Here is a 56,658-nt window from a genome sequence, read left to right on the forward strand (position 1 = left end):
CGAAAACAGCCGGGACTATTTTTTCCCGTTCACCTCAAGATGCTGTTTTAATAAATTCTCGGGTGGTGGCGGGAGCTGTAAATAATAGCCTTGCTCCGCTAATGCGGTTTTCACTTTTTCCAGATCGGCGTTGACCAGTTTCTTACGGCCATCCAGCGGCAGCAGCATCGCCAGCTGAGGTCGGCCAAAGTTCTTCATTAATTCTTCAGGTACGCGCGAAAAATCGTCTTTCTTTTCGACATAAAGATAGGTCTGGTCACGACTTGTACTTCTGTAGATCACACAAAACATGTTTTTACTCTGAATTAATGGGTGGTTGCTTGCCTCAATATACTCCTGACTATAACATGCCTGATACTCTTCGGAATATCGCAACGGCGGTGTTGCGGTTAATAGCAAATTGAGTAAGGCCAGGATGTCAAACACGCCAATCGAGCTTAAAGGCAGTAGCTTCACCTTATCAGTGGTACATTTGCATGATGCAAAACCCGAGGTTATTCGTCAGGCGTTAGAAGACAAAATTGCGCAGGCTCCCGCTTTTCTGAAACATGCCCCCGTCGTCGTGAATGTCAGTGGTCTGGATGCACCGGTTAACTGGAAACTTCTCCAGCAAGCCGTGGCCGCGACCGGGCTGCGTATCGTCGGTATCAGCGGCTGCAAAGATGCTGAGCTAAAAGCAGAAATTGACCGTGCGGGTCTGCCCATTCTGACCGAAGGCAAAGAAAAAGCCGCGCGTCCTGCCCCTGCGGCAGTCCAAACGCCTCCTCCTCCGGTGCAAAACGTTACACCTGTCACAAAAACGCGATTGATTGATGTGCCGGTTCGTTCCGGTCAGCGCATTTATGCACCAAACTGTGATCTGATTGTTACAAGCCACGTCAGCGCTGGCGCAGAGCTGATTGCAGATGGCAATATTCACGTATACGGTATGATGCGTGGGCGTGCGCTCGCGGGTGCAAGTGGTGACAGGGATGCGCAAATATTTTGTACTCATCTGACGGCGGAACTGGTGTCCATCGCAGGTGAATATTGGCTGAGCGACAAGATCCCAGCCGAATTTTATGGCAAAGCGGCTCGTCTGCGACTGGCAGACGACGCGTTGACCGTTCAACCGTTGAATTGATCCCTTTTTAACAAGGAATTTCTATGGCACGCATTATTGTTGTTACTTCGGGTAAAGGAGGCGTTGGCAAGACCACCTCCAGCGCGGCCATCGCTACTGGTTTGGCCCAGAAGGGAAAGAAAACCGTCGTTATCGATTTCGATATCGGTCTGCGTAACCTCGACCTGATCATGGGATGTGAACGTCGCGTGGTCTATGACTTCGTGAACGTCATTCAGGGCGACGCCACACTGAACCAGGCGCTGATTAAAGACAAGCGCACCGAAAACCTCTACATCCTTCCGGCTTCTCAGACGCGTGATAAAGACGCCCTGACCCGCGAAGGCGTGGAAAAGGTGCTCGATGAGCTGAAAAAAATGGAGTTTGACTTCGTTGTCTGTGACTCCCCTGCCGGCATCGAAACGGGCGCCCTGATGGCACTCTACTTCGCTGATGAAGCCATCATCACCACTAACCCTGAAGTCTCATCCGTGCGTGACTCGGACCGTATTCTGGGGATCCTCGCCTCCAAATCGCGTCGTGCGGAAAATGGCGAAGAACCCATTAAAGAGCACCTGCTGCTGACCCGCTATAACCCGGGTCGCGTGAACAAAGGTGACATGCTTAGCATGGAAGACGTGCTGGAGATCCTGCGCATCAAACTGGTCGGTGTGATCCCGGAAGATCAATCCGTATTGCGCGCCTCTAACCAGGGCGAGCCAGTGATCCTGGATACAATGGCAGATGCAGGTAAAGCGTACGCGGATACCGTTGACCGTCTGCTGGGAGAAGAACGTCCTTTCCGCTTCATTGAAGAAGAGAAGAAAGGTTTCCTCAAACGCCTGTTCGGAGGATAAGTTATGGCATTACTGGACTTTTTTCTCTCGCGGAAAAAGAACACCGCCAACATCGCAAAAGAACGACTGCAAATCATCGTTGCGGAGCGTCGTCGTAGTGACGCCGAGCCACACTACCTGCCGCAGCTGCGTAAGGACATCCTGGAAGTGATCTGTAAGTATGTGCAGATTGACCCGGAGATGGTCACGGTGCAGCTGGAGCAAAAAGACGGGGATATTTCGATTCTGGAGCTGAACGTTACGCTCCCGGAAGCCGAAGAGTCACGTCCGTAGTTCGGGATTGTGTATCCCCGGTAAGCGTATGCCGCCGGGGAAATGTGCCGGGCATGTCAGCATGACCCGGCATTTTCATTATCGCGGATAACCTTCCAGCACCGTATTCAGGCGATCGGCCATCAATTCCCCGCGCCAGCCCGCCATCATTTCCGGCAAACCATTCTGAGGTTTCAGCTTCCAGTGCCAGTTCAGCAGCTGGTTAATCTGACGGCGTGACGCCAGCAGTTCCGCGCCCAGTTTGCTTTGCGTCGCGACGTCCTGCACCAGCGCTTTGATATCCTTGAACGCCTTGCGATAGCCCGGCATATCCATCAGATTCAGCAGTGGCTCCGGCAGTGCTTCGTCCGGCATTTCCTGCGCTTTTGCCACCAGCGCAAGCAGGGTTTTACCGTGGAAACGGATCTCGCTGCCGGAAAGCCCGATGCTGTCCAGTTCGCCCATGCTGCCCGGCATATACCGCGCGACCGCCCAGAGGTGTTCTTCGCGTACCACAAAGTTAACGGCCAGATCGCGCTCGCGTGCTTTACGCAAACGCCAGTCCGCTAACAGCTGCAGACACGCCAGCTGACGCGTACGCAGCTGCCAGGCGTTACTGATATCGCGCCAGGCCTCTTTCGGATCAACCACTTCCTGACGACGCTGCTGCGTCATTCGGCACTCATCCAGCGCGGCGGGCAACCAGCCTGACGCTTCCGCTTCTTTCATCAGCTGGCCAGCAATCGGCAGGAGGTAAAACACGTCTGCCGCCGCGTATTCCAGTTGACGCTCGGTTAATGGGCGTGCCAGCCAGTCGGTGCGGGATTCGCTTTTATCCAGCGTCAGGCCCGTATACTCCTCAACCATGGCGGCAAAGCCCCATGAGAGCGGTCGATTACTGAAGGCCGCGAGGATCTGTGTATCTATCAACGGTTGTGGCATGACGCCAAAAGTATTCAGAAAGACTTCCAGATCTTCACTGCCTGCGTGCAGGTATTTCGTTACCGCAGTATCGAGCAGCAGGTCACGCATCGGCGTCCAGTCGGTAATGCCGAGCGGGTCGATCAGCGACACGTGTTTACCGTCGTACATCTGAATCAACCCCAGCTGCGGATAGTAGGTCCGGGTGCGGACAAACTCGGTATCCAGGGCAATGGCAGGAAAGTCGCGCGTCACTTCGCACAGCGAAGCCAGCTCGTCGTTGGTCGTGATCATCTGGTAATTCAAAACGGATTCTCTTTTGTTTGCGCCCATAAAAAACGCCGGCTTAACCGGCGTCTGGGCGATTAGCGTGAAGCTCAGGCCTTATTGTCTACTTTGCCACGGGCTTCGTCACGTAATTCTCGTCGTAATATCTTTCCGACATTCGATTTCGGCAGTTCCTCGCGAAACTCAACCAGCTTCGGCACCTTGTAGCCGGTCAGCTGACGACGACAGAAGGTGATCAGCGCCTCCTCCGTAAGAGAAGGATCTTTTTTGACCACAAAAATCTTCACCGCCTCACCGCTGCTCCCGGAAGGGACGCCTACGGCAGCCACTTCGAGCACGCCGCTGTGCTGCATCACCACATCTTCGATTTCATTCGGGTAGACGTTGAAACCGGAAACCAGAATCATGTCTTTCTTACGATCGACGATACGCAGGAAGCCCTCTTCATCCATCACGGCGATATCACCTGTGTGCAGCCAACCGTCTTTGATAATTTCATCGGTCGCGTCAGGACGTTGCCAGTAGCCCAGCATCACCTGCGGCCCTTTGACACAGAGTTCGCCCGGTTCACCTGGCGCCACGTCGTTATCGTCATCATCAACCAGTTTGGCTTCCGTCGACGGAACCGGCAGGCCAATGCTTCCGCTGTGATAGTCGATATCGTGCGGGTTCACACTGACCAGCGGGGCGCACTCCGTCAGGCCATAGCCTTCCAGTAAATACTGACCCGTCAGTTTCATCCAGCGTTCGGCAACGGCCTGTTGAACCGGCATACCGCCACCCGCAGAGAGGTGCAGTGTGGAGAAATCGAGCTTCTGGAACTCTTTGTTGTTGAGCAGCGCGTTAAACAGCGTATTCACCCCGGTCATGGCGGTGAACGGATATTTCGCCAGCTCTTTCACCAGCCCCGGAATATCGCGCGGGTTCGTGATCAATACGTTTTGACCGCCCAGCTCAATAAACAGCAGACAGTTCATGGTCAGCGCGAAGATGTGATAAAGCGGAAGCGCGGTGATCACCAGCTCTTTTCCGTGGTGCAGCAACGGTCCGTAGGTGGCATTCACCTGCTCAAGGTTTGCCAGCATGTTACGGTGGGTCAGCATGGCGCCTTTAGCCACACCCGTTGTGCCGCCGGTGTACTGCAGAAACGCGAGGTCTTCTGATACCACTTCCGGTTTAACGTATTGCATGCGGTAGCCCGCCTGCAGCGCACTGCGGAAGGAGATCGCGTCCGGCAGGTGGTATTTCGGCACCAGACGTTTGATGTATTTGACGACAAAGTTAACCAGTGTCCCTTTGGCGGTAGAGAGTTGATCCCCCATACGCGTCAGGATGACGTGTTTGACCTGGGTTTTGTCGACCACTTTTTCCAGCGTGTGGGCAAAGTTAGAGACAATCACAATGGCGGCGGCACCGCTGTCGTTGAGCTGATGCTCCAGCTCCCGCGGCGTATACAGCGGGTTAACGTTGACAACAATCATCCCGGCACGCAGGACACCGAACAGCGCCACCGGGTATTGCAGCAGGTTCGGCATCATCAGCGCGACGCGATCCCCTTTTTGCAGCCCCAGCCCTTCCTGCAGATAGGCGGCGAACGCCCGACTACGCTCCTCAAGTTTACGGAACGTCATGACCTCGCCCATATTCACAAAAGCAGGCTGGTCTGCGTAACGCCTCACCGAGTGTTCAAACAATTCAACCAGGGATTGATAACGGTCAGGATTGATCTCGGCAGGAACATCTGCGGGATAACGGTTAAGCCAAACCTTCTTCAATGCATCACCTCTGAAATGAGTGTTCGTCGTCATCACAACCCCGATAATAAACAGTTTGTTAACATTATATTAACTCAGCGTACCAGTTTATTAATTGTTCAGATTTAAGGTTGCGAAGCGCGTCACTCTTTTTTTTCGTTTTATTCGTAAAAAACAGAGACAGCGGCTGAGCCGCTGTCTCTTTTCTAACAATTACAGGGAGTTACTCAGTAACGATTGTCTGAACCTGTGCAGGCCCCGGGTTATACCAGCCCCAGCCCGGGTAGCCATACCGATAAGGATGTGGACCCCACATCCACGGATCCATCGGCTGAGGTGGCATGATGACCTGCTGTGTCAGCCGCCAGCGCTTATACCCGTTGACCTGCATGGTCATAAATTTATACGGTGTGTTGCCGACTTTGCCCTCTACCGAACCGGTAATCGGGCCGACGACGGTGACCAGCTGTCCGCGAAAATCGACCGGGTCGAGAAAACCGCCAACGTCGGCATAAATACGCCCACGGGAAGGTTCGCCAAGGATGGGCCGCGCACCGCTATCCAGCGGAACGGTGGCAATCTCCAGACGGGTTTTCCCCTGCTGGTTTTGCACCTCGATAACCTTGCCGCCAAAGCGCGCTTCCTGACCGACGTAAAGCTCAGGCGCATTCATCACACGAACCAGATCCTGCTGTGGCGTGGGGCTGCTGCCCTTAATCGCATCAGGAACGGAAACGCATCCGCTCAGTGCTATGGCCACTGCGCCTGCCATAAAAAGGCGTACAACTTTAGTCTGAACCGCCATGATGCGACTCCTTTTTCTCAGTTCCTGTTACTGAGATTCATTCCCGGCCCGGAAGTTTCTTCCACGCGACGGTGTTTCGCAAATAAACCGGCTCCGCATGTTCAACGGCCACGGTTTTGCCCGCCTCAAGCAGTTGACAGGCGATGGGAAGCATATCCTCTGCGGCGGGCAGAAGCATGTTGCCGTCTGTCAGCGTGATCCCGGTGCCGTTAGCCATCTCTGGCCATGCCGGCCAGCCGGTGCCTACTGTCGCCCACTCGCCGGACAGCTGTTTCAGCCGCTCGGTCACCGCTTCCGGCTTGAGGACAGCCTCGGTCTCTTCACCGTGCCAGATGCCATTTTCATCGCGGGTGTATTCTGCCCAGTAAACTTCTCCCATTCGGGCGTCAATGGCCGCCAGAACGCGCGTTGCCCCGGTCATACGCCATGCGCCCTGCGCCATGGTTGCCAGCGTGGAAACACCGATCATCGGCAGTTCTGCGCCCAGCGCCAGCCCCTGCGCAATGCCAATTCCAATGCGTACGCCCGTAAAGCTGCCGGGGCCACGGCCAAAGGCCAGTGCGTCGAGGTCGGTTAAGGTGGTGTTGCCCCGGGTTAAAATCTCTTTAACCAGAGGCAGAATGCGTTGGGTGTGTTCTCGTGGGCACTCTTCGAAATGAGCAGAGATAGCACCGTCGTTCAACAGAGCAACAGAACAGGCCTCTGTCGCGGTATCAATAGCCAGAATTCGCATCAGTCGTCGCGCTCTCGCAATGGTCAGTCACAAAATGGCGCGCATCTTAGCATACTCACGGGCAAATTACTCCGCCGTTGGGTTTGCCAGGAAGCGAACCGCGCGTTTAATGTCCCGCGTGCGCGGCGCGGGCGGCAAGCTGGCAAGGAAGGTCGCACCGTAAGGGCGCATCACCAGCCGGTTATCGCATATAACCAGCACGCCGCGGTCGTCTGTGTCGCGAATCAGGCGCCCTACCCCTTGTTTAAGGGTGATCACCGCGTCCGGTAGCTGGACCTCATCAAAAGGATCGCCGCCGCGCAAACGGCAGTCTTCCATACGTGCCTTCAGCAGCGGATCGTCCGGTGAGGTAAACGGCAGTTTATCGATGATCACCAGCGACAGGGTATCTCCCCGCACGTCCACCCCTTCCCAGAAGCTGCTGGTGGCTACCAGCAGGGCGTTACCGGCACTGACAAACTGCTGTAACAGTTGCCCTTTGCTGGTCTCGCCCTGAAGCAGAACCGGCAAAGTCATGGTGGCGCGGAACTGCTCCGCCAGATCGCGCATCATCGCGTGGGAGGTGCAGAGCATAAAACAGCGGCCGTTGTTGGCCTCGATCATCGGCCTGAGCATTGCCGCCAGCAGGCGCGCCGCGCCGGGCTGGTTAGGCAGAGGCAGATTACGCGGAACGCAGAGCAACGCCTGTTTTTCATAATCAAACGGGCTGGGCAGCAGCAGCGACTCCGCCTCCTCAATCCCCAGACGCCCGGTAAAGTGGTGTAGATCGTCATTCACCGAAAGGGTTGCCGACGTGAAGATCCAGCTTCCCGGTTTTTGCGCCATCACCTCTTTGAATTTATCCGCCACCGTCAGCGGCGTCAGGGCCAGCGTGAAATGGCGGGAGGTGCATTCATACCAGTAACTGAACCCCGGCTGGTTTATCTCTTTCAGCCGTTTGAGGCGTGCCCGATAGAGCGTGGCGCGCTCAAAGGCGGCATCCAGCAGTGCGGAACGGCCGAGCGATAGTTTCGCCACGTCGTAACAAAGCTCAAGGGCATCATCGAGCAGCAACAGCGCGCGCTGGATATTTTTGTCTGCCAGCAGCTCACGCAGATTACCGCGATAGCCCGGCTCACCCAGTTGCAGGCGAAAATCCTGCGCACTTTGCGCCAGGCGGTCAGCACACTTCTGCAGCTGTTGGGTATCTTTTAACTCGGTGCGGTAGGCAATGGTGAAATCTTTCGCTAAGTCCTGCAGCTGGCGGCTGGAGAGCGACTGGCCAAAATACTGGCTGGCGATGTCAGGAAGCTGGTGGGCTTCATCGAAGATCATCACGTCCGCTTCCGGGATCAGTTCGCCAAAGCCGCTATCTTTAACCACCATATCGGCAAGGAAGAGATGGTGGTTGACCACCACGACATCCGCATCCATGGCGGTTTTACGCGCTTTCACCACAAAACAATCTTTATACAGCGGGCAGTCGCTCCCCAGGCAGTTGTCGTTGGTACTGGTGACCAGCGGCCAGGCGGGAGAGTCTTCCGGCACGCTCGCGCAGGTGCTGATATCCCCCTCCTCCGTCTGATTGGCCCAGGCGCGAAGAATAATGACATCGCTGAGCGTCTGCACCGGCAGATCACCGCCCGCCAGCGCCTGCTGCTCAAGCCGTTCAAGGCAGAGGTAGTTGGAGCGGCCTTTCAGCAACGCCAGGCGGCCTTTATACTTCAGGGCGTTGGCGACCGTGGGCAGATCGCGGCTGTAAAGCTGGTCCTGCAGCGCTTTAGACCCGGTGGAGATGATCACTTTCTTTTTAGCCCGCAGCGCTGGCGCCAGGTAGGCATAGGTTTTGCCCGTGCCGGTACCGGCTTCCACCACCAGCGGCTGCGCGGTGTCGATTGCGCGGGCCACGGCATGCGCCATCTGCCGCTGGGGTTCACGCGGTTTAAAACCGGGAATCGCCTGTGCTAACTGACCTTCTGGGGAAAAATCGTCTGCCACGTTGCTCTCTCACTGTATTTTTGCACAGGGATTATGTCAGCCCATCCTCTCCAGTGCCACCCCAAATAGTGACGAGGGGAACACAATATGGCAGTCTTGCCGACTGACATGAAAATAACGAGGAAACGTTTATGACAATTGTGCGCATTGATGCCGAAACACGCTGGTCTGATGTGGTCATCCATAACCAGACGCTCTACTACACCGGTGTACCGGAAAATCTCGACGCAGATGCCTTTGAACAGACGGCGAATACGCTGGCGCAGATTGACGCCGTGCTGGAAAAGCAAGGCAGCGACAAATCACGCATTCTGGATGCGACCATTTTTCTTGCCAGTAAAGACGATTTTGCGGCGATGAATAAAGCCTGGGATGCCTGGGTTGTGGCGGGACATGCGCCCGTACGGTGTACCGTACAGGCGACGCTGATGAAGCCGGAATACAAAGTCGAAATTAAGATTATCGCGGCGGTTTAAGCCGGATTACTCCTCTTCATCATCCTCAAAACGCGCCACGATCCGCTCGCCGGTGTGGGTGGCGCGAAGTTCATTAGCAACTTGCGTGATCGCCTGTCCGCTGCTCATCCCCTGGGACATCAGTTCCTGAATACGCTCAACCGCTTTCTGCTGCTGGTCATGGCTCAGAGAAGGTAAACCTGCAAACATTGTCAACTCCTGCTAAATTATCCGCGCTAATTATTTCACGCTGCCCGGTAGTATGCCACACATGAACCCGTTACCCCCTACAGTCATTTCGTTACCCTGGCGTTCAGACGCCGCGGAATTCTGGTTTGCCCGCCTCAGCCATCTTCCTTTTGCGATGTTGCTGCACTCCGGTTATGCGGATCATCCCTATAGCCGCTTTGATATTCTGGTTGCCGACCCTCTGCAGACCCTGATAACACAAGGGAATGTGACTACGACGGGCGAAACGCAGTCAACGGACGATCCGCTGTCATTACTTCAGCAGGCGCTGGACGCGCTGAGCTTAACCGTTCCGCAAAATCCCGACCTTCCCTTCCAGGGAGGTGCGCTGGGCTTGTTCGGCTATGATTTAGGTCGCCGCTTCGAAACCTTGCCGGAGACTGCGCAGGACGACATTCCGCTGCCGGATATGGCGGTGGGGCTTTACGACTGGGCAATAATCGTCGATCACCACAAGCAGGCGGTCTCTCTGCTCAGCCATCAGGACGTGTCCGCCCGGCTTGCCTGGCTTGAGGCACAGGTCCCCGTCGCAACAGCGGATTTCCACCTGACCTCTGCGTGGCGCGCCAACATGACCGCGCGGGAGTACGCCGCGAAGTTTGAGCGGGTTCAGGGGTATCTGCAGAGCGGTGATTGCTATCAGGTCAACCTTGCCCAGCGTTTTCAGGCAACCTGTGAAGGCGATGAGTGGCAGGCATTTACCCGCCTCAACGCCAGTAACCGGGCACCGTTCAGTGCATTTCTGCGCCTGGAACAGGGCGCTATCCTGAGCCTCTCGCCCGAGCGTTTTATTCATCTTGCCGATGGCACTATTCAGACGCGACCGATTAAAGGCACGCTTCCCCGGCTGGCCGATCCTGTTGCCGACCGCCAGCAGGCGGAAAAACTGGCGGCCTCGTTAAAAGATCGCGCTGAAAACCTGATGATTGTCGACCTCATGCGTAACGACATTGGCCGGGTCGCCGTACCGGGAAGCGTGCGTGTCCCTGAACTGTTTGTCGTCGAGCCGTTCCCCGCGGTGCATCACCTGGTCAGCACCATTACCGCGCAACTGCCCGCCTCGCGCACGGCCTGCGATCTGCTTCGCGCCGCGTTCCCGGGGGGCTCGATAACCGGCGCGCCTAAAGTGCGGGCAATGGAAATAATCGATGAGCTGGAACCGCATCGTCGAAACGCCTGGTGCGGCAGCATTGGCTATATCAGTCTCTGCGGTACGCTGGATACCAGCATCACCATTCGAACGCTGACCGCCTGTAACGGGAATCTGTACTGTTCCGCAGGGGGCGGAATTGTTGCTGATAGCCAGGTCGATGCGGAATATCAGGAAACCTTTGATAAAGTTAACCGTATCCTGAAACAACTGGAGTAATGACGGGTGGAAAAAGAGAACCTGACGCTGGATGATTTTCTGTCGCGCTTTCAGCTTTTGCGGCCCAACGTGAGCCGCGAAGCCCTCAATCAACGTCAGGCAGCGGTGTTGATCCCGGTGGTCCGTCGTGAGCAGCCGGGTCTGCTGCTCACCCAGCGTTCGCCACATTTACGTAAGCACGCCGGTCAGGTCGCCTTTCCGGGTGGTGCCGTGGACAGTTCTGACGCCTCGCTGATTGCCGCCGCGCTGCGCGAAGCCCAGGAAGAGGTCGCCATTCCGCCTGAAGCTGTTGAGATCATTGGCGTGCTGCCGCCGGTCGACAGCGTGACCGGTTTTCAGGTCACACCGGTGGTCGGCATTATCCCGCCGGATCTGCAATATCACGCCAGCGTCGATGAAGTGTCTGCGGTGTTTGAGATGCCGCTGGAAGAGGCCCTTCGGCTCGGGCGTTATCATCCGCTGGATATCCAGCGTCGGGGTCATGCGCACCGGGTGTGGTTGTCCTGGTATCAGCATTATTTTGTCTGGGGCATGACGGCGGGCATCATTCGTGAACTGGCGCTGCAAATCGGCCTGAAGCCTTGACTATACTTTACATTCCACCCTCTTCTGCCAGGTTTGCGATCGGCGTCGCGCTATTAGCAAAACCATCGTTAACCATTAGTTTAATTCATGTGAATAGTTAAGCCGAGGTCGGTCTTCCCTCTTACACTATGCGCAGTTATAACATCGTTACTGGAACCCCGGTAACCCTGTCAGGAGTGTGAAAGTGATTAGTATATTCGACATGTTCAAAGTGGGAATTGGCCCTTCGTCTTCCCATACTGTTGGCCCGATGAAGGCCGGTAAACAGTTCGTCGATGATCTGGTCGAAAAAGGATTACTGGAAAGCGTTACCCGTGTCGCCGTGGATGTTTACGGCTCACTGTCATTAACGGGTAAAGGCCACCACACCGATATCGCCATTATTATGGGTCTGGCGGGCAATATGCCGGATACCGTAGATATTGATGCCATTCCGGCATTTATCCGCGACGTGGAAACGCGCGGCCGCCTGCTGCTGGCAAACGGTCAGCATGAAGTGGATTTCCCGCATGATGACGGCATGCGTTTTCGTAGCGATAACCTCTCCCTGCATGAAAACGGTATGCAGATCCACGCCTTTAACGGCGACAAAGTGATCTACAGCAAAACCTATTACTCTATTGGCGGTGGTTTTATCGTTGATGAGGAACACTTCGGCAAAGATACAACGGGTGATGTGAACGTACCTTACCCGTTCAAGTCCGCCAAAGAGATGCTGGACTACTGCCATGAAACCGGTCTGTCACTTTCCGGCATGGTGATGCAGAACGAACTGGCGCTGCACAGCAAAAAAGAGATTGAAGACTATTTTGCGAACGTGTGGCAAACCATGCAGGCCTGTATCGATCGCGGCATGAACACCGAAGGCGTACTGCCTGGGCCACTGCGCGTGCCGCGTCGCGCCTCTGCGCTGCGCCGTATGCTGGTCACCACAGACAAATTCTCTAACGACCCGATGAACGTGGTCGACTGGGTGAACATGTTTGCGCTGGCGGTGAACGAAGAAAACGCCGCGGGTGGCCGGGTGGTGACTGCACCAACGAACGGCGCGTGCGGTATCGTTCCGGCGGTACTGGCCTACTACGATCACTTTATTGAACCCGTAACGCCTGATATCTACATTCGCTACTTCCTGGCAGCAGGGGCGATTGGTGCGCTGTACAAGATGAATGCGTCTATCTCTGGCGCTGAAGTGGGCTGTCAGGGTGAAGTGGGCGTGGCCTGTTCTATGGCCGCGGCCGGTCTTGCAGAGCTGCTGGGTGCCAGCCCGGAGCAGGTCTGTGTGGCGGCTGAAATCGGTATGGAACATAACCTCGGTCTCACCTGTGATCCGGTTGCGGGTCAGGTGCAGGTACCGTGCATTGAACGTAACGCTATCGCGTCGGTAAAAGCGATCAACGCCACGCGTATGGCCATGCGCCGTACCAGCGAGCCACGCGTTTCGCTGGACAAGGTTATCGAGACCATGTACGAAACCGGTAAAGACATGAACGCCAAATATCGTGAGACCTCCCGCGGCGGTCTGGCGATAAAGGTGCAGTGCGACTAACCGTTTCACCTCAACGCCTCTCTCGCCCATCTTCCACGGATGGGCGAATTTTTATCCCTTTCTCGTCGACTTAATATTTCCCCACTACACTTGCTGTGTTGCCTCGGCTTTTGGTGCTGAAGGCGTATTGGGCGGCCTCCCATGCAAACAGCACAGAGGATCATAAAAAAGTATCGCCGAAAACGCGTCATCGTCTGCGTGATGGTTGCGCTTCTTACGCTCATCATTACGCTGGGTATACGCTTTATTTCACAGCGTAACGTAAATCAGCAAAACACCCTGAACTTTGCGGCGCACTCCGTCAACGTGCTGGATAACGTCTTATTGCCGCTGGAAAAAGGGCGCAACCCGCTGCTGGCACTGGTCGGAGCGCCCTGCTCGCAGGCGCATTTAGTGTTACGAAAACAAGCGGCCTCACTGCAAACGGTGCGCTCAATTGCACTGGTCAAAGACGGTATCCTTTACTGTTCAAGTATTTTCGGCAATCGCGACGTCCCGTTGCGAGAGATTCAGCCTGCCCTGCCCTCCGCCGAAACCAAGCTGGTGCTCTCCACCGACAAATCCTTGCTTAAGGGAAGCCCGATCCTGATCCAGTGGTATCCGGTTTCTGATAGCGGAGAAGATGGTGTGATGCAGATTGTGAATATCGATCTCATCACTCGCCTGATGCTGGAGCCACAGCGCCCGCTTATCACCGACGTGGCCCTGACCGTGGGGGATAAATACCTGCGCTACGGTGAAAATGTCTCCGACTCGCTGACAATAAACGATGATGAGAGGGTTCTGCGCCAGCAATCCAGCCATTTCCCGTTCACCATTACCGTCAGTGGCCCGGGAGCCAGCGAGCTGGCGTTGATATATTTGCCCTCTCAGCTGCCGCTGGCGCTGATGCTCAGTCTGCTGATGGGTTACGTCGCCTGGCTTGCGACCGCGAACCGCATGAGCTTTACCTGGGAAATTAACCTTGGCCTGGCCGCGCGTGAATTTGAGCTGTTTTGCCAGCCGCTGCTGAATGCCCGCACGCAGAAATGCGTGGGGGTGGAGATCCTGCTGCGCTGGAACAACCCCCGTCAGGGATGGATCTCCCCGGACGTTTTTATTCCGCTCGCCGAAGAGCACAACCTGATTATCCCTCTCACACGTTACGTCATTAACGAGACGGTGAGTCAGATTGGCTATTTTCCGGCAACGCCCGGCTTCCACATTGGCATCAACGCCGCCGCCAGCCATTTCCGGCATGGAACGCTCATTCAGGACCTGAACCGCTACTGGTTCAGCGCGCATCCCACCCAGCAGCTGATTGTGGAGCTGACGGAGCGTGACGCGCTGCAGGACGTGGATTATCGCATTGTAAGAGAGTTACACCGTCAGGGCGTGAAGCTGGCCATTGATGATTTTGGCACCGGCAATAGCTCACTCTCGTGGCTGGAAAAGCTGCATCCGGACGTGCTGAAAATTGATAAGTCCTTTACCAGCGCTATCGGCACTGATGCCGTGAACTCCACGGTGACGGACATCATCATTGCGCTCGGGCAACGGCTTAGCATTGAGCTGGTGGCTGAAGGGGTAGAAACGCCCGAGCAGGCGCGGTATTTGCGTCATCACGGGGTAGAGGTACTGCAGGGATTTTTGTTTGCGCAGCCTATGCCGCTGAGGGAATTTCCGCAATGGCTGGCGGAGAGTTCGTCTCCGCCAGCACCGCGTAACGGGCATATCGTTCCGCTGATGCCGTTACGCTAGGCTCAGTTACTCTTCTTCGTCGTGGGCCGACTGCTCTTTAACAATGCGCACCATATCGACGCGATAGTCATTCGCTTCGATTATCGTGATCTGCAGCGGAGGCAGTTCGATGATATCGCCGGTCCGCGGGATTTGTCCGTTGACGGCAATAACCAGCCCAGCCACGGTCGCAATGTCCTCTTCATCGTTGATGATGTTTTCCAGACCCAGCGTGTGCTGCAGCGCATGCAAATCGGTGGTGCCTTTCACCAGCCAGCCATCACCGTCGGAGACAATTTCCGGGGTTTCATCCGCATCCGGGAATTCACCGGCAATGGCTTCAAGCACGTCAAGCGGCGTCACCAGACCCTGCACCACACCAAATTCATTGGTGACAATAACAAAGCTACCGCGTGCGCGGCGCAGGACGCCAAGCAGGTTGATAGGATCCAGCGTTTCCGGCACCACAATCGCCGGTGATGCGGCGGCGACGGCTTCGACGTTAATCCCCTCTTCCAGCGCCACCAGCATCTCTTTCGCACGCACCACGCCGATGATTTCGTCCAGTTCACCCCGGCATACCGGGAACAGGCTATGCGGTGAAGAGAGCAACTGCTGGCGAATCTCATCAACGCTCAGGCGGGAATCGACCCAGCTGATTTCACCGCGCGGGGTCATGATGCCGCGCAGCGAGCGGGAGGCCAGGGAGAGCACGCCGTTAATCATATAGCGCTCTTCTTCCACAAATGCCCCTTCCGGGACGGGAACCGGGTTACGGCTTTCATTGTCATTCTGCACGTTGACCTGACGGCGACCGCCCATCAGACGCAGAATCGCATCAGCCGTACGCGCACGCAGCGGCTGGGTAGACTGCTGCTTGATAAAGTTATGTCGTGCAATCTGGTTAAACAGCTCGATGAGGATCGAGAAGCCAATGGCTGCGTACAGGTAGCCTTTTGGTATATGGAAGCCAAAACCTTCCGCCACCAGGCTCAGACCAATCATCAACAGGAAGCTAAGGCAGAGCACCACGACCGTCGGATGCTGATTCACAAAGCGCGTCAGTGGCTTAGACGCCAGCAGCATCACCGCCATCGCGATAACCACCGCAGCCATCATCACCGGGAGGTGGTTCACCATGCCGACAGCCGTGATCACCGCATCCAGTGAGAAGACCGCATCAAGCACCACGATCTGCAGTACCACGACCCAAAAACTGGCATAGCCTTTACCGTGTCCATCATCGTGCTGGCGATTTTCCAGCCGCTCGTGAAGCTCTGTCGTCGCTTTGAAAAGCAGGAATATCCCCCCGAGCAGCATGATCAAATCACGGCCGGAGAAAGTGAAATCCATGACGGAAAAAAGCGGCTTCGTCAGCGTAACCATCCACGAGATCACGGACAGCAGTGCCAGACGCATGACCAGTGCCAGAGAGAGGCCGATCAGACGCGCTTTATCACGTTGTTTTGGCGGCAGTTTGTCCGCAAGGATGGCAATAAACACCAGGTTATCAATGCCGAGAACAATCTCAAGCACGACCAGCGTGAGCAATCCCACCCAGATTGACGGGTCCATTAAGAATTCCATGAAACGCTCCTGCTTACGGAATGACCAAACGGTGCCCCACTCAACGTGGGCAAAACAGAGGTAGACAGAGTCGATATGTGGCGAGGATCGCCGGTGAAACAGGCGCGGAATGGCCTGGAGGATGACTGACGTCGGTGACGGTCCATATAGTGGGCTTTAGCCCTATACTCCTGAACAATTAAACGGAGGCTAAACATATCAGAGACAATGCGTTTTTAGCAAAGATTTACGTTCCTTTGCAAAGATCTGTAACACAGCTGCTTTACCTTACAGATAATTCTGTAACCCATAGCTAAATTACGGATCTTCATCACATAAATTATTTTTTCACTATCTAAAATAATTCGCGGAAGTCTTAGTTTTTTAACTCTAACCCTTTTCTGAATCGATTCGGTTGGCCAGATACGATTCACAGTGCGACTGCCTGGCAGGCGTATTAATGATAATAAAAGGAGGTAGCAAGTGACCATTGCTATTGTCATAGGCACACATGGTTGGGCTGCAGAGCAGTTACTCAAAACAGCAGAGATGCTGTTGGGTGAGCAGGAAAACGTCGGCTGGATCGATTTCGTTCCCGGTGAAAACGCTGAAACGCTGATTGAGAAGTACACTGCTCAACTGCAGAAACTGGATACCAGCAAAGGCGTGCTGTTTCTCGTTGATACATGGGGAGGCAGTCCGTTCAATGCTGCCAGCCGCATTGTCGTCGATAAAGAGCATTATGAAGTTGTCGCCGGGGTGAATATCCCCATGTTGGTGGAAACCTTCATGGCACGCGACGACAATCCGAGTTTCGATGAACTGGTCGCTCTGGCAGTTGAAACCGGTCGCGAAGGCGTGAAAGCGCTGAAAGCACAACCGGTTGAGAAGCCTGCTCCAGTGGCCGCGGCGCCAAAAGCCGCAGCCCCGGCGAAGCCCATGGGCCCGAATGATTACATGGTGATCGGCCTTGCCCGTATCGATGACCGTTTAATCCACGGCCAGGTGGCAACGCGCTGGACCAAAGAGACCAACGTTCGACGCATTATTGTCGTCAGCGACGAAGTTGCTGCTGATACCGTACGTAAAACCCTTCTGACACAGGTTGCTCCTCCTGGCGTTACCGCGCACGTGGTGGATGTCGCCAAAATGATCCGCGTTTATAACAACCCGAAATATGCGGGCGAGCGCGTGATGCTGCTGTTCACAAACCCGACAGACGTTGAACGCCTGGTTGAAGGCGGCGTGAAAATTACCTCCGTAAACATTGGTGGTATGGCATTCCGTCAGGGCAAAACGCAGGTCAACAACGCCATTTCAGTCGATGCGAAAGATATCGAGGCATTCAACAAGCTGAATGCACGCGGTATCGAACTGGAAGCCCGTAAGGTTTCCACGGATCAGAAACTGAAAATGATGGATCTGATCGGTAAAGTTGGGAAATAAGCCCGCGCCGGTTTTTCACATAAAGCTTATGTAATAGGAGAAGTACAATGGAGATTACCACTCTTCAGATTGTGCTGGTGTTCATCGTCGCGTGTATTGCGGGTATGGAATCCGTACTTGATGAATTTCAGTTCCACCGCCCTCTGGTGGCCTGTACGTTGATTGGTGCCGTTCTGGGTGATATGAAAACCGGGATCATCATCGGTGGTACCCTGGAAATGATTGCCCTGGGCTGGATGAACATCGGTGCGGCAGTTGCGCCTGATGCCGCGCTGGCGTCCATCATTTCTACGGTTCTGGTTATTGCCGGTCACCAGAGTATCGGTGCAGGTATTGCCCTAGCCATCCCGCTGGCAGCAGCAGGTCAGGTACTGACCATCATCGTGCGTACTATCACCGTGGCCTTCCAGCACGCGGCGGATAAGGCGGCCGAAAATGGCAACCTGACGGCGCTCTCCTGGATCCACGTCTCGTCCCTGTTCCTGCAGGCGATGCGTATCGCGATCCCGGCCGTTATCGTTGCGATCTCCGTCGGTACCAGCGAAGTACAGAGCATGCTGAACGCCATTCCAGAAGTGGTCACCGGCGGTCTGAACATCGCAGGCGGTATGATTGTGGTGGTTGGTTATGCGATGGTTATCAATATGATGCGCGCAGGCTACCTGATGCCGTTCTTCTACCTCGGCTTCGTTACTGCTGCGTTCACCAACTTCAACCTGGTTGCGCTGGGTGTGATTGGTGCAGTGATGGCGATTCTCTACATCCAGCTCAGCCCGAAATATAACCGCGTTGCGGGTGCCCCAGCGCAGGCTGCTGGTAATAACGATCTCGATAACGAACTGGACTAGCAGGTGAGCGAAATGGTTGATATGACAAAAACTACCACCGAGAAAAAACTCACTCCGGGTGATATTCGTGGCGTGTTCATCCGTTCTAACCTGTTTCAGGGTTCATGGAACTTCGAACGTATGCAGGCGCTGGGCTTCTGTTTCTCCATGGTACCGGCTATCAAACGCCTGTATCCGGAAAACAACGAAGCGCGCCGTCAGGCGATTAAGCGTCACCTGGAATTCTTTAACACCCATCCTTATGTGGCGGCTCCGGTTCTGGGCGTGACGCTGGCGATGGAAGAGCAGCGTGCAAACGGCGCAGAGATTGACGATGGTGCCATCAACGGTATCAAAGTCGGTCTGATGGGTCCGCTGGCAGGCGTCGGTGACCCGATCTTCTGGGGTACCGTGCGTCCGGTCTTCGCGGCGCTGGGTGCCGGTATCGCCATGAGCGGAAGCCTGCTTGGGCCATTGCTGTTCTTCATCCTGTTCAATGCGGTACGTCTGCTGACCCGTTACTACGGTGTGGCTTACGGTTACCGTAAAGGGGTGGACATCGTTAAGGATATGGGCGGCGGCTTCCTGCAGAAACTGACTGAGGGGGCGTCAATCCTCGGCCTGTTTGTCATGGGGGCACTGGTTAACAAGTGGACGCACGTGAACATCCCGCTGGTGGTGTCCACCATCACCGGTCAGGATGGTCAGACCCGTGTTACCACCGTGCAGACGATTCTGGACCAGCTGATGCCGGGTCTGGTACCGCTGCTGCTGACCTTCGCCTGTATGTGGCTGCTGCGTAAGAAAGTTAACCCGCTGTGGATCATTGTTGGCTTCTTCGTCATCGGTATCGCGGGCTACGCTGTCGGTCTGCTGGGCCTGTAAGACATCACGTAATACGCCGGGGGCTTGCCCCCGGTTTTTTTATCTGGAGGATGAATGACTGTCACGGACATCGTACTGGTTTTGTTTATTGTGGCCCTTCTGGCATATGCGATCTATGACGAGTTCATCATGCCCCGCCGCCACGGCGAAACGCTGCTCTCCCTGCCCCTTCTGCGACGCGGTCGCGTGGATGCGTTTATCTTCGCCGGTCTCATCGTCATTCTTATATACAACAACGTGACCGGTCATGGTGCAATATTAACCACATGGTTATTATGTGCGCTGGCATTAATGGCGATTTATCTGTTCTGGATCCGTGTTCCGAAAATCATTTTTAAAAGCCGCGGGTTTTTCTTCGCCAATGTATGGATAGAATATAACCGTATTAAAGAGATGAATTTATCGGAAGATGGTGTACTGGTGATGCAATTAGAGCAACGCCGGCTGCTTATTCGGGTCAAGAATATTGACGACCTGGAAAGAATATACAAACTTATGCTTAAAATTCAGTAAGTTAACCACATAGCTTTGGCTATATTCTGCGTTTATTTTGCGCACCTGATATAGCCAAAGCTATATTCCATTCTGTCATTTCTCTTATATTTATTAACGTTATTTTCACGCATAAATCTAAATGAAAATCGTTATCAACACCTTGACGAAATAATGCCGTTTCATTGTTGTTTTATATTCTCAAAATATGTTAAGGTTGCGCCCGTCGTTGGGGAGTAGCTGATTTCCTGTTCGCAGGAAATGTACGTGTCAACATACTCGTTGAAAAACGTGGCACGTACGGACCGTTTGCCGCACAGATTTGTGCAAGGCGGTCAGGCGAGACCATAGATACATCAACTGCTGTTTACTGGGGGCAGTGACGTGTCATATGGATATCTCCCGGTCTGGACGCTTTAATGAATATCTCCGCAACCCTTCTTCTTGCTTTCGGTATGTCCATGGACGCTTTTGCCGCTTCCATCGGTAAAGGTGCCTCGCTGCACAAACCCAAATTCTCTGAAGCGCTACGCACAGGCCTTATCTTTGGTGCTATCGAAACGCTGACACCGCTCATCGGCTGGGGTCTTGGTATGCTGGCAAGCCAGTTCATACTGGAGTGGAACCACTGGATCGCTTTCGTGCTGCTCGTATTTCTGGGGGGGCGAATGGTGATTGAAGGTTTTCGCGGCAATGGCGATGAGGAAGACGAGCCGCAGCACCGCCACGGTTTCTGGCTGCTGGTGACCACCGCCATCGCCACCAGTCTCGACGCCATGGCCGTCGGTGTGGGCCTGGCATTCCTGCAGGTCAATATTATTGCGACCGCGCTGGCCATTGGTTGTGCCACGCTGATTATGTCGACGCTGGGAATGATGGTTGGGCGGTTTATTGGCCCTCTGCTGGGCAAACGCGCCGAGATCCTGGGCGGTATCGTGCTGATTGGCATTGGTGCCCAGATCCTCTGGGCACACTTCGCCGGTTAATCTTCACGCTGCCAGCAGTGGATACTGAAATCTGTCTGGCAGCGAAACGTTGTTTGCTCCGCTAAGGTTTCCCACACGTCCGGTTTTGCCCGCCATGCAAATGGCGTCATCTGCAACAACGCTACAGCTTCTTCCCCTGCCAGGTTCATCTCGTAGGCCAGCGTCTGCTCCTGCTTCAGCGTAAAGCCCGCCAGTTGCTCAGAATGTGGCGCATGCAGCCGAACATCATCATAGATAAGCCCTTTGAGCTCCATCAGATGTCGGGGACCTGGCGTGACGGTAATGACCCATCCGCCCGGTTTGATAACGCGTGCCAGCTCCTGCGCCTTACAGGGCGCATAGATGCGGATAACCGCATCCATGCTGGCATCGTCAAACGGCAGTCGGTGGCTCGATGCCACGCAGAACGTCACGCCGGAGTAGCGTTTTGCCGCCGCGCGGATAGCCACTTTGGAAACATCCAGACCAAATGTCTGCGCGCCCTTCTCTTGTGCAACCTCAGCAAACCGCGCGGTGTAATACCCTTCCCCGCAGCCAATATCCAGCACGCCTGCTGCACTGTCAGTCAGATTATCTTCCAGCAATTGCGCGACGGCCTCTCTGAGTGGCTGATAGTGCCCGGCGTCGAGAAATGCCCGGCGTGCCTGCATCATCTCAGCACTGTCACCCGGATCGCGCGAGCGCTTATGCTGCACCGGCAGAAGATTCACGTAGCCTTCTTTCGCCATATCAAACTGATGTCCCTGCGGACAGGCATAACTTTTTTCTGATCGCGTCAGACGCGCGTGGCAAAGGGGACAACTGAAGGGCATGGCAACTCCGGGGCGTAAATCAAAGGGCGAAGTGTACCGCTATTCGCCCCGGTATAAAACGCCTGGGTTAACGCATGACGATAAGGTGCGAGGAATCAGGCGCCAGACCATCGGGTTTGACGTTCTCAAGACGCAATACGTTACCCATAATCTCGCTGAATACCGGTGCGGAGACGGCGCCGCCATAGTACGCCCCGTTTTGAGGATCGTTAATCACGACCACCAGCGCAAAACGCGGATCGCTGGCAGGCGCGACGCCCGCGGTATAGGCGACATATTTATCGACATATTTGCCGCTGTCATCGATTTTCTTCGCCGTACCGGTTTTCACCGCCACACGGTAATCACGCACCGCAGCCTTAACGCCGCCCCCGCCCGGCAGCGCAACGCTCTCCATCATATGCTCGACCTGATGAGCAATCTCTTCCGGCATGACTCTGTGCCCGATAACGGGCGGATCGATACGGGTAATTGAGAGGGGTCGTTCCAGCCCGAAGCCGCCGATGGTGGCATAGACGTGCGCCAGCTGGAGGGGGGTAACCATCAGACCATAGCCAAAGGCGAAGGTCGCTCTGTCGAGCTGGCTCCAGTATTTACGCTGGGGTAACAGACCGGCGCTCTCGCCGGTTAAGCCAAGCCCGGTGTTTGTACCAAAACCAAAGTTCCGGTAGGTATCAATCAGGTGCTGAACAGGCATCGCCAGCGAGAGGCGAGATACGCCGGTGTCGCTCGATTTTTGCAGGATCCCGGTCATCGAGAGTTCAGGGTAGTAACCCACATCCCGAATGCGGTGCCCGTCAAGCATATACGGATGGGTGTCAATGACGCTGTCAGGCTGCACCAGCCCCTGTTGCAATGCCGTCATCAGCACAAGCGGCTTCACGGTTGAACCTGGCTCGAACGTATCGCTGATGGCACGGTTACGAAAATCGTCTATTGTCGCGCCCTGGCGGTTATTGGGGTTGAAATCCGGATAGCTCGCCATCGCGAGGATTTCACCGGTGGGGATATTAATGAGCACTGATGCCCCCGACTCCGCCTTGTTCCAGGCCACTGCGTTATCTAGCGCATCTTCGGTGATGGTTTGCAGGCGCTCATCAATACTGAGCTGAATATTGTGCGCAGGCACCGGCGCGACTTCCGTCAGATTCTCCACCACGCGACCGTAACGGTCTTCTCTGACCTGGCGGACGCCCGGCTTGCCTGTTAGCTGGTTGTTGAAACTTTTCTCCACCCCCTCAATACCCTGACCGTCAATATTGGTGAAACCAATCAGGTTTGCCGCCACATGCCCGGCAGGATAAAAACGGCGTGATTCATCGCGTAAATTGATACCCGGCAAATTCAGCTTATCGATCCATTTTGCCTGAGCAGGATCCACCTGCCGGGCAAGGTAGATGAACCTCCCCTGTGGATTCGCGTTTATCCGTGATGACAGGGTGTTCAGGGAGAGATGTAACGCATTCGCCAGCGCCTGCCAGCGATCGTCAAAGCCCACGCCCCCTTTTGCCAGCACCGTTTTTGGGTCGGCCCACACGGCCCTGACCGGGACACTGACCGCCAGCGGCCGGCCCTCACGATCCATGATCATTCCACGGGGAGCATCAATCGGCAGTTCGCGCAGCGATCGCATATCCTCCTGCTTGACCAGGTTGTCAGGTTTAATAATTTGCAGCCAGGCAACGCGGCCCAGCAAAAACGCCAGACTGCAAAAAATGGCTAAACAGAGCAGCGCAAAACGCGCCGGCGTGAAATTGCCGGCGGTCGTTATCATTTTCTTCTTCACCTGAACCCCAGGACTGTTAAACAACGCCCTGATTTAACGGGAAAAGACGGCCGGAGGGAGGGAAAACAGTGCTACTAACCTCGTAGCTTTGCAACAAGTTACTAACAAGAGCGGGGATGGTAATATTTTGAAAGATAAGGCACATAAAAAAGCCCCGCTATATGCGAGGCTTTATGTCTGAGAGTGAAGTACTACGTGCTTCAGTCAGCAGTGGTTCGATCAGATAGCAGTTACGTTAACTGCAGCTGGGCCTTTCTGGCCGTCCTGAATTTCGAACTCAACGTTCTGGCCTTCAGCCAGAGTTTTGAAGCCGTTACCCTGGATTGCAGAGAAGTGTACGAACACATCTTTGCTGCCGTCAGCAGGAGTAATGAAACCAAAACCTTTAGACTCGTTGAACCACTTAACTTGACCTTTAATCTTTGCCATTTGCAAAATTCCTTAGAGTGTTTTCTTAGCCCGCAGGCATTACTGAGATAAAACTGAGACATTACTGCATGAGGCACTAATATAAGGTTCGGCAGAGAAGCGGTATTCAACGACAACGTGTTTACTCAGGACTTCTTTACTGAAAATGCCACACATAAACAGAACTGTACCTCGTTTGACCCAAAACGTGTTATCACACACTATGTTTAATATGGCAAGCCATTTTTAAACATGTCTCGATCCGCCGCACAAATTCGAACTGTGCCGGTATGCTTTTGCACAATTATGCGCATGACATATGGACAGCCCTGCTCACTTACACAGACTCGCCGTTGCTTTCACAACCGCTGTTATCTAAGACTTTTTTAACATAGCTCAATCATTCCAGTGCGTCCAGCAACCCGCTAAGAAAAAACCCCTACATTGATTGAGTTAGAACAATTTGTGAAAACTTATGCTTAAATCATTGTAACGCCCCTGTATTGTTACAGTGGAAATACAATGTTAATCCTTCACGCTAAACTGTATTAAAAAGCACCAGCTAATAAAGAATGTTATGCACCAAAATAATGAAATTTTTATGACTCTGCATCAAAACAAGGCAAGCAAAACGTTTCGATAAAAATAAAACATTCTTTAGACCTTAGACATACAGAATATATGCAACAATCCAGCGCTTCGTTTATAAGGATAAATATTCACCAATTTTCAGTATCCTGAAGGAATTATTAACCGGTGCTAAATTATCGAGGACTGCAGTTAACTCTCGCACGGGGTCATCAAGCGATTCATCAGCCAGTTCAAACACGCCCCAGTGAATGGGAAACGCCAGTGGGCATCCCAACTGTTGCCACAACGCAACGGCAGATTGCGGATCCATATGATGTATGGCCATGAACCACCGTGGTGCATAAGCGCCAACGGGCAACGCCGCGGCGTCAATTTTACCCAGCCTTTCCGGTATCCGCAGCAGTTCAGGTGAATAGCCCGTGTCGCCGCTGAACCAGAAACGATGATGCCGCCCTTCAAACACCCAGCCACACCACAGGGAGCGATTGCGGTTCCAGAACGTGCGCATACTCCAGTGCTGCGCCGGTACGGCGGACAGCGTTATCCCCTGCCAGGTGAAACTCTGCCACCAGTCGAGCTCAACAATGCGTCTTGCCCCCCGGCGGCGAAACCAGTCTCCCAGACCTAAGGGAACAAACAGAGTGACGTCGGGGAAGCGTTTAAGGATCCGGCGAATGGTCGCGTCATCCAGATGATCGTAATGATTATGGGAAATAACCACTGCATCGAGCTGCTGGAGCTGTTCGACAGACAGAGCGGGAGGCGTTTTACGTTGTGGTCCGAGGAAAGGTAAGGGAGAGGCGCGGCGAGAAAAAACGGGGTCGGTCAGCAGGGTGTTGCCATCAATGTGCAACAACAGGCTTGCGTGTCCGAGCCACCATACCCCATTTTCCTGCGGCTGCTTAAGCGTTGCCGGCTGCCACCACTGGCGGATAAAGTCCTCATATCCGTTTGCCGGGGGGCGGGGTAAGCCAGCTTCTTTGCGCGCTTTTCGCCAGCGATCAACGTCACCGGGCTGATGCCCGACGGGGTCAGTATTACGAAAACCGTTCGGTGTGTGATGTTTCAGGGAGGGGTCATACCAGGGATTTTTCCAGACCACAGCCACCTCCCGGATAAGACAAATTAACGCTCAGCCACCAGGCGGATAAAGTCATCCTGCTCAGTGTTGTCTTCAGCAACCGCGTCTTTCGCCGACTCTTTCTCTTCTGGTTCGTTAGCCTCGCACAGACGACGTAACAGCGCATTCTGACGTTTTTGTTGGTCAAGCAGCGCTTCCAGCAGTTCGATCTGCTCGTTTGTACGGGAACTGGCACGGTTTACGAAAAACCAAATGACAAGCCCCACCAGCAGAACAACCAACGAGATCATCAGGGATGCCATATTTAGCAGCCCTGAATTCAGTAACTCACCCATTTCACCACCTCAATAAAAACGTCTATCTTACCACTGGTGCGAAGGAAGGAAATCACCTTGAGAAAAAATGCGTGTTACCACGGAATAAACTTATTGATTGCGCAAACGCCGCTAAAAAACTGTACATCCTGATCGCACATCACATTGATAGTCTGCGTCCACAACACCACACAGGCTACCAGCACAATAATCAGAATCACCCAGCGTATTTTTTTCACTCCACACTCCGTCTAAAGGCCCGATATAACCAGGTTATCACGGCTATCTTAAACAAGGACTAACTGTACCGCCATCTGGTCGTTTTCAGAATCATGCACTTGTTTCATAGAGTAAACCGTTTAGGCTTACTGCATGACAACAAAGATAAAGAGGCAATGATGCATTTAATCATTCGTACAATTATTGCACTGGCCGTAGTATGGGTTGGCCTTCTGTTAACCGGCTATGGCGTGCTTGTGGGAAGCACCGAAAACGCCGCTGGATTAGGTATTCAATGCAAATACATGACCGCGCAGGGCATGAGCACGGCACAATATATTCATTCTGACAGCGGGATCATTGGTTTAACCAACTGTCCGGTTCTGCGTAAAACATCCGTCGTCATTGATAACGGCTAATCACTCCGATTGATACTGATAAAAAACGCCGCACTGTGTGCGGCGTTTTTTGTGCCCGTAAGGATCAGAACGGGTAGTCGTTATAGCCCATTTGTTCAGAAATCTTGCGTGCGGCTGTATGGAGAATCGCCACATACTCATGCAGACGTTCTTCAGAAAAGCGCAGGGTCGGGAAAGAGATACTCAACCCGGCAATGACAACGCCAAAGCGGTCAAATACCGGCACACCGATACAGCGCAGCCCTTCTTCCTGCTCTTCGTTATCTTCGCCATACCCCTGCTCCCGTACTTTGTCGAGCACGGCCAATAACTCGTCAGTGCTGGTAATGGTGCGTTCAGTACTGCGCTTATATTCCACGCCTTCGAGGATCTGCTTCACTTCTTCGCGATCGCGCCACGCCAGCAGCACTTTGCCAATCGCGGTACTGTAAAGCGGATTACGACGACCGATGCGTGAATACATGCGCAGGTTGTACATGGAGTCGATTTTATGGATGTAGACAATGCTGTCTTCATCCAGTGCCCCCAGGTGGATAGTCTCTTTGGTCAGGCGAGAGATCTCACGCATCTGGATATCTGCGCTGCGGATCAAATCCACGTTTTGCAGCGCACGGGCCCCGAGCTCGAACAGTTTCAGCGTCAGAGAATACTTTTCAGACTCGCCTTCCTGTGCGACGTAACCCAGTGACTTCATGGTTTGCAAAAAGCGATAAACGGTGCTTTTCGACATCATCACACGCTGCGACAACTCTGTAATACCAATTTCACGCTCTTCTCCGAGCGCCTGTAAGATGCCAAACACCTTCAGCACGGAAGAAACAGAATCTGGCTGTTTATCCAAATCTGCAATTGCCATTTACCACCTCATAGAGAGTGTTTTATAAAAATCAGAACCGGTTTTTATTATAAATTCCCGTCATGTTACCTGCAATCGATCCTCGTTTACTTCGTTACAAATCTGCGACATAAAACTGAAATAACGATGCTAAAATAGTTACCCTGAGAATAATTTCACACTGAGCTTTTCATCCCTAATGGAAAAAAACCTGTCCGATGGCCTGCCTTTGCCCCAGCGGTATGGCGCTATCGCCACGATTGTTATCGGTATTTCAATGGCCGTCCTTGACGGTGCAATCGCTAACGTTGCCCTGCCAACCATTGCCAGCGACCTGCATGCCTCCCCTGCCAGTTCTATATGGATAGTCAATGCCTATCAGATAGCGATCGTGGTTTCACTGCTCTCGTTCTCTTTCCTGGGCGATATGTTCGGTTACCGACGGGTGTATCAATGCGGCCTGCTGGTGTTCACCTTTACTTCACTTTTCTGTGCCCTTTCTGATTCGCTGCATACTCTGACGCTTGCGCGTATAGCGCAGGGCTTTGGGGGGGCGGCACTGATGAGCGTCAACACGGCGTTGATCCGCTTAATCTATCCGCAGCGTCATCTGGGACGCGGTATGGGGATAAACTCGTTTATTGTCGCCGTCTCGTCTGCGGCCGGGCCAACCCTTGCGGCGGCCATACTCTCTGTCGCGTCCTGGCAGTGGTTATTCGCCATTAACGTACCGCTGGGTATTGTGGCCCTCTTCTTTGCTCTGCGCTATCTTCCCGCGAACGGTCCCAAAAGCACGATGCCACGTTTTGACCTTATCAGCGCAGTGATGAATGCCCTGACCTTTGGCCTGCTGATTACTGCCCTGAGCGGCTTTGCACAAGGTCAGTCCCTTATACTTACCGCCGCGGAGCTCATTGCGCTGCTGGTGATTGGCTTCTTCTTTGTACGCCGCCAGCTCGCGCTCCCTGTCCCTTTATTGCCTGTCGACCTGCTGCGTATTCCTCTTTTTTCTCTCTCGATTTGTACTTCTGTTTGCTCATTCTGCGCTCAGATGCTGGCCCTGGTCTCTCTGCCCTTCTTCCTGCAAAGTGTGGTGGGACGTACTGAAGTCGAGACCGGACTGCTGTTAACGCCGTGGCCACTGGCGACGATGGTAATGGCGCCGCTGGCAGGGTATTTGATTGAGCGCGTCCACGCCGGATTGCTTGGCGCGCTGGGGCTCGCGGTCATGGCTACGGGGCTGTTCGCACTCGCACTACTCCCCTCATCACCCACCGATCTGGATATCATCTGGCGCATGATCCTGTGCGGTGCAGGGTTCGGTCTGTTCCAGTCGCCTAACAACCACACCATCATCACCTCAGCGCCGCGCCATCGCAGCGGTGGTGCCAGCGGTATGTTGGGCACCGCACGTCTGCTGGGACAAAGCACCGGCGCGGCCCTGGTCGCGCTGATGTTTAATCTTGCCGGGCAAAATGGCAACCACGTTGCACTTTTCACCGCAGGCGCCCTTGCCACCCTCGCCGCCATCATCAGCGGGCTGCGCATTACCCAGCCCAGAGTACAGGCATAAAAAAAGCCGGGCGGATATCACCAGCCCGGCTCATTGCTCTTCTTAGCGTTACTTCAGGTATTCACCACTGCGCAGCGCTTCGATACGTTTATCCAGCGGCGGGTGACTCATAAACAGTTCGCTCAGCGATTTTGATTTACCGTTAATGCAGAATGCCATAATGCTGGTCGCTTCCTGCGGTTCATAGCTGGTTTTCAGACGCTGCAGCGCGGCAATCATCTTCTCACGACCAACCAGTTTCGCCGAGCCGGCATCCGCATGGAACTCACGGTGACGGGAGAACCACATGGTGATGATGCTGGCCAGAATACCGAATACCAGCTCCAGTACCGTCGCAACCGCGAAGTAGATCAGCGGGTTGCCGTTGCTCTCTTCCCCTTCATCGCGGTTCCCGCCCATAAAGCCTGCCGCGATCTGCGCCAGAATACGGGAGATGAAGATAACAAAGGTGTTCACTACGCCCTGGATCAGGGTCATGGTGACCATGTCCCCGTTCGCGATATGGCTGATTTCGTGAGCGATAACCGCTTCGGCTTCGTCACGGCTCATGTTCTGCAACAACCCGGTGCTGACGGCAACCAGAGACGCATCACGGCGGGCACCTGTGGCAAAGGCGTTAATATCTGGCGCGTGGTAAATGGCCACCTGCGGCATGGCGATACCCGCCTGCTGCGATTGCTGAGCCACAGTATTCATCAGCCACTGTTCCATATCGTTACGCGGTTGCTCAATGACTTCACCACCTACCGATTTCAGTGCCATCCATTTCGACATCAGAAGTGAAACGAATGAGCCACCAAAACCAAACAGCAGCGCCATAATCAACAGACCCTGAACGCTGCTCGACTGAATTCCTGTCAGGCTTAGCACGAGCCCGAAAACCACCATCACCGCAAGGTTGGTGAGCAGGAAGAGCGCGATTCGCATCATAATTTTCTTTTAACCTCAGTTTAACAAAGCGCACTATGCGATTACCCACATCGTATGGGTATTACGGCTATTTTCAAGCATCCATCGGGCGTAAGTCACCAGAAAGACACAACTTTACACAATTGGAAATTTGCCTGACGGGAGAATGCGGAACAAAAAGAAACAGGCACAATTTCTTGTGCCTGTTGGGGGATTATTTTGCCGGTGCGGGTTGCACGGCGGGCTTCGCCTTTTCCTGATTCGCCAGGTCAAGAGCGATATGCACCGTCTCGTCGAGGTAAGGATCCGGCTCCTGGTAATCTTTTGGCAGATCGTCCAGTTTCTTAAGCAGAGGCTTACCTTCACGCTTGAAGCGATCGTTGATACGCGCCAGACGCGTTGCATCATCTTCGTTGTTCTCTTTCTCACGCTGAGCGTAGTTGAGAGAAACAATATTCCGCTTATCTTTCAGGGCATTGAAACGAGCAATGTCCTTCATGATGTACTGGAATTCCGGATCTTTGGCGATGCGATCGTTGTGCGCTTTCAGCAGTTCAGGACCAAACTGCGTCATATCACCCGCTTTCACGTAGGTCGCGGCGTTAATGCTATCCCACGGCAATGCGTTATCTTCAAACTTCTCGCCGGTTTCAGTCTCTTCCGTGCCTGTCGGCATCATAATATCAGGCGTCACGCCTTTACGCTGCGTACTGCCACCGTTCACACGATAGAATTTCTGAATGGTGTACTGAACCGAACCCAGTGCAGGCCATTCCGGACGCAGCATCTGATCGTAGATACGATTCAGAGAACGATACTGCTGTACGGTACCTTTACCAAATGTCGGCTCACCGACAATCAGCGCACGGCCATAGTCCTGCATAGCGGCGGCAAAGATTTCAGACGCGGAAGCACTGAAGCGATCGACCAAGACCACCAGCGGGCCTTTGTAGTAGACCACACCATCATTGTCGGCATCTTCTCGTACTTTACCGTTGTTATCGCGCACCTGAACCACCGGACCAGACGGGATAAACAGCCCGGACAGTGAAACCGCTTCGGTCAGCGCCCCACCACCGTTGCTGCGCAAGTCGATGATGACGCTGCTCACGTTCTGCTTTTCAAGCTTCTGCAGTTGGACTTTTACATCATCAGTCAGCCCAACGTAGAAGCCCGGGATATCCAGAACACCCACCTTCTCTTTACCCACGGTCTTCACCGACATTTTCACCGCGCGGTCTTCCAGGCGGATACGCTCACGCGTCAGGGTAACGATACGGGTTTTGGTGCCTTTACCGGCTGGCAGAATTTCAAGGCGAACTTTGCTGCCTTTCGGGCCTTTGATCAGCGCAACCACATCATCCAGACGCCAGCCGATCACATCGACCATGTTCTGTCCGGTTTGGCCCACACCAACAATGCGATCGCCTACGCTTATCGCTTTGCTTTTCGACGCCGGGCCACCGGCGACCATTGAGTTGATCACGGTGTAATCATCGTCCATCTGCAGCACCGCACCGATACCTTCCAGAGACAGGCTCATTTCGGTATTAAACTGTTCGGTATTGCGAGGCGAGAGATAATTGGTATGCGGATCGATTTCGTGAGCGAAAGCAGTCATCGCCAGTGAGAAAACATCTTCACTGTTGGTCTGAGCCAGACGACGAATAGCGAATTTGTAACGGCGCGTCAGCGTGTCACGGATCTCTTTTTCATCTTTGCCGGTCAGCTTAAGGCTCAGCTCGTCGTATTTTACTTTTCCATCCCACAGCGCATTCAGCTCGGCTTCGTCTTTCGGCCAGGGCGCTTTGCTGCGGTCCAGATTAAAGGTGTCGTTGCCGGTGAAGTCCATCGGACGTTCCAGCACTTTCAGCGCATACTGATAGCGTTCAAAGCGGCGCTTTTGCGACAGGTTATAGAGATCGTAGAACAGATCCAGCTTGCCTGAACGCAACTCGTCACCCACCCCTGATTTACGCTTAGCGAACTGCTCGACATCGCTGGCGAGCAGTACGTTATGGCTGTAATCCAGCAAGTTCAGATAGCGGTCAAAGATTTTGGCCGAAAAGGCCTGATCGAGATCGAACTGACGATAGTGCGAACGGGTGAAGCGTGAGGTCACACGCTCACTCACCGTCGCGTGCTGCGTCTCTTCCTTGAGGACCGGAATTTGATCAACACGCGTGATATCGTCCACTGCGAAAGCATGGCCTGTTATAGCAAACAGGCCCGCCAACGCGGTGAGCTTAAAAAAAGTGTTCATGCCAGGCTTGGCCTCCGTTTCAGAACAACAAGTGTTCTGCGCGTACAATCATTGACATACCAGAAGTCAGCTGTACACGAACGCCATCTTTGGTGATTTCCAGTACGGTGGCGTCCATTGCGTTGTTACCCGCTTTCACCTTCAGTGCCTGACCCACGCTCAGGGCGTTAATGTCAGAAACCGGCGTATGGCGCGGCTCTTCACGAGGGGCGCGCGGGGCTTTAGCTGCTGGTTTGTCAGCACGCGGTTTTCGATCGTTATTATCGTTACGACGCGGCGCTGGGCGTGGTTTACGCTCACGACGAGGCGCTTCTTCCTGGCCGTTTGCCGCTGCGGCTTCGCGTTTTTTCGCTTGCTGTTCTGCACGTTGTGCCTGAACGCGTGCTTTGGCTTCTTCCAGCTGTTTACGTGCGTGCTCAACGTGCTGCTCGTCCAGCTCACCACAAGGGTTGCCGTCAAGATCAACACGCGTCGCGCCCGCTTTGATACCGTACAGGTAACGCCAGCTCGAAGTATAAAGACGTAAGGCGGAACGAAGCTGAGTTTTGCTGAGGTTCATTTCCCCCTCAACGCGTGCCACCAGATCCTGAAAAATACCGACTTTCAGGGGACGAGCTTCACCTTCAGCACTGAAGCACTGTGGGAAACGCTCGGCCAGAAATGCGATAACTTCTTTACTGCTATTCAACTTAGGTTGATTTTCCATGAAATTTCCTGATTACAACGGACGTTGCCAACAAGCGCAGGCATGAACAGGCGTCATTATAATGACGCTATCAGTAAATGCTACGTTATCCGTTGATTATCCTGCTACGCTCGCAAAGAATTTTTGATAATCGGTTGCGGCGAGAACGTTTTCGAGGTTCGCCACCAGCTCGCGCAGCCCTTGTTCGTCCTCGGTTGTGAAGCGACTGAAGACCGTGCTGTCGATATCCAGAACGCCAATAATCTGATTTTTTACCACCAGAGGCAGAACGATTTCAGAATTACTGGCTGCGTCACAGGCAATGTGTCCGTCAAACGCATGGACGTCTTCGACGCGCTGTACCTGATTAGTCGCGACCGCTGTACCACAAACGCCGCGTCCTACGGGAATACGCACGCAGGCAATTTTCCCCTGGAACGGGCCAAGCACCAGCGTTTTACCTTCCAGAAGGTAAAAGCCGGCCCAGTTAACGTCTGATAGCCGTTCAAACAGCAATGCGCTAGTATTTGCCAGAGTGGCTAAGAAGCTGGTCTCACCCGCCATCAATGCCTTAAAATCGCGGTTAAGATCCGCGTAGAATTCTGTTTTGTTCATTATTCAATCACTTAGTTGTCTTACAAAATTACCGCATAGCCTATTAAAATAAGCATTAAATGCGCTCATGCTCAAGATGAATCCGTTCATGAGTTAATATAACGTTCAACAATACTTATTTGTGCGCAGCTGATGGCCTTAAAAACAACCAAAATTACGCCGACAAAAAAGATAACTGTCCATACGGTAAGCGAAGCTTTGCCTCGTGCACATTATCAGCGTTGCCCGCAGTGCGATACGCTTTTTATGTTGCCGAAGATGAAATCGCATGAAAGTGCTTTTTGCCCCCGCTGCGACGCTAAAATTCGCGACGGCCGCGACTGGTCGCTGACCCGTCTCGCCGCGATGGCCATCACCATGCTGCTTCTTATGCCGTTTGCCTGGGGCGAACCGCTGCTGAAGCTGTACCTGCTTGGTGTGCGTATTGATGCCAACGTACTGCAGGGGATCTGGCAGATGACGCGCCAGGGCGACCCGCTCACCGCCGCCATGGTGCTGTTCTGTACGGTCGGCGCGCCGCTGGTGCTGGTCGCCGCCATTGCCTATCTTTGGTTTGGTAACATTCTGGGGATGAATCTCCGCCCCGTGTTGCTGATGCTGGACAAACTGAAAGAGTGGGTCATGCTGGATATCTACCTGGTGGGCGTCGGCGTGGCGTCCATAAAAGTCCAGGACTATGCATTCTTGCAGCCCGGGGTCGGACTCTTTGCATTTATTTGTCTGGTCTTGCTCAGCATCCTCACACTCATTCATCTGAACGTCGAACAGCTCTGGGAACGCTTTTACCCTCAGCGCCCGGCCACGCGACCGGATGAAAGTCTCCGGGTCTGTCTGGGGTGTCACTATACTGGCTTGCCCGACCCACGTGGCCGTTGCCCGCGGTGTCATATTCCCCTGAGACTGCGGCGCAATAACAGTCTGCAAAAATGCTGGGCCGCGCTGATTGCCTCGCTGGTCTTTTTGATCCCGGCCAATATGCTGCCGATTTCCATCATTTACGTGAATGGTGGGCGCCAGGAGGATACCATCCTCTCCGGGATCATCTCCCTCGCCCACAGCAACGTGGGGGTGGCGGCAATTGTGTTTATCGCCAGTATTCTGGTGCCGTTTACCAAAGTGGTGGTGATGTTTACCCTGCTCCTGAGTATTCACTTCAAATGTGAGCAAGGTTTACGTACCCGAATTCTGCTTTTGCGATTCGTCACCTGGATTGGCCGCTGGTCGATGTTGGATCTGTTCGTGATTTCGTTGATGATGTCGCTGATCAATCGCGACCAGTTATTGGCTTTTACAATGGGACCCGCAGCTTTTTATTTCGGCTCCGCGGTGATATTGACTATTCTTGCTGTGGAATGGCTGGATAGCCGCTTACTTTGGGATGCACATGAGTCAGGAAACGCCCGCTTCGCCGACTGAAGCGAGAATTAAAACAAAACGCCGCATTTCTCCATTCTGGTTGCTGCCTGTCATCGCCCTGATGATTGCAGGCTGGCTTATCTGGACGAGCTATGAAGATCGCGGAAGCACCATCACCATTGACTTCCAGTCTGCCGACGGCATTGTGGCCGGGCGAACCCCTGTCCGCTTCCAGGGGGTTGAAGTGGGTACCGTTCAGGACATCAGCCTTGGAAAAGGGCTGAATAAAATTCAGGTCCGCGCCAGCATTAAGTCCGATATGCAGGATGCGCTGCGCAGCGAAACGCAGTTCTGGCTGGTAACGCCTAAGGCCTCTCTGGCGGGTGTTTCAGGGCTGGATGCACTGGTTGGCGGTAACTACATCGGCATGATGCCGGGTAAAGGTGAACCGCAGGATCACTTTGTTGCGCTGGATACCCAACCAAAATACCGACTGAATAACGGCGATCTGATGATCCATCTGCAGGCACCGGATTTGGGTTCCCTCAACAGTGGCTCACTGGTTTATTACCGTAAAATTCCGGTAGGTCGTGTTTATGATTACGCCATCAACCCGAATAAACAGGGCGTGACGATTGATGTGTTAATCGATCGCCGCTTCACTAACCTGGTGAAAAAAGGCAGCCGTTTCTGGAACGTCTCCGGCGTGGATGCTGACCTCAGCCTGAGCGGTGCCAAAGTGAAGCTCGAGAGCCTGGCCGCACTGGTCAACGGTGCCGTTGCCTTCGACTCTCCGGAAAACTCCAGCCCGGCCACGGCAGATGATACCTTCGGACTGTATGCTGACCTGGCGCACAGCCAGCGCGGCGTGATCGTCAAACTCGCCCTGCCCGACGCTAAAGGGCTGAAAGCGGGTTCCACACCGCTTATGTATCAGGGATTGCAGGTTGGGCAGCTCACCAAAATGACGCTCAATCCAGGCGGTTCCGTGACCGGTGAGATGACCGTCGACCCGAGCGTGGTTGATCTCCTGCGTGAAAAAACGCGTATCGAGATGCGCAGCCCAAAACTGTCTCTGAACGATACCAGCCTGAGCAATCTTCTGACCGGCAATACGTTTGAACTGATCCCCGGTGAAGGTCAACCCAGCAACAGTTTCGTTGTTGCGCCGGCAGATAAAGCGCTACTTCAAAAACCGGGCGTCGTAACGGTAAAACTGACCGCGCCTGAAAGTTACGGTATCGAAGCCGGCCAGCCGCTGATTCTGCATGGCGTCCAGGTGGGCCAGGTGCTGGAGCGTACGCTCTCTGAAAACGGCGTGAGCTTCTCGGTGGCTATCGATCCGCAATACAGCGACCTCGTGCATGGCGACAGTAAATTCGTGGTGAACAGCCGCGTCGACGTCAAGGTTGGCCTCGACGGCGTTGAGTTCCTCGGTGCCAGCGCCAGCGAATGGGTTAACGGCGGGATCCGCATTTTACCGGGCAATAAAGGCCCGGTGCGCGACAGTTATCCGCTGTATGCCAACCTGGACAAAGCGATTGAAAACAGCATGAGCGATCTCCCAACCACGACACTGACGCTAAGCGCCGAGACGCTTCCTGATGTCCAGGCTGGCTCCGTTGTGCTGTACCGTAAGTTTGAGGTCGGGGAAGTGATTGCCGTACGCCCTCATGCGGACGCGTTTGATATCGAACTGCATATCAAACCGGAGTATCGCAAGTTGCTGACCCCGAATAGCGTGTTCTGGGCCGAAGGTGGTGCGAAAGTGCAGCTTAACGGTAACGGACTGACCGTGCAGGCCTCCCCGCTTTCACGTGCGCTGCGCGGAGCGATCAGCTTCGATAACCTCAGCGGTGCGGGTGCAAACCTGCGCAAAGGCGATAAGCGTATTCTCTTCCCGTCTGAAACCGCGGCCCGTGCCGTTGGCGGACAGATTACCCTGCATGCTTTTGATGCAGGGAAGCTGGCGGAAGGGATGCCCATCCGTTATCTGGGTATTGATATCGGGCAGATCCAGAAGCTGACGCTTATCACCGCGCGTAACGAGGTGCAGGCCACCGCCGTGCTCTACCCGGAATATGTTCAAACCTTCGCCCGCTCAGGCTCCCGCTTCTCGGTGGTGACGCCACAGATTTCGGCCGCTGGCGTTGAGCACCTCGACACTATCCTGCAGCCTTATATCAACGTCGAACCCGGTAAAGGGAATGCTCGCCGTGACTTTGAACTGCAGGAAGCCACGATCACTGACTCTCGCTATCTGGATGGCCTGAGCATTGTGGTGGAAGTGCCGGAAGCAGGCTCGCTGAACATCGGCACACCGGTGCTGTTCCGCGGGATTGAGGTGGGCACAGTGACGGGCCTGACGCTCGGTACGCTCTCTGACCGCGTGATGGTGGCATTACGCATCAGCGATCGTTACCAGCACCTGGTGCGTAATAACTCGGTGTTCTGGCTGGCCTCCGGCTATTCACTGGACTTCGGTCTGACGGGCGGGGTGGTGAAAACCGGCACCTTCAACCAGTTCATTCGTGGCGGTATTGCTTTCGCTACACCACCGGGGACGCCGCTGGCGCCGAAAGCGCAACCGGGCAAACACTTCCTGCTGCTCGAAAGCGAGCCGAAAGAGTGGCGTGAATGGGGCACTGCCCTGCCGCGTTAATCTCAGGGCTCCGGTGTCAACGCACCGGAGCCTTTATGTTACAATGCGCCCCTGAACTTTTCCCTGTGGTGTGCACGTGGCTCAAAACTCCGTATTTCTTCCTGAACAATTCCTGGCGCAGATGCGCGAGGCGCTTCCTTCTCACCTCTCGTTAGACGATTTTATCGCCGCCTGTCAGCGACCGTTGCGCCGGAGTATTCGCGTCAACACGCTGAAAATAAGCGTCGCCGATTTTCTGGCGCTGGTCTCGCCGTATAACTGGCAACTGACGCCAGTACCGTGGTGTGCAGAGGGTTTTTGGATTGAACGGGATGACGAAGCGTCGTTGCCATTGGGCAGTACCGCAGAACATCTGAGTGGTCTGTTTTATATCCAGGAAGCCAGCTCGATGCTGCCGGTTGCCGCCCTGTTTGCGGATGATAATGCGCCGGAACGCGTCATGGATGTCGCTGCCGCGCCGGGCTCCAAAACCACTCAGATTGCCGCCAGGATGGGGAATCGCGGGGCCATTCTCGCCAACGAGTTTTCAGCCAGTCGCGTTAAAGTTCTGCACGCTAACATCAGCCGCTGCGGGATCCATAACGTTGCCCTGACGCACTTCGATGGCCGCGTATTTGGCGCAGCCCTGCCAGAAGCGTTTGATGCCATCCTGCTGGACGCGCCCTGCTCCGGCGAAGGGGTGGTGCGTAAAGATCCTGATGCGTTAAAAAACTGGTCTGTGGAGAGTAACCTTGAGATTGCCGCCACCCAGCGCGAACTGATCGACAGCGCCTTCCATGCCCTGCGTCCCGGTGGCACATTGGTTTATTCGACCTGCACCTTAAACCGTGACGAGAACGAGGACGTCTGTCTGTGGCTCAAGGCGCAATACCCTGATGCCGTCGAGTTCCTGCCGTTAAACGGCTTGTTCGCTTCAGCCAATGAAGCCGTCACGCCTGAAGGATTTCTGCACGTTTTCCCCCAGATTTATGACTGCGAAGGTTTTTTTGTCGCACGGTTGCGTAAAACGCAGACGGTTGAGCCACTGCCAGCCCCGACGTTTAAGGTCGGCAATTTCCCCTTCGCCCCCATGAAAAGGCGTGAGGCGGAGCAAGTCACTACCGCCGCCGCTAAGGTCGGGCTGGCCTGGGATGACACATGCCATCTTTGGATTCGCGATAAAGAGATTTGGCTTTTCCCGGCAAATATTGAGCCGCTTATCGGCAAGGTACGTTTTTCCCGCATCGGGATCCGCCTGGCGGAAGTGCACAATAAAGGCTATCGCTGGCAGCATGAGGCTGTTATCGCCCTCGCCGGCAGCGAGAATACGTTCGCCCTGACGCACCAGGAAGCCGAAGAGTGGTACCGGGGCCGTGATGTATATCCGGACAACACGCCATCGCATGATGAAGTGGTGGTGACCTATCAGGGTTATCCGTTAGGGCTGGCGAAAAAGGTAGGCTCACGACTGAAAAACAGCTATCCGCGAGAGCTGGTTCGTGATGGGCGATTGTTTACCGGTAACGATCGCACCGGCTGAAAAAAGCGCATTTTTTTACTGGCGATTTTGCTCTCCTTGTCTACGATCAAAAATGGATGTCCATACTGGTCATACCAGATTTTGATAACACACCCGGAGAGCAATATGACGAAAACCAGCGTGCGTATTGGCGCTTTCGAAATCGACGACGCAGAATTGCGCGGCGAAGCACAGGGCGAACGAACGTTAAGTATTCCCTGCAAATCCGACCCGGATTTGTGCATGCAACTGGATGCCTGGGATGCCGATACCAGCGTACCGGCAATACTTGATGGCGAACACTCAGTCCTTTACCGTGAGCATTACGATAGTCAATCCGATGCCTGGGTCATGCGTCTTGCCTGACCTAAAGAGAACCCGCCCGAAGGCGGGTTATTTATTACTGAAGCTGCGCCAGCGTAAAGTAACCATCGAAAACGGCGCCGGTATCAATGTAGTGCAGGTTATTAAAATCATACCGCCGGTCAAGTGGCGTATGTCCGAACCAGAAATGGTCCGCACCGCCGATCCCCTGCCCTTTCCCGACCATAAACCCCATCAGCCGGTCGCGATCCCATAGTACGTGCTGGGCGCTTACGGGTTTTTGCCAGCGGTATTCCGCTGCGGGATAGTCAGCGTGAGCAATCACATTCAAACCGTTTGCACAGGTTATCTCGATTATGTGCGGCAGTTCCCGACACGCATTAAGTAACGTCAGCGCCAGCTGCTGCTGTGTGTGCTCAAGGCGGGTAAACCAAATTCCGCCATTCATTGTCCAGAGTGCGAAATCATTATTATCAAGGCTGTCGATAGCCATTTGTTCATGGTTGCCCCGTACTGCACGAAACCATTTTTCATTCATGAGCTGTAAACATTTAATACTATCAGGGCCACGGTCAATTACATCCCCTACGGAAATAAGCAAATCCTCATAAGGATTAAAATGCCGGCGTTTCAGTTCATCCATGAGCCACTGATAACAACCATGTATGTCGCTGACAACCCAGACATGCCGCCACTTCCCACCATCGATTCGCTGATACATAAAACCTCCTTGCTTAAGTATAGACGCAGCAGAAATTACAGCTGACACGCGCAGCATTCACAAAGCCAAACGAACGGTAAACCAAATGGAAATAAAGATCCGCGCGCTATTAATCCCTTTTTGCTGACTCTTTAGAATAAGGCATGAATTAAACGAGAGGTCTTAACGTGTCTAATATGCACCTGCACAACGATGTGTTCTATCCGCATCGCACAAATATCATTTCCGAGCTGGTGAAAGGAAAACGCGTTCCGGGTCCAATCTGGCAGAAGCGCGAGTATCGTCTGAAGTTCCTGCTGCGCTCGCTCCTGTTCTGGTCTTCCACCCATCGCGTGCTGGAAACGCTCTCAGGACGTGATGATTTTGACCGTCTGCTGGCCTCTCAAATTACCTTACCGAGTAAAACCCATAGGCAGTATCTGATGCGTGGCCTGACGGCCGGCGATCGGGCTGACGCTATCATCAGCCATTATCACTGGGTCGATAGCCTGAAAAATATCACCCTCGCCAACGCGCTGACCAGCCCGCAAGAGCAGACGATAGTGCAATTTCAGGCAAAAAACGACGCGACCTATACCGTGAGTGCCTCCTCTGCCGGCAAAGCCGAGCGGGAAGGTGAAAGCACGCTGTGGCTGCGCGACAGCGAGAATACCGTGCTCGCAAGCCTGACGTTTAGCGTCGCCCGCAGTAACGGGCAGCGAGTGCTGGTGATTGGTGGGCTTCAGGGGCCACGTCGCAACGTCTCGCATGACGCCATTAAACTGGCGACCCGCGCCTGCCATGGCCTGTTTCCAAAACGCGTGCTGATGGAAGTGGTTTTCCAGCTGGCCGCACATTCATCCGTCCGGGCAATTTTTGCTGTTGGTGATGAGGGACACGTTTTCCGCGCACTGCGTTACCGCCTGAGCAAAGGCCGTCATTTCCATGCCAGCTATGACGAATTCTGGGCAAGTCTGGACGGTAAAAAAATATCCTCTTTCTGCTGGCAACTGCCGTTACAGATGGAGCGTAAATCCCTGGAAGATATCGCCAGTAAAAAACGGGCGGAATATCGCCGTCGCTTTGAACTGCTTGACTGCATTGAGGCTGAGGTGAAATCACGCTTTTAAGCGCGCTGAGAGCTTTCTTCAACTCTGCACAAAAATTTAACAAAACCGGCAAAAAGGGCATGCTGTTTTGCCGGGTGATTGATGTCGATTCGGTCGAAGGGTATTTTTATAGGTAAAAAGTGATCCTTGAGGTTACGTCCGGCCAGAACAGACGATCTGTGGGATAAAATTGACCTTCCTCCCAGTTCATTTGCCCCGCTTTTCAATGTGATTTACTCTCCACTCTGCCGCTGTTGCAAAGGTATTTTACAATAACGGACTGAACATTAAGCTTGTTTCTGTTTTGGTTCGTTGATGAAAAATCCTGAAGGGGCTACCGTTCTGCGAAAGCGTGCCCTCTTGCCACGGGGTCTCACCTCCCGAAAGGTAGTACAATCATCGTCACAGAGATGCTGGTGCTATTCATTACTGAAGTGTCTAAACTTTGCTGATATTTCGTTGGGATACGATTATAATTGCATACTGATTTACGAATGCAATTGCTGTCTCCACCCTAATTTTCTTATATTTAGATAACCAACTATGTCCGTTCGGCTTTTACAGGTGTGTTATGCCTCTGATTGAAAACTATGCCTCACCTACGCCGGAAGACCTTGCTCTACTCAAGTCATCGCTCGGTCTTACGGGTACCCAAATGGCAAAGTTTGCCGGGCTTGCAGGAAGCAATCACTGGCGAAAATACACCGGCGGTGAGTTATCTCGCGTAATGGGGATGCACAGGGTGTTTTTTGGCCGCTCATTTAGTTTTAAATGAAAACGAATTAAATAAAGTGACAGGAAAAATGCGCGATACCGGTGCAAAAGTTTAAGGAATTGATGATGATTTATGATTGTTTTTTATATTATGATGAAGATATGTTGTTAGACATCCGTCTACACACACTCTCGGACGTCGTTGACAAATTCGTTATTGTTGAATCAACATACACTTTTACCGGGAAACCAAAGAAACTCAATTTCGACATCGAGAAGTTCACGTGTTTCGCCGATAAAATCATTTATGTCGTAAACGATACGGACCCAACAAAAATCCCAGGTGCAAAATACACCACTGATAATGAAGTTGATCCCTGGGCTGTAGAATCGCACCACCGCAATAGCATTATGCAAGGGCTTGTAAACGCACAGCCTGACGATATCATTCTTATTTCTGATGTAGACGAAATTTTTGATCCCGCAGTGATCGACAGGATTAACCCACGCCATCTGTGCACGACTATCCATCAAAATTTTTATAATTATCAGTTCAATATGCAAGTATTTAATACTAATGGTACTCCCCGAAAATGCACGTTACCGAGAGCAACAACATATAAAAATTTATTAAATTATTTTGATGGTGAACCTGAATCATTCAGAAATATAAAGCATGCCCGTAAAAATAAAAATTGGTCGTGGTTTAAATGGAACTTTTTTAAATTAAAGAATAAAACTATCGATAATGGTGGCTGGCATTTCTCGTGGGTAATGTCCCCTGAACGCATTTCTGAGAAGATGGCGACTATTTCTCATCAGGAATACAATACTCCTGATTTCAATAATCCAGAACACATTATGAAAGTACTCAAAAATGCAGAAGATATTTGGGGAAGAGACAGGAAGCTAATCAGGCAGGCGCTAGAAAAACCCGTATTCCCAGCCTATCTCGTTGACAATAAAGATAAGTTTAAAGACTTTATCCTTTAATCACGTCATATCTTTCCAGCAAACATAACGGGGTGTTGTGGTTATATCAACATTGATGCCATGCCCCCTCTCCTTTCCCGGTTGTCCTTAACGTAGTCTTTCCCGGATAAAAAATATAGCACCGCAACAGTTGACGGTTAATGGCCGCGCATATGTGTGCTACACCTCTCCGTTACCCCAGTTCCTGTAAGCAAATTTGCAAGCGATCTTCCATGATTGCCACTGTCCCGACATACACTCAAGCGGCAAACAGCACTGATTGTCGTCGTATGGACACAATGGGATGCAGGATAAAAGAGTGCGTGATGATCCCTAAATTTGCGTGTAAATGAATTGTGAATGTTAAAAACGGTGTGGTATAACGGGAAATACCGAATATTCAAGTTCGGACAATTTTAGGGTACTTTGGTGGCAGATCGCTGTAAGTGACTGAAATTTATAATAGATAAAAAGAGACCGAATACGATTCCTGTATTCGGTCCAGGGAAATGGCTCTTGGGAGAGAGCCGTGCGCTAAAAGTTGGCATTAATGCAGGCTAAGTCGCCTTGCCTTTTAAGAATAGATGACGACGCCAGGTTTTCCAGTCCTCAGTTAAAGCGGCCGGAAAAAAAGCGTATGAGCATCATTAAAAGTGAAAAACCGCAGTGCTTTCGCAAGCATCTGCGGTTTTTTATTGGAAACCCGAAGATTAACAAAGCGTGTCTGCACGCTCGATAAACGGTGCCAGGCTCATCTTCTGCCCCGGATGCGCGGGATCATCAATCTGAATAACGCTGATTGGCTGTCCACTGCTTTTGCCGCTGGCGACCTGCTGCTCTGCGACATCATTTAAAGGGTATTGCACCAGCGTGCTTGGGTTAATCGCATACAAGGCGTGCCCCGGACGGCAGGTCAGCATCACCTCTTCACGATTAAACGCCCATTTGTCCTTACCCACTTCAAAACGGCTGACGGTAATGACCTGTGGTGCGGCCAGGGCACTCCCCGTGCAGGCCAGCAAGATGAGAGAAAGTAGTGTCTTTTTCATAGGATAGTTAACCTTGTCAGAAGGGTTCCCAGGTCGCGAACAGACTGACTGTAGCCAGCACCAGCGCACCCAGCACCACTTCTGCTTGTGTCATTCTGATAAATATTTGTTGTTCTCGCCCGCTTTGCGCACGAAACCGTGGCACCAGAAAATACCGATTTGCCAGCGCAATTACCACCATCAAAGCCACCAGCGCACATTTGAACAACAAAAATTGCACATAACGGGCCTGCCAGGGAATATCGATACCCAGAATAAACAGCGCATTGAAAACGCCGGTAAGCACCACGCCTGCTACGGCGTAATGCCCCACGCGTGAGAAGCGCATCATGGTGTAGATTGCGGCAGGCTGCCACTGCCCTTTCGCCAGACGCATGCAAAACAGCAGCGGCAGTAATCCGCCAAGCCAGGTTGAAGCACATAACACATGAAGAGCGTGATTAAGACGCTGTAATGCGCCCACCGCGCCTTCGTTCATTGTCGCATGCCCTACTCCCGCCAGCAGGATGAACTGTCCCATGGCGAGCAGTAACAGCCGTGAGCCTTTATGCGGTGCCAGCCATGCTTTACCGGCAGTAAGGACCGCGAGAATAATTTGCCACAGCCAGACGCTTCCAAACTGCGTCCCCAGCACGCTACGCCAGATGTCGGGGTTGACGACATCGCCCCAGCCATTCCCCATTAACCCGCCCTGAAGCGTAAACATCAGGAGCGCTGTCACCAGGCTGATTAACGCCGCCATTCTCTGCTGCGACTGAAAACGCCGGGACATGAGCCGTTGCAGAGAGGAAGGAGCAAACCAGACGCTATACAGCGCATTGCCAAAAATAAGCATTAACGCGCCGAAATGGAGAAAGCGCAGCCCTACGTAGCACATCGCCAGCATGCTATTTCACGCTAAAGTGATAACTGCCTTTTGTCTTGTGGCCGTCTACCGACACCACATGCCAGTCAACCTGGTAGGTTCCGGGCGTCAACTCGCGATCCAGCGGCACATTCAGCTGCGTCTTGTCTTTCTCGTCGCGTTTAACGGCACCGGTCCTGATGGTCTGCTTTTGTGCATCCGTCACCACCACACCGCTAAAACCGGGCTCAATACCTTCTGAAAACGTCAGCGTCAGCGTGCGCGGTGCCGTCACGAGGCTATCTGCTGCCGGAGTCTGTTGTTTAAGGTGAGCGTGCGCCAGCACGGAGGGTGACATCACGCAAGAGGCCAGAAAGACCAGTGCGCCTGCCGCGCGGGAAGAGGATAAACCCATCGCAATCATTCCTTTTTGTTATGCCTGTATGGCAAAGAATAACTCTGTATAATAAGCGAGTCGAGGATCATCCCACCTCTGCTTGTCATCGTCGAGCAATCGCGGTAACGTTGCCGCCGTCTAAAAAGGAGAAGGTAATGAAGATCAATCTGGCCGCCCTTCCTCAGGACGAGATGGATAAAGTGAATGTCGATCTCGCTGCCGCTGGCGTCGCATTTAAAGAGCGTTACAACATGCCCATCGTGGCTGAAGTGGTTGAACGTGAGCAACCTGCTCATCTGCGCGACTGGTTTCGCGAACGCTTAATTGCGCATCGTCTCGCCTCAGTTAACCTCTCTCGTTTACCATACGAACCTAAAGTTAAATAAGCTTAACGAGTCGTTACACTTCCTTACGCGGAATATGGCAGGATAAGAAAACCCTGATTAAATTAGGTGTATTCTTAAATCACTGCGACTCTGTGTAAAGGAAGTCACGATGTCACAATGGAATATTGCTGCGGCCCAGTATGCCGGGCTGCACCACAGTGTAGATGAACATGTCGCGCACCATCTCCGTTTCATTGCCGAAGCGGCACGACAGCAGTGCGATTTGCTGGTATTCCCGGAGCTCTCATTAACTGGCCCAGGGACAACGACGCTCCCTGCCCCTCCCGATGATAAACAGCTGGCCCCGTTGCTAAACGCCGCGAAATTATACCGGATCACTATTATTGCCGGGCTTCCGCTCGACGTGAATGGCCGTCGTCAGAAAGGCCTTGCCCTGTTTACCCCTTCTCGCCATAGCATCCTGCGCTACCCTCAGGGTCGTGGTGCAAGCCTGATCCCGGGTGATAAACAGCTGACGATCATCGATGCACATGCTGATTCGCCAAATCTCGACCCACAGGCGACGCTGTTTACCAGCTGCCAGTCAGTGGGAGATAGCCGCTGGCGGCAATCCATCAGTACCCTGCAGCGATTCGCACACAAATATGCCATTGCGGTGTTAATGGCGAACGCGCGCGGCGGCAGCGCGTTATGGGATGAAAAAGGTCAGCTGATCGTCCGCGCGGACAAAGGTGAACTGCTATTGACCGGATCTCTTGGCAGACAGGGTTGGCAAGGCGATATCATTCCTTTAGGCTAGGCGTTTTAGGCTCAGGAGAGTTCAATGCTGCGCGTCATCGATACCGAAACCTGCGATCTTCAGGGCGGAATAGTGGAAGTGGCTTCTGTCGACGTGATTGATGGAAAAATAGTCAACCCAATGAGCCATCTGGTACGTCCCGACCGCCCGATCAGCCCGCAGGCAATGGCTATTCATCGCATTACAGAATCGATGGTGGCGGACAAACCGTGGATAGAAGAGGTGATACCCCATTATTACGGTAGCCCGTGGTACGTCGCGCACAACGCCAGTTTTGACCGCCGGGTGCTCCCCGACATGCCCGGAGAATGGATTTGCACGATGAAACTGGCGCGTCGTCTCTGGCCTGGGATTAAGTACAGCAATATGGCGTTGTACAAATCCCGTAAGCTGAGCGTCAGAACGCCGGAGGGTCTGCACCATCACCGCGCCCTGTATGACTGCTACATCACCGCCGCGTTACTCATTGATATTATGAATAACTCCGGCTGGACCCCAGATGATATGGCGACCATTACCGGGCGTCCGGCGTTGCTGACTACCTTCACCTTTGGCAAATACCGCGGTCGGGCGGTTTCCGATATTGCGGATAAAGATCCGGGCTATCTGCGCTGGCTCTATAACAACCTCGATAAGATGAGCCCGGAACTGCGTTTAACGCTTAAGCACTATCTTGGCGAAGCTTAACGCTCCGCACGGCCTGGCAGCGTCTCCTGTACCAGGCCAATCAAAAACGCATACTCCAGTGCCACGCCTTCGTAAGATTTAAATCGTCCCGATTTCCCGCCGTGACCGGAGTCCATATCCGTGCACAGCAGCAGCAGGTTGTCGTCGGTTTTCAGTTCCCGCAGTTTCGCCACCCATTTTGCAGGCTCCCAGTATTGCACCTGTGAATCATGCAACCCGGTGGTCACCAGCATGTGCGGATACGCTTTCGCTTCCACATTGTCGTACGGGCTGTACTCTTTCATGTAGCGATAGTAGATCTCATCCTGCGGGTTGCCCCACTCTTCAAACTCTCCGGTCGTCAGCGGGATGGATTCATCCAGCATGGTCGTTACCACATCGACAAACGGCACCTGCGCAATAATCCCTTTAAAGCGATCGGGGCGCTGATTGATGACAGCCCCCATCAATAATCCTCCCGCGCTGCCGCCCATACCAAAGCAAAGCTCAGGATCGCCATAGCCCTGCTCAATCAACGCATCGCAGACATCGAGATAATCATTGAAAGTATTTTTCTTTTTCAGGAATTTCCCGTCTTCATACCAGTGCTGTCCCAGCTCCCCGCCGCCGCGAACATGCGCAATGGCGAACACAAAACCGCGATCCAGCAGACTTAACCGGCTGCTGCTGAAATCAGCGTCCATGCTTGAGCCGTAGGAGCCGTAGCCGTAAACCAGAATCGGATTCTTACCTTTCTGGAAATGCGCCCGATGATAAACAAGCGAGACCGGCACCTCGACGCCATCGCGGGCGGTAACCCACAGGTGTTCGCTTCGGTAGTTGTCGGAATCGAACCCTTTCACTTCGGACTGTTTAAGCACCTGACGTTGCCCGGTGTCCATATCCAGCTCAAAGAGCGTATCGGGCGTGGTCATAGACGAGTAGCCGTAGCGCAGACGCGACGATTCCGGCTCAGGATTAAACCCTATCCACGTAACATAGGCCGGGTCGTCAAACGCAATCCCGATCACTTCCCGCGTTTTGCGGTTAATTTGCCGCAGGCTGGTCAGCCCCCGCTGGCGCTCCTCAACCACCAGCCAGTCGGTGAACAGCGTAAACCCTTCGAGCATCACCTGCTCCCGGGCGGGGATTAACACTTCCCACTTACGTTCATCGCGTACTTTGGTTTTGTACAGGCCAAAGTTTTTACCCTCCCGATTAGAGCGCAGGTAAAAGCTGTGCTGGAAGTGATCGAGGCTGTATTCATGATCTTTGCGCCGCGGCAGGAAGCATAGCGGCTGCGCATCGGGTAGTTCGGCGTCCAGAAGCAGAACTTCAGAGGTTGTGGCGCTGGCCAGGAAGATAATCACATAGTGGCGGGACGAGGTTTTGTGCAGGCTGACATAAAACGTTTCGTCTTTCTCTTCGTAAACCAGTTCGTCGTCAGCAGAATCCGTCCCAACGGTATGGCGCCACACCTGGTAAGGCAGCAACGTGGAGGCATGCTTTTTGACGTAGTAGACCGTTTCGGAATCATTCGCCCAGACAAAGTCCGGCGAAACGTTATCCAGCATTTCCGGATACCAGTTACCGGTTTCCAGGTTGCGAAAACGCAAACCGTACTGACGACGGGAGAGGTAATCCTCCGCCAGCGCCATAATGGTGTTATCGGGGGAGATGGACATGCCGCCGAGGGTATAAAACTCGCTGTGGGCGGCGCGCTGGTTGGCATCCAGCAGGATGTCCCACTCATCCCATTCGGCGCATAACACCGACTGTCGCTGGTAGATAGGGTACTCGTTGCCAGGTTCGTAGATATGGCGATATCGATAGCCATTTTTGGTCCAGGGCGCGGAAATATCGCGCTGGGGGATACGCTGCACCATTTCATTTAACAGCTGGTCCTGCAACGCCTGCTGGCTGGACATGACCTTGCGGCCATAGTCGTTTTCCTCGTGCAGGTAGTCGAGCACTTCTGGCCGGGAACGGGAGTCGTCCCGCAGCCAGTAATAATTGTCTATACGCGTATCGCCATGCGTGGTGATCGCATAAGGAGTACGTCGGGCTTTCGGTGGCATGTCATCATTCTTTTGAGTTTTACACTCTATAAGGTTGGCAAAACCCACGCATGATGCAAGCGAAACATGGCTGCGACGGTGGCAGTTAGCCCTGTAACGCCCGTTTTTGCTCCTGAATATCCTTCTCGATCCCGTCCCGGACATCTTGTGGGATCTTCAGGGCATCACCCAGCGCATTGAGATAGCTGCGCTCCATAAAGTGATCGATATCGATGGCGGCACAGCTCAGAAAATAGAGCTCAAGCGCCTCTTCCTCATTTTTCACGCTTTGCGCCAGACGCTGCGGTTCGAGTGGCTGTTCGATGGCCTCCGCCACCAGCGCTCTGCCCTTTTCTTCGACACCGGCTTCGCGCAGTTGCTGCTCAATCGCCGATCGTTCCTGGTCATCAATGTGCCCGTCGCTTTTCGCCGCGAACACCAGTGCCAGGATGAGCCGTTCGGTACGCAGATCCAGCGGCGAGGTCTGCTCACCAAAGTGGGGTTCGTCGCTGTGCGCGGTCCGCACTCTGTCCTTGTATTTGTTCCACAGTACGGTACCCGCAATAGCGCCGCCGCCCGCCAGCAGCGCGCCGGTACCATACTTTGCCAGTAACTTACGCGAGGATTTATTGGCAACCAGCAGTCCAGCCAGCCCGCCAAGCGCCCCCGGTACCAGGAGTTTGCTCAGCCCCTGCTCGCCGGATGACGACGTTTTCTGCCCCAACATGGATTGCAATTGATTTAGCCAGCCTGACATGGTTTCCCTCACTTAACGGTGAATATGTCTCCCAGCGTAAGCGAGCAGGCGTCAGGAAATGTCTGCCACGGCTAAAGAAGCGCAAATTTCTTAACCGCTCTCGGGCCCTGAACAAGACAGACGCAAACGTTTACGTTTATAATGCGCGCAACTTTTTCAGGGGGATTGTTATGACTCGTTTAGGAACCGCGCTGCGACCTGCGGCGACGCGTGTGATGCTGTTAGGATCGGGCGAACTGGGTAAAGAGGTCGCCATTGAGTGCCAGCGTTTGGGCGTGGAAGTCATTGCAGTGGATCGTTACGCTGACGCACCTGCCATGCATGTCGCCCACCGTTCTTATGTGATCAATATGCTGGATGGCGATGCCCTGCGTACGCTGATTACGCAGGAGAAACCGGATTTCGTGGTACCCGAAATTGAAGCCATTGCCACCGATACGCTGATCGCCCTTGAGCAGGAAGGCCAGCGCGTGGTGCCCTGCGCAAAAGCGGCCAAACTGACCATGAACCGCGAAGGCATTCGTCGTCTGGCGGCTGAAGAGCTGGCCTTACCTACCTCAGGCTACCGTTTTGCCGGCGATAAAGCCGCTTTCCTGCAGGCTGTCGACGAAATTGGCTACCCGTGCATCATTAAGCCCGTCATGAGTTCCTCCGGTAAAGGACAGAGCTTTATCCGCGACAGCAGCACTCTGGATAAGGCGTGGGAGTATGCCCAGCAGGGAGGACGTGCCGGTGCCGGTCGCGTGATTATCGAAGGTGTCGTAAAGTTTGATTTCGAAATCACGCTGCTGACGGTCAGCGCCGTTGATGGCGTCCATTTCTGCGATCCGATTGGCCACCGTCAGGAAGATGGCGACTATCGTGAATCCTGGCAGCCGCAGCAGATGAGCGACCTGGCGCTGGCACGTGCGCAGGAAATTGCCCGTAAAGTGGTTCTGGCGCTGGGCGGTTACGGATTGTTTGGCGTGGAACTGTTTGTCTGCGGCGACGAGGTAATTTTCAGTGAAGTCTCCCCTCGCCCGCACGATACCGGGATGGTCACGCTGATTTCGCAGGACCTTTCTGAATTCGCCCTGCATGTGCGCGCCTTCCTCGGCCTGCCCGTTGGCGGCATTCGTCAGTACGGCCCGGCGGCTTCGGCGGTGATCCTGCCGCAATTAACCAGCCAGAACGTCACCTTTGATAACGTCGAAGGGGCTATGGGTGCAGGCTTGCAGGTTCGTCTGTTCGGGAAACCGGAGATTGACGGCACGCGCCGCCTTGGCGTGGCGCTAGCGACCGGTGAAAACGTGGATGAGGCTGTGGCAAGAGCCAAAACAGCCGCCGCGAACGTGAAGGTTGCAGGATAAAAAAACGGGCCAGCAGGCCCGTTTTTCATACTGTCTTCGCTTACTGCTTCGCGCCTTCAACCGCTTCGCGAGCCAGTTTAGTGATGCGATCCCAGTCGCCTGCTTCCAGCGCATCCGCAGGAACCAGCCATGAACCGCCGATGCACAGGACACTTTTCAGCGCCAGGTAGTCACGGTAGTTTGCCGGAGAGATACCGCCCGTCGGGCAGAAGCGAACATGAGAGAATGGACCCGCAATAGCCTGCAGCGCTTTGGTGCCGCCGTTAGCTTCAGCCGGGAAGAATTTGAACTCTTTCAGGCCGTAATCCATACCCATCATCAGTTCAGATACGGTGCTGATACCCGGGATCAGAGGGATCGTGCCTTCGGTTGCAGCTTTCAGCAGCGGCTCGGTCAGGCCAGGGCTGATAGCGAACTGCGCGCCCGCTTCGGTCACGTCAGCCAGCTGCTGTGCGTTCAGTACGGTACCCGCACCGATGATCGCGTCCGGCACTTCTTTGGCGATAGCGCGAATAGCGTCCATCGCGCAGGCGGTACGCAGGGTCACTTCCAGAACACGAACACCACCCGCGACCAGGGCTTTCGCCATCGGGACAGCATGCTCCAGCTTGTTCACCACGATTACCGGCACGACAGGGCCAGTGGTCAGGATTGCTTCTGCACTTGTTTTCCAGTTTTTCATCAGAGTTTTCTCTCGCCAGATCGATAAAATCAAGTCGTCTTAAAACGTAATACAGGTTGCGCCCTGCTCCGCACCGGAGAGTTTCTCACGCAGCGCGCCAAACATTTCGCGTCCGGTTCCCACGCGCGATGCGCTCAGGTCAGGAATATGTGGCTTACGTGCCGCCAGTTCAGCGTCATCCACCAGCAGGGTTAACTCACCTGTCTGACCGTTGACGCGGATCATGTCTCCATCACGAACTTTCGCCAGCAAACCGCCGTCGTAAGCTTCCGGGGTCACGTGGATGGCAGAAGGCACTTTACCTGATGCGCCAGAGAGGCGTCCATCGGTCACTAACGCAATTTTGAAACGGCGGTCCAATAATACACCAAGTGGCGGCATAAGTTTATGTAATTCTGGCATCCCGTTCGCTTTTGGCCCCTGATGGCGCACCACAACGACGCAATCTTTGTCGAGCAGACCGGCATCAAACGCAGGCAAAACGTCATGCTGGCTTTCAAACACCACGGCCGGCGCTTCGATAATCTGGTTCTCTTCCGGTACGGCGGAGGTTTTCATCACCGCACGCCCCAGGTTACCGCTGAGTACTTTGGTGCCGCCGTGACGAGAGAAAGGTTGTTCAAAGGTGGCGATAACCTGTGCGTCAAGCGAGGCGGTGGCGCCTTCACGCCAGTCAAGCTCACCGTTATTGAGCCACGGCTCATGGGTATAACGCTGCAGACCAAAGCCCGCCACGGTGTTCACATCTTCATGCAGCAGACCGCCTTTCAGCAGCTCGCGCATCAGCACCGGCACGCCACCGGCAGCCTGGAAGTGGTTGATGTCAGCCGGGCCATTCGGGTACAGGCGCGCCATCAGTGGCACCACAGACGAGATATCAGAGAAATCATCCCAGTTAATCAGGATGCCCGCCGCGCGTGCCATCGCCACCAGATGCATGGTGTGGTTGGTTGAACCGCCGGTTGCCAGCAGCGCAACGATACCGTTGACGATCACTTTCTCGTCGACCATTTTACCCAGCGGCATCCACGCGTTGCCGTTACCGGTCAGACGCGTTACCTGGCGGGCAGCTGCTTCAGTCAGGGCCTTACGCAGTGGCGCATCCGGCTGAATGAAAGAGGACCCAGGAAGCTGCATCCCCATAAATTCCACCACCATCTGGTTGGTGTTGGCCGTGCCGTAGAAGGTACAGGTGCCCGGCGCATGGTAGGAGGCAGCTTCCGCTTCCAGCAGTGCCTGACGGTCTGCTTTACCTTCCGCATACAGCTGACGGATACGCACTTTTTCTTTGTTTGGCAGGCCGCTTGCCATCGGACCTGATGGCACGAAGATCGCAGGCAGATGACCAAACGACAGCGCTGCCATGGCCAGCCCCGGGACGATTTTATCGCACACGCCGAGGTACAGCGCGCCATCAAACATATTGTGAGACAGACCCACTGCGGCCGACATCGCAATCACTTCACGGCTCAGCAGAGAGAGCTCCATCCCATCCTGACCCTGCGTCACGCCGTCGCACATGGCCGGCACGCCGCCCGCGACCTGGCCTACCGCATTGACGCTGTGCAGCGCTTTACGGATGATCTCCGGATACACTTCGTACGGCTGATGCGCAGAAAGCATGTCGTTGTAGGAGGTAATGATGGCGATATTGTTACGCAGCATGCTTTTCAGCGAGGCTTTATCGTCGGGCTGGCAGGCGGCGAAACCGTGCGCCAGGTTACCGCAGGCGAGTTGTGAGCGATGAACGGTATTACTTTTGGCCTGTTCAATCCGGGCGAGGTAGGCAGAACGGGTCTCTTTCGAGCGCTCAATAATGCGTTGTGTTACGCGTAACAATGTCGGATTCATAAAAGCTCCTCTAATTTATCTGTCCGGGCTCGGGAGTTTACAAAGTCGCTGGCGATTATTAACAACGCTGAAACGCTTGCTGTCCGGAGCTCAGGGGCAAAATCACTTCCGGCAGTGTAATAAAAAAAGCTCCGCGGGTGAATCCACGCGGAGCTTAAAAGTTTATAAATTGTGCCACGAGCTGTGTTAGATCATGTTACCGGTAAAATAACACCTAAGAGGCAGCTGATTATTTTACTCAAACTCATTCCAGGAGCGGCCATCACGGGTGATCATCGCGACGGACGCGACAGGCCCCCAGGTGCCCGCCTGATACGGTTTCGGCGCATCCTGATCTGCAGCCCAGGCTTCAGTGATGGAGTCGACCCATTTCCACGCCTCTTCCACTTCATCGCGACGCACGAACAGCGCCTGGATACCGCGCATGGTTTCCAGCAGCAGACGCTCGTAAGCATCGGCAAGGTGCGTCTGATTGAATGTTTCGGAGTAGCTCAGGTCCAGCTTGGTGGTCTGCAGGTTATGTTTATGATCCAGGCCCGGCACTTTGTTCAGGATCTGGATGTCCACCCCTTCGTCTGGCTGCAGACGAATGGTCAGTTTGTTCTGCGGCAGCTCCTGCCAGGACTCTTTGAACAGGTTGAGTTCAGGGTTTTTGAAGTAAACGACCACTTCAGAGCATTTGGTCGGCAGACGTTTACCGGTACGCAGGTAGAACGGAACGCCCGCCCAGCGCCAGTCATCGATATCCACGCGGATCGCCACAAACGTCTCGGTATTGCTCGCCTTGTTGGCGCCCTCTTCTTCCAGGTAGCCCGGCACTTTTTTACCCTGAGCAAACCCTGCGGTGTACTGGCCGCGTACCGTTTTCTCACGCACGTTTGAGCGATCGATGCGACGCAGCGACTTCAGCACTTTCACTTTAGCATCACGGATGCTGTCCGCCGTCAGGTCAGACGGTGGAGACATGGCAATCATGCAAAGGATTTGCAGCAGGTGGTTCTGGATCATGTCGCGCATCTGACCGGCCTGGTCAAAGTAACCCCAGCGGCCTTCAATCCCCACCTCTTCGGCCACGGTGATTTCCACATGGTCGATGGTACGGTTGTCCCAGTTATTCACAAACAGGGAGTTGGCAAAACGCAGCGCCAGCAGGTTCAGTACCGTCTCTTTACCAAGATAATGGTCGATACGGTAGACCTGGCACTCTTCGAAGTACTCGCCGACCTGGTCGTTAATTTCGCGGGAGGTTGAAAGAGAGGTCCCCAGCGGTTTCTCCATCACCACGCGTGCCGGTTTAGCGTTCAGCTTCGCTTCGCCCAGGCCTTTGCAGATTGCACCGAAAGTGCTTGGCGGCATGGCGAAGTAGTTAATGGTGACACGGTTTTTCTGATCCAGCATCGCGCCTAAACGGTTAAACGCGCTGACGTCGTTCACGTCCAGGTTACAGAAATCAAGACGTCCGCTCAGGGTATCCCACAAACTTTCATCAATCTTTTCCTTCATGAAAGTTTCGAGCGCCTCGCGTACGACCTTGGTATAAGCTTCCTTGTCCCAGTCGGCGCGCCCAACGCCCAGGATACGCGTATCCGGATGAATTTGGCCCGCTTTCTCCAGTTGATACAGGGAAGGCAGCAATTTCCGGCGTGCAAGATCGCCTTTCGCGCCGAAAATGACCAGGTCACATGCCTGGGCTGTTTGCGTTACCGCCATGTCATTCTCCTCAGTTGGATCACCTGGTACTTCTGCCAGGTATCGTTGTAATTTTATTACGTTGCACTGTACTGCTTTTACGTCATTCCCGAAACCATTAGCGCTTAACCTCGCGTGCGATACCGCGATTTTTTCGCCGTCAGACGCGTGTGGTGGCGGAATCACGCAAAAAGCGTTGATTCTTTGAACTACAGGGTCATAACAAAACCCGACACCGATCAAGTAATGAAAAAAAACAACAACATTATCTTGTCGACTGTTACCCTTTATGGAAGCCACAGGGGTAATATCGGCTAAATCGAATCAGGATTTCATGAATTAATGAAATCGTTTCCACCCATGAGCGCCCTGTTAATAATGAACATGCTGGAAAAAATCCAGTTCCAACTGGAACACCTTAGCAAATCCGAGCGAAAAGTGGCCGAAGTCATTCTTGCTGCTCCTGCTCAGGCGATTCATTCAAGCATCGCCGCTCTGGCGCAGGAGGCAGGCGTCAGCGAACCGACGGTTAACCGCTTCTGCCGTAGCCTTGAAACGCGCGGCTTTCCTGATTTTAAACTGCATCTTGCACAAAGTCTGGCAAACGGCACGCCTTATGTTAATCGCAATGTGGATGAAGACGACAGTGTTGATGCCTATACGGCAAAAATATTTGAGTCGGCCATGGCTACGCTTGACCACGTTCGCCAGTCCCTGGATATGAATTCCGTGAACCGCGCGGTAGATTTACTGACCCAGGCCAAGCGCATTGCGTTCTTTGGCCTCGGCTCGTCGGCGGCCGTGGCGCATGACGCCATGAATAAGTTCTTCCGCTTTAACGTCCCGGTCATTTATTCCGATGACATTGTCCTGCAACGCATGAGCTGTATGAATTGCAGTGAAGATGATGTCGTGGTACTCATTTCGCACACCGGGCGCACCAAAAGCCAGGTGGAGCTGGCGCAACTGGCGCGTGAAAACGATGCCATGGTTATTGCCCTCACGACGGCGGGCACGCCGCTGGCAAGAGAAGCAACGCTCGCCATCACCCTTGACGTCCCGGAAGACACCGACATGTATATGCCGATGGTCTCCCGTCTGGCGCAGCTCACGGTGATTGACGTGCTGGCAACCGGTTTCACCCTCCGTCGTGGCGCAAAATTCAGAGATAACTTGAAGCGTGTCAAGGAAGCGCTTAAGGAATCGCGTTTTGATAAAGAATTGCTTATGAAAAGCGATGTTCCCTAAATAGTTTAATAACTACGATGTAACGATTTACGGCATTCGGTCCTCTCTCTGTTGCCTTGCAGCAGATGAAGGCCGATTTAATGTTCACGCAACACCAAAGTTGTTTCAGTCAACGGAGTATTACATGTCCAGAAGGCTTCGCAGAACCAAGATCGTAACCACCTTAGGCCCGGCCACTGACCGCGATAACAATCTCGAGAAAATTATCGCCGCGGGTGCCAACGTGGTGCGTATGAACTTCTCTCACGGTACGCCAGAAGA

The 56,658-nt window shown here is 53.7% G+C and carries 58 protein-coding genes and 1 riboswitch (1 of these 59 cut by a window edge); of the genes, 28 read left to right on the forward strand and 30 right to left on the reverse strand.

The window, feature by feature from the left end:
* Positions 1 to 15: 15 nt before the first annotated feature.
* Positions 16 to 291 carry a YcgL domain-containing protein gene (locus QMG44_RS09510; protein ID WP_020883434.1) on the reverse strand — a complete coding sequence of 92 codons (276 nt, stop codon included), beginning with the start codon at positions 289 to 291 and terminating at the stop codon, positions 16 to 18.
* Positions 292 to 415: 124 nt separating this feature from the next.
* Here QMG44_RS09510 and minC point away from each other — a divergent pair, with 124 nt between their 5' ends.
* From minC to minE, 3 genes are read left to right on the forward strand one after another with little or no spacing between them, the layout of a single operon-like run.
* Positions 416 to 1,123: a septum site-determining protein MinC gene (gene minC, locus QMG44_RS09515; RefSeq protein ID WP_020883433.1), complete on the forward strand. Its 708-nt coding sequence runs from the start codon at positions 416 to 418 to the stop codon at positions 1,121 to 1,123.
* A gap of 23 nt (positions 1,124 to 1,146) precedes the next feature.
* A complete protein-coding gene (gene minD, locus QMG44_RS09520; RefSeq protein ID WP_014170584.1) occupies positions 1,147 to 1,959 on the forward strand; it encodes a septum site-determining protein MinD in 813 nt (270 codons plus the stop codon).
* Between the two features lie 3 nt (positions 1,960 to 1,962).
* Entirely contained in the window at positions 1,963 to 2,232 is a 270-nt protein-coding gene (gene minE, locus QMG44_RS09525) for a cell division topological specificity factor MinE (protein ID WP_008500504.1), read from the forward strand.
* A 78-nt stretch (positions 2,233 to 2,310) separates the two neighbouring features.
* Here minE and rnd read toward each other — a convergent pair whose 3' ends face one another.
* The 5 genes from rnd to QMG44_RS09550 all read right to left on the reverse strand — a co-directional run bounded on the left by rnd (position 2,311) and on the right by QMG44_RS09550 (position 8,689).
* The gene (gene rnd, locus QMG44_RS09530) at positions 2,311 to 3,426 is read right to left on the reverse strand and encodes a ribonuclease D (RefSeq protein WP_123266851.1); all 1,116 of its coding nucleotides are present in this window, start codon (positions 3,424 to 3,426) and stop codon (positions 2,311 to 2,313) included.
* A gap of 83 nt (positions 3,427 to 3,509) precedes the next feature.
* On the reverse strand, positions 3,510 to 5,195 hold the full coding sequence (gene fadD, locus QMG44_RS09535; RefSeq protein ID WP_025203871.1) for a long-chain-fatty-acid--CoA ligase FadD: 1,686 nt from the start codon (positions 5,193 to 5,195) through the stop codon (positions 3,510 to 3,512).
* A 202-nt stretch (positions 5,196 to 5,397) separates the two neighbouring features.
* The gene (locus QMG44_RS09540; RefSeq protein WP_020883430.1) at positions 5,398 to 5,979 is read right to left on the reverse strand and encodes a Slp family lipoprotein; all 582 of its coding nucleotides are present in this window, start codon (positions 5,977 to 5,979) and stop codon (positions 5,398 to 5,400) included.
* Between the two features lie 37 nt (positions 5,980 to 6,016).
* A complete protein-coding gene (gene tsaB / locus QMG44_RS09545; protein WP_014170589.1) occupies positions 6,017 to 6,712 on the reverse strand; it encodes a tRNA (adenosine(37)-N6)-threonylcarbamoyltransferase complex dimerization subunit type 1 TsaB in 696 nt (231 codons plus the stop codon).
* 66 nt (positions 6,713 to 6,778) lie between these two features.
* A complete protein-coding gene (locus QMG44_RS09550; protein ID WP_014170590.1) occupies positions 6,779 to 8,689 on the reverse strand; it encodes an ATP-dependent DNA helicase in 1,911 nt (636 codons plus the stop codon).
* 131 nt (positions 8,690 to 8,820) lie between these two features.
* On the opposite strand from QMG44_RS09550, the gene QMG44_RS09555 reads away from it, so the two are divergent.
* Entirely contained in the window at positions 8,821 to 9,165 is a 345-nt protein-coding gene (locus QMG44_RS09555) for a RidA family protein (protein WP_044867699.1), read from the forward strand.
* Between the two features lie 6 nt (positions 9,166 to 9,171).
* On the opposite strand, the gene QMG44_RS09560 is transcribed toward QMG44_RS09555, so the two are convergent.
* A complete protein-coding gene (locus QMG44_RS09560) occupies positions 9,172 to 9,354 on the reverse strand; it encodes a YoaH family protein (protein ID WP_020883426.1) in 183 nt (60 codons plus the stop codon).
* 61 nt (positions 9,355 to 9,415) lie between these two features.
* Here QMG44_RS09560 and pabB point away from each other — a divergent pair, with 61 nt between their 5' ends.
* The 4 genes from pabB (at position 9,416) to QMG44_RS09580 (ending at position 14,636) form a co-directional block, all read left to right on the forward strand.
* Positions 9,416 to 10,762 carry an aminodeoxychorismate synthase component 1 gene (pabB, locus tag QMG44_RS09565; RefSeq protein WP_086532373.1) on the forward strand — a complete coding sequence of 449 codons (1,347 nt, stop codon included), beginning with the start codon at positions 9,416 to 9,418 and terminating at the stop codon, positions 10,760 to 10,762.
* A gap of 6 nt (positions 10,763 to 10,768) precedes the next feature.
* A complete protein-coding gene (locus QMG44_RS09570) occupies positions 10,769 to 11,347 on the forward strand; it encodes a CoA pyrophosphatase (protein ID WP_014170594.1) in 579 nt (192 codons plus the stop codon).
* Positions 11,348 to 11,531: 184 nt separating this feature from the next.
* Positions 11,532 to 12,896, forward strand: a complete 1,365-nt coding sequence (gene sdaA / locus QMG44_RS09575) for an L-serine ammonia-lyase (RefSeq protein WP_020883424.1) — start codon at positions 11,532 to 11,534, stop codon at positions 12,894 to 12,896.
* Positions 12,897 to 13,037: 141 nt separating this feature from the next.
* Positions 13,038 to 14,636: an EAL domain-containing protein gene (locus QMG44_RS09580; protein WP_020883423.1), complete on the forward strand. Its 1,599-nt coding sequence runs from the start codon at positions 13,038 to 13,040 to the stop codon at positions 14,634 to 14,636.
* A gap of 6 nt (positions 14,637 to 14,642) precedes the next feature.
* On the opposite strand, the gene yoaE is transcribed toward QMG44_RS09580, so the two are convergent.
* On the reverse strand, positions 14,643 to 16,202 hold the full coding sequence (gene yoaE, locus QMG44_RS09585) for a CNNM family cation transport protein YoaE (protein ID WP_014170597.1): 1,560 nt from the start codon (positions 16,200 to 16,202) through the stop codon (positions 14,643 to 14,645).
* Positions 16,190 to 16,399 carry a protein YoaL gene (locus tag QMG44_RS24305; RefSeq protein WP_404997239.1) on the reverse strand — a complete coding sequence of 70 codons (210 nt, stop codon included), beginning with the start codon at positions 16,397 to 16,399 and terminating at the stop codon, positions 16,190 to 16,192. The genes yoaE and QMG44_RS24305 overlap by 13 nt, the downstream gene beginning before the upstream one ends.
* A 265-nt stretch (positions 16,400 to 16,664) precedes the next feature.
* Between QMG44_RS24305 and manX the strand changes: the two genes are divergently transcribed.
* The 5 genes from manX to mntP all read left to right on the forward strand — a co-directional run bounded on the left by manX (position 16,665) and on the right by mntP (position 20,817).
* Complete coding sequence (manX, locus tag QMG44_RS09590; RefSeq protein ID WP_014170598.1) at positions 16,665 to 17,627, forward strand: PTS mannose transporter subunit IIAB; 963 nt, start codon at positions 16,665 to 16,667, stop codon at positions 17,625 to 17,627.
* A 47-nt stretch (positions 17,628 to 17,674) separates the two neighbouring features.
* A complete protein-coding gene (manY, locus tag QMG44_RS09595; protein WP_014170599.1) occupies positions 17,675 to 18,475 on the forward strand; it encodes a PTS mannose transporter subunit IIC in 801 nt (266 codons plus the stop codon).
* A 12-nt stretch (positions 18,476 to 18,487) separates the two neighbouring features.
* Positions 18,488 to 19,339 (forward strand): PTS mannose transporter subunit IID, encoded by an 852-nt coding sequence (locus tag QMG44_RS09600; RefSeq protein WP_006810994.1) that lies wholly within the window; start codon positions 18,488 to 18,490, stop codon positions 19,337 to 19,339.
* 54 nt (positions 19,340 to 19,393) lie between these two features.
* The gene (locus QMG44_RS09605; RefSeq protein ID WP_086532372.1) at positions 19,394 to 19,852 is read left to right on the forward strand and encodes a DUF986 family protein; all 459 of its coding nucleotides are present in this window, start codon (positions 19,394 to 19,396) and stop codon (positions 19,850 to 19,852) included.
* Positions 19,853 to 20,050: 198 nt separating this feature from the next.
* Positions 20,051 to 20,240: riboswitch (yybP-ykoY riboswitch) on the forward strand.
* Between the two features lie 10 nt (positions 20,241 to 20,250).
* Positions 20,251 to 20,817 (forward strand): manganese efflux pump MntP, encoded by a 567-nt coding sequence (gene mntP / locus QMG44_RS09610; RefSeq protein WP_014170601.1) that lies wholly within the window; start codon positions 20,251 to 20,253, stop codon positions 20,815 to 20,817.
* On the opposite strand, the gene rlmA is transcribed toward mntP, so the two are convergent.
* The 7 genes from rlmA to mgrB all read right to left on the reverse strand — a co-directional run bounded on the left by rlmA (position 20,814) and on the right by mgrB (position 26,048).
* Positions 20,814 to 21,629 (reverse strand): 23S rRNA (guanine(745)-N(1))-methyltransferase, encoded by an 816-nt coding sequence (gene rlmA, locus QMG44_RS09615; protein ID WP_086532371.1) that lies wholly within the window; start codon positions 21,627 to 21,629, stop codon positions 20,814 to 20,816. The two genes, mntP and rlmA, sit on opposite strands and share 4 nt — an antisense overlap.
* Before the next feature lie 67 nt (positions 21,630 to 21,696).
* Complete coding sequence (ftsI, locus tag QMG44_RS09620) at positions 21,697 to 23,403, reverse strand: peptidoglycan glycosyltransferase FtsI (protein WP_074172492.1); 1,707 nt, start codon at positions 23,401 to 23,403, stop codon at positions 21,697 to 21,699.
* Positions 23,404 to 23,634: 231 nt separating this feature from the next.
* A complete protein-coding gene (cspE, locus tag QMG44_RS09625) occupies positions 23,635 to 23,844 on the reverse strand; it encodes a transcription antiterminator/RNA stability regulator CspE (protein WP_001062678.1) in 210 nt (69 codons plus the stop codon).
* A gap of 39 nt (positions 23,845 to 23,883) precedes the next feature.
* Positions 23,884 to 24,000 (reverse strand): DUF2627 domain-containing protein, encoded by a 117-nt coding sequence (locus tag QMG44_RS09630; RefSeq protein WP_032611517.1) that lies wholly within the window; start codon positions 23,998 to 24,000, stop codon positions 23,884 to 23,886.
* Positions 24,001 to 24,526: 526 nt separating this feature from the next.
* Positions 24,527 to 25,516 (reverse strand): MBL fold metallo-hydrolase, encoded by a 990-nt coding sequence (locus tag QMG44_RS09635; protein ID WP_086532370.1) that lies wholly within the window; start codon positions 25,514 to 25,516, stop codon positions 24,527 to 24,529.
* Positions 25,517 to 25,539: 23 nt separating this feature from the next.
* On the reverse strand, positions 25,540 to 25,830 hold the full coding sequence (locus tag QMG44_RS09640; RefSeq protein ID WP_014170605.1) for a YebO family protein: 291 nt from the start codon (positions 25,828 to 25,830) through the stop codon (positions 25,540 to 25,542).
* A 74-nt stretch (positions 25,831 to 25,904) separates the two neighbouring features.
* The gene (gene mgrB, locus QMG44_RS09645; RefSeq protein ID WP_014170606.1) at positions 25,905 to 26,048 is read right to left on the reverse strand and encodes a PhoP/PhoQ regulator MgrB; all 144 of its coding nucleotides are present in this window, start codon (positions 26,046 to 26,048) and stop codon (positions 25,905 to 25,907) included.
* A gap of 159 nt (positions 26,049 to 26,207) precedes the next feature.
* Here mgrB and QMG44_RS09650 point away from each other — a divergent pair, with 159 nt between their 5' ends.
* A complete protein-coding gene (locus tag QMG44_RS09650; RefSeq protein WP_020883418.1) occupies positions 26,208 to 26,447 on the forward strand; it encodes a YobH family protein in 240 nt (79 codons plus the stop codon).
* A 64-nt stretch (positions 26,448 to 26,511) separates the two neighbouring features.
* Here the strand turns inward: QMG44_RS09650 and kdgR are convergent, their stop codons facing one another.
* Entirely contained in the window at positions 26,512 to 27,303 is a 792-nt protein-coding gene (kdgR, locus tag QMG44_RS09655) for a DNA-binding transcriptional regulator KdgR (RefSeq protein ID WP_014170608.1), read from the reverse strand.
* Positions 27,304 to 27,481: 178 nt separating this feature from the next.
* On the opposite strand from kdgR, the gene QMG44_RS09660 reads away from it, so the two are divergent.
* Positions 27,482 to 28,855, forward strand: coding sequence for an MFS transporter (locus tag QMG44_RS09660; RefSeq protein ID WP_063858486.1), 1,374 nt, complete (start codon positions 27,482 to 27,484; stop codon positions 28,853 to 28,855).
* A 48-nt stretch (positions 28,856 to 28,903) separates the two neighbouring features.
* Here QMG44_RS09660 and htpX read toward each other — a convergent pair whose 3' ends face one another.
* The 4 genes from htpX to QMG44_RS09680 all read right to left on the reverse strand — a co-directional run bounded on the left by htpX (position 28,904) and on the right by QMG44_RS09680 (position 33,327).
* On the reverse strand, positions 28,904 to 29,785 hold the full coding sequence (htpX, locus tag QMG44_RS09665; protein ID WP_014170610.1) for a protease HtpX: 882 nt from the start codon (positions 29,783 to 29,785) through the stop codon (positions 28,904 to 28,906).
* A gap of 193 nt (positions 29,786 to 29,978) precedes the next feature.
* Positions 29,979 to 32,027 carry a carboxy terminal-processing peptidase gene (prc, locus tag QMG44_RS09670; RefSeq protein WP_020883416.1) on the reverse strand — a complete coding sequence of 683 codons (2,049 nt, stop codon included), beginning with the start codon at positions 32,025 to 32,027 and terminating at the stop codon, positions 29,979 to 29,981.
* Between the two features lie 19 nt (positions 32,028 to 32,046).
* Positions 32,047 to 32,733, reverse strand: a complete 687-nt coding sequence (gene proQ / locus QMG44_RS09675) for an RNA chaperone ProQ (protein ID WP_014170612.1) — start codon at positions 32,731 to 32,733, stop codon at positions 32,047 to 32,049.
* 96 nt (positions 32,734 to 32,829) lie between these two features.
* Complete coding sequence (locus QMG44_RS09680) at positions 32,830 to 33,327, reverse strand: GAF domain-containing protein (protein ID WP_086532369.1); 498 nt, start codon at positions 33,325 to 33,327, stop codon at positions 32,830 to 32,832.
* A 132-nt stretch (positions 33,328 to 33,459) separates the two neighbouring features.
* On the opposite strand from QMG44_RS09680, the gene yebS reads away from it, so the two are divergent.
* The 4 genes from yebS to QMG44_RS09700 all read left to right on the forward strand — a co-directional run bounded on the left by yebS (position 33,460) and on the right by QMG44_RS09700 (position 39,209).
* Entirely contained in the window at positions 33,460 to 34,743 is a 1,284-nt protein-coding gene (gene yebS / locus QMG44_RS09685) for a membrane integrity lipid transport subunit YebS (RefSeq protein ID WP_020883415.1), read from the forward strand.
* On the forward strand, positions 34,712 to 37,345 hold the full coding sequence (locus QMG44_RS09690) for a PqiB family protein (RefSeq protein ID WP_020883414.1): 2,634 nt from the start codon (positions 34,712 to 34,714) through the stop codon (positions 37,343 to 37,345). The genes yebS and QMG44_RS09690 overlap by 32 nt, the downstream gene beginning before the upstream one ends.
* 76 nt (positions 37,346 to 37,421) lie before the next feature.
* On the forward strand, positions 37,422 to 38,864 hold the full coding sequence (gene rsmF / locus QMG44_RS09695; RefSeq protein WP_086532368.1) for a 16S rRNA (cytosine(1407)-C(5))-methyltransferase RsmF: 1,443 nt from the start codon (positions 37,422 to 37,424) through the stop codon (positions 38,862 to 38,864).
* A gap of 105 nt (positions 38,865 to 38,969) precedes the next feature.
* Positions 38,970 to 39,209 (forward strand): YebV family protein, encoded by a 240-nt coding sequence (locus QMG44_RS09700; protein ID WP_020883412.1) that lies wholly within the window; start codon positions 38,970 to 38,972, stop codon positions 39,207 to 39,209.
* A gap of 34 nt (positions 39,210 to 39,243) precedes the next feature.
* Here QMG44_RS09700 and pphA read toward each other — a convergent pair whose 3' ends face one another.
* Positions 39,244 to 39,888: a protein-serine/threonine phosphatase gene (pphA, locus tag QMG44_RS09705; RefSeq protein WP_020883411.1), complete on the reverse strand. Its 645-nt coding sequence runs from the start codon at positions 39,886 to 39,888 to the stop codon at positions 39,244 to 39,246.
* A 167-nt stretch (positions 39,889 to 40,055) separates the two neighbouring features.
* On the opposite strand from pphA, the gene QMG44_RS09710 reads away from it, so the two are divergent.
* The 3 genes from QMG44_RS09710 (at position 40,056) to QMG44_RS09720 (ending at position 42,683) form a co-directional block, all read left to right on the forward strand.
* Positions 40,056 to 40,997 (forward strand): VirK/YbjX family protein, encoded by a 942-nt coding sequence (locus QMG44_RS09710; RefSeq protein WP_020883410.1) that lies wholly within the window; start codon positions 40,056 to 40,058, stop codon positions 40,995 to 40,997.
* A gap of 550 nt (positions 40,998 to 41,547) precedes the next feature.
* Entirely contained in the window at positions 41,548 to 41,751 is a 204-nt protein-coding gene (locus QMG44_RS09715; protein WP_230684199.1) for a hypothetical protein, read from the forward strand.
* Between the two features lie 65 nt (positions 41,752 to 41,816).
* The gene (locus tag QMG44_RS09720) at positions 41,817 to 42,683 is read left to right on the forward strand and encodes a benzoate transporter (protein WP_047356859.1); all 867 of its coding nucleotides are present in this window, start codon (positions 41,817 to 41,819) and stop codon (positions 42,681 to 42,683) included.
* A gap of 689 nt (positions 42,684 to 43,372) precedes the next feature.
* Here the strand turns inward: QMG44_RS09720 and QMG44_RS09725 are convergent.
* From QMG44_RS09725 to yobA, 3 genes are read right to left on the reverse strand one after another with little or no spacing between them, the layout of a single operon-like run.
* On the reverse strand, positions 43,373 to 43,711 hold the full coding sequence (locus tag QMG44_RS09725) for a YebY family protein (protein WP_014170622.1): 339 nt from the start codon (positions 43,709 to 43,711) through the stop codon (positions 43,373 to 43,375).
* A gap of 16 nt (positions 43,712 to 43,727) precedes the next feature.
* Positions 43,728 to 44,597, reverse strand: coding sequence for a copper homeostasis membrane protein CopD (gene copD, locus QMG44_RS09730; RefSeq protein WP_086532367.1), 870 nt, complete (start codon positions 44,595 to 44,597; stop codon positions 43,728 to 43,730).
* Position 44,598: 1 nt separating this feature from the next.
* On the reverse strand, positions 44,599 to 44,970 hold the full coding sequence (gene yobA, locus QMG44_RS09735) for a CopC domain-containing protein YobA (RefSeq protein WP_020883407.1): 372 nt from the start codon (positions 44,968 to 44,970) through the stop codon (positions 44,599 to 44,601).
* 137 nt (positions 44,971 to 45,107) lie between these two features.
* Here yobA and QMG44_RS09740 point away from each other — a divergent pair, with 137 nt between their 5' ends.
* The 3 genes from QMG44_RS09740 to exoX all read left to right on the forward strand — a co-directional run bounded on the left by QMG44_RS09740 (position 45,108) and on the right by exoX (position 46,785).
* Positions 45,108 to 45,338, forward strand: a complete 231-nt coding sequence (locus QMG44_RS09740) for a DNA polymerase III subunit theta (protein ID WP_013096102.1) — start codon at positions 45,108 to 45,110, stop codon at positions 45,336 to 45,338.
* A 109-nt stretch (positions 45,339 to 45,447) separates the two neighbouring features.
* Positions 45,448 to 46,098 (forward strand): carbon-nitrogen hydrolase family protein, encoded by a 651-nt coding sequence (locus QMG44_RS09745; protein WP_078774484.1) that lies wholly within the window; start codon positions 45,448 to 45,450, stop codon positions 46,096 to 46,098.
* 24 nt (positions 46,099 to 46,122) lie between these two features.
* Positions 46,123 to 46,785, forward strand: coding sequence for an exodeoxyribonuclease X (exoX, locus tag QMG44_RS09750; RefSeq protein ID WP_014170626.1), 663 nt, complete (start codon positions 46,123 to 46,125; stop codon positions 46,783 to 46,785).
* On the opposite strand, the gene ptrB is transcribed toward exoX, so the two are convergent.
* Complete coding sequence (gene ptrB, locus QMG44_RS09755) at positions 46,782 to 48,842, reverse strand: oligopeptidase B (protein WP_086532366.1); 2,061 nt, start codon at positions 48,840 to 48,842, stop codon at positions 46,782 to 46,784. The two genes, exoX and ptrB, sit on opposite strands and share 4 nt — an antisense overlap.
* 85 nt (positions 48,843 to 48,927) lie before the next feature.
* On the reverse strand, positions 48,928 to 49,578 hold the full coding sequence (locus QMG44_RS09760) for a tellurite resistance TerB family protein (RefSeq protein WP_086532365.1): 651 nt from the start codon (positions 49,576 to 49,578) through the stop codon (positions 48,928 to 48,930).
* Between the two features lie 170 nt (positions 49,579 to 49,748).
* Here QMG44_RS09760 and purT point away from each other — a divergent pair, with 170 nt between their 5' ends.
* Positions 49,749 to 50,927 carry a formate-dependent phosphoribosylglycinamide formyltransferase gene (purT, locus tag QMG44_RS09765; protein WP_032680777.1) on the forward strand — a complete coding sequence of 393 codons (1,179 nt, stop codon included), beginning with the start codon at positions 49,749 to 49,751 and terminating at the stop codon, positions 50,925 to 50,927.
* Between the two features lie 40 nt (positions 50,928 to 50,967).
* Here the strand turns inward: purT and kdgA are convergent, their stop codons facing one another.
* The 3 genes from kdgA to zwf form a co-directional block, all read right to left on the reverse strand.
* On the reverse strand, positions 50,968 to 51,609 hold the full coding sequence (gene kdgA, locus QMG44_RS09770) for a bifunctional 4-hydroxy-2-oxoglutarate aldolase/2-dehydro-3-deoxy-phosphogluconate aldolase (RefSeq protein WP_086532364.1): 642 nt from the start codon (positions 51,607 to 51,609) through the stop codon (positions 50,968 to 50,970).
* A 39-nt stretch (positions 51,610 to 51,648) separates the two neighbouring features.
* A complete protein-coding gene (gene edd, locus QMG44_RS09775; protein WP_014170631.1) occupies positions 51,649 to 53,460 on the reverse strand; it encodes a phosphogluconate dehydratase in 1,812 nt (603 codons plus the stop codon).
* 234 nt (positions 53,461 to 53,694) lie between these two features.
* Positions 53,695 to 55,170, reverse strand: coding sequence for a glucose-6-phosphate dehydrogenase (gene zwf, locus QMG44_RS09780; RefSeq protein ID WP_020883401.1), 1,476 nt, complete (start codon positions 55,168 to 55,170; stop codon positions 53,695 to 53,697).
* Positions 55,171 to 55,527: 357 nt separating this feature from the next.
* Here zwf and QMG44_RS09785 point away from each other — a divergent pair, with 357 nt between their 5' ends.
* A complete protein-coding gene (locus QMG44_RS09785; RefSeq protein ID WP_025203851.1) occupies positions 55,528 to 56,397 on the forward strand; it encodes a MurR/RpiR family transcriptional regulator in 870 nt (289 codons plus the stop codon).
* 124 nt (positions 56,398 to 56,521) lie between these two features.
* On the forward strand, positions 56,522 to 56,658 hold the beginning of the coding sequence (pyk, locus tag QMG44_RS09790) for a pyruvate kinase (RefSeq protein ID WP_020883399.1). Its footprint extends 1,306 nt past the window's final position; only the first 137 of its 1,443 coding nucleotides appear in the window; it begins with the start codon at positions 56,522 to 56,524; its stop codon lies off the right edge, out of view.

Source organism: Enterobacter sp. 200527-13, assembly GCF_027924865.1.
GTDB lineage: Bacteria > Pseudomonadota > Gammaproteobacteria > Enterobacterales > Enterobacteriaceae > Enterobacter > Enterobacter ludwigii.

Bases quoted from the DNA above. Each gene is read 5' to 3' on its own strand.
- QMG44_RS09510 (WP_020883434.1), bottom strand. From the start codon at position 291: ATGTTTTGTGTGATCTACAGAAGTACAAGTCGTGACCAGACCTATCTT.
- minC (WP_020883433.1), top strand. From the start codon at position 416: ATGTCAAACACGCCAATCGAGCTTAAAGGCAGTAGCTTCACCTTATCA.
- minD (WP_014170584.1), top strand. From the start codon at position 1,147: ATGGCACGCATTATTGTTGTTACTTCGGGTAAAGGAGGCGTTGGCAAG.
- minE (WP_008500504.1), top strand. From the start codon at position 1,963: ATGGCATTACTGGACTTTTTTCTCTCGCGGAAAAAGAACACCGCCAAC.
- rnd (WP_123266851.1), bottom strand. From the start codon at position 3,426: ATGATCACGACCAACGACGAGCTGGCTTCGCTGTGCGAAGTGACGCGC.
- QMG44_RS09540 (WP_020883430.1), bottom strand. From the start codon at position 5,979: ATGGCGGTTCAGACTAAAGTTGTACGCCTTTTTATGGCAGGCGCAGTG.
- tsaB (WP_014170589.1), bottom strand. From the start codon at position 6,712: ATGCGAATTCTGGCTATTGATACCGCGACAGAGGCCTGTTCTGTTGCT.
- QMG44_RS09555 (WP_044867699.1), top strand. From the start codon at position 8,821: ATGACAATTGTGCGCATTGATGCCGAAACACGCTGGTCTGATGTGGTC.
- QMG44_RS09560 (WP_020883426.1), bottom strand. From the start codon at position 9,354: ATGTTTGCAGGTTTACCTTCTCTGAGCCATGACCAGCAGCAGAAAGCG.
- pabB (WP_086532373.1), top strand. From the start codon at position 9,416: ATGAACCCGTTACCCCCTACAGTCATTTCGTTACCCTGGCGTTCAGAC.
- QMG44_RS09580 (WP_020883423.1), top strand. From the start codon at position 13,038: ATGCAAACAGCACAGAGGATCATAAAAAAGTATCGCCGAAAACGCGTC.
- yoaE (WP_014170597.1), bottom strand. From the start codon at position 16,202: ATGGAATTCTTAATGGACCCGTCAATCTGGGTGGGATTGCTCACGCTG.
- QMG44_RS24305 (WP_404997239.1), bottom strand. From the start codon at position 16,399: ATGTTTAGCCTCCGTTTAATTGTTCAGGAGTATAGGGCTAAAGCCCAC.
- manY (WP_014170599.1), top strand. From the start codon at position 17,675: ATGGAGATTACCACTCTTCAGATTGTGCTGGTGTTCATCGTCGCGTGT.
- QMG44_RS09600 (WP_006810994.1), top strand. From the start codon at position 18,488: ATGGTTGATATGACAAAAACTACCACCGAGAAAAAACTCACTCCGGGT.
- QMG44_RS09605 (WP_086532372.1), top strand. From the start codon at position 19,394: ATGACTGTCACGGACATCGTACTGGTTTTGTTTATTGTGGCCCTTCTG.
- mntP (WP_014170601.1), top strand. From the start codon at position 20,251: ATGAATATCTCCGCAACCCTTCTTCTTGCTTTCGGTATGTCCATGGAC.
- rlmA (WP_086532371.1), bottom strand. From the start codon at position 21,629: ATGCCCTTCAGTTGTCCCCTTTGCCACGCGCGTCTGACGCGATCAGAA.
- ftsI (WP_074172492.1), bottom strand. From the start codon at position 23,403: ATGATAACGACCGCCGGCAATTTCACGCCGGCGCGTTTTGCGCTGCTC.
- cspE (WP_001062678.1), bottom strand. From the start codon at position 23,844: ATGGCAAAGATTAAAGGTCAAGTTAAGTGGTTCAACGAGTCTAAAGGT.
- QMG44_RS09630 (WP_032611517.1), bottom strand. From the start codon at position 24,000: ATGTGTGGCATTTTCAGTAAAGAAGTCCTGAGTAAACACGTTGTCGTT.
- QMG44_RS09640 (WP_014170605.1), bottom strand. From the start codon at position 25,830: ATGGGTGAGTTACTGAATTCAGGGCTGCTAAATATGGCATCCCTGATG.
- QMG44_RS09650 (WP_020883418.1), top strand. From the start codon at position 26,208: ATGCATTTAATCATTCGTACAATTATTGCACTGGCCGTAGTATGGGTT.
- kdgR (WP_014170608.1), bottom strand. From the start codon at position 27,303: ATGGCAATTGCAGATTTGGATAAACAGCCAGATTCTGTTTCTTCCGTG.
- QMG44_RS09660 (WP_063858486.1), top strand. From the start codon at position 27,482: ATGGAAAAAAACCTGTCCGATGGCCTGCCTTTGCCCCAGCGGTATGGC.
- htpX (WP_014170610.1), bottom strand. From the start codon at position 29,785: ATGATGCGAATCGCGCTCTTCCTGCTCACCAACCTTGCGGTGATGGTG.
- prc (WP_020883416.1), bottom strand. From the start codon at position 32,027: ATGAACACTTTTTTTAAGCTCACCGCGTTGGCGGGCCTGTTTGCTATA.
- proQ (WP_014170612.1), bottom strand. From the start codon at position 32,733: ATGGAAAATCAACCTAAGTTGAATAGCAGTAAAGAAGTTATCGCATTT.
- QMG44_RS09680 (WP_086532369.1), bottom strand. From the start codon at position 33,327: ATGAACAAAACAGAATTCTACGCGGATCTTAACCGCGATTTTAAGGCA.
- yebS (WP_020883415.1), top strand. From the start codon at position 33,460: ATGGCCTTAAAAACAACCAAAATTACGCCGACAAAAAAGATAACTGTC.
- QMG44_RS09690 (WP_020883414.1), top strand. From the start codon at position 34,712: ATGAGTCAGGAAACGCCCGCTTCGCCGACTGAAGCGAGAATTAAAACA.
- QMG44_RS09700 (WP_020883412.1), top strand. From the start codon at position 38,970: ATGACGAAAACCAGCGTGCGTATTGGCGCTTTCGAAATCGACGACGCA.
- pphA (WP_020883411.1), bottom strand. From the start codon at position 39,888: ATGTATCAGCGAATCGATGGTGGGAAGTGGCGGCATGTCTGGGTTGTC.
- QMG44_RS09715 (WP_230684199.1), top strand. From the start codon at position 41,548: ATGCCTCTGATTGAAAACTATGCCTCACCTACGCCGGAAGACCTTGCT.
- QMG44_RS09720 (WP_047356859.1), top strand. From the start codon at position 41,817: ATGATTTATGATTGTTTTTTATATTATGATGAAGATATGTTGTTAGAC.
- QMG44_RS09725 (WP_014170622.1), bottom strand. From the start codon at position 43,711: ATGAAAAAGACACTACTTTCTCTCATCTTGCTGGCCTGCACGGGGAGT.
- copD (WP_086532367.1), bottom strand. From the start codon at position 44,597: ATGCTGGCGATGTGCTACGTAGGGCTGCGCTTTCTCCATTTCGGCGCG.
- yobA (WP_020883407.1), bottom strand. From the start codon at position 44,970: ATGGGTTTATCCTCTTCCCGCGCGGCAGGCGCACTGGTCTTTCTGGCC.
- QMG44_RS09740 (WP_013096102.1), top strand. From the start codon at position 45,108: ATGAAGATCAATCTGGCCGCCCTTCCTCAGGACGAGATGGATAAAGTG.
- QMG44_RS09745 (WP_078774484.1), top strand. From the start codon at position 45,448: ATGTCACAATGGAATATTGCTGCGGCCCAGTATGCCGGGCTGCACCAC.
- exoX (WP_014170626.1), top strand. From the start codon at position 46,123: ATGCTGCGCGTCATCGATACCGAAACCTGCGATCTTCAGGGCGGAATA.
- ptrB (WP_086532366.1), bottom strand. From the start codon at position 48,842: ATGCCACCGAAAGCCCGACGTACTCCTTATGCGATCACCACGCATGGC.
- QMG44_RS09760 (WP_086532365.1), bottom strand. From the start codon at position 49,578: ATGTCAGGCTGGCTAAATCAATTGCAATCCATGTTGGGGCAGAAAACG.
- purT (WP_032680777.1), top strand. From the start codon at position 49,749: ATGACTCGTTTAGGAACCGCGCTGCGACCTGCGGCGACGCGTGTGATG.
- kdgA (WP_086532364.1), bottom strand. From the start codon at position 51,609: ATGAAAAACTGGAAAACAAGTGCAGAAGCAATCCTGACCACTGGCCCT.
- edd (WP_014170631.1), bottom strand. From the start codon at position 53,460: ATGAATCCGACATTGTTACGCGTAACACAACGCATTATTGAGCGCTCG.
- zwf (WP_020883401.1), bottom strand. From the start codon at position 55,170: ATGGCGGTAACGCAAACAGCCCAGGCATGTGACCTGGTCATTTTCGGC.
- QMG44_RS09785 (WP_025203851.1), top strand. From the start codon at position 55,528: ATGAACATGCTGGAAAAAATCCAGTTCCAACTGGAACACCTTAGCAAA.